General features: G+C 71.5%; 57 protein-coding genes (2 of these 57 cut by a window edge). 22 read left to right on the top strand and 35 right to left on the bottom strand.

Annotation, left to right across the window (positions count from 1 at the left end; genetic code table 11):
- From HJG45_RS24220 to hemW, 8 genes are all read right to left on the bottom strand, one after another.
- Positions 1-118, bottom strand: partial view of an ABC transporter ATP-binding protein gene (locus HJG45_RS24220; RefSeq protein ID WP_217363027.1) — the beginning only. 620 nt of this gene lie to the left of the window's left edge; 118 of the gene's 738 nt are visible here — the first part of the coding sequence; its start codon is at positions 116-118; its stop codon lies beyond the left edge, outside the window.
- Complete coding sequence (locus tag HJG45_RS24215; protein WP_171615929.1) at positions 105-827, bottom strand: ABC transporter ATP-binding protein; 723 nt, start codon at positions 825-827, stop codon at positions 105-107. Before HJG45_RS24215 ends, HJG45_RS24220 begins: the two co-directional genes overlap by 14 nt.
- Entirely contained in the window at positions 824-1,792 is a 969-nt protein-coding gene (locus tag HJG45_RS24210) for a branched-chain amino acid ABC transporter permease (RefSeq protein WP_171615927.1), read from the bottom strand. Before HJG45_RS24210 ends, HJG45_RS24215 begins: the two co-directional genes overlap by 4 nt.
- Positions 1,789-2,670: a branched-chain amino acid ABC transporter permease gene (locus tag HJG45_RS24205; RefSeq protein WP_171615925.1), complete on the bottom strand. Its 882-nt coding sequence runs from the start codon at positions 2,668-2,670 to the stop codon at positions 1,789-1,791. Before HJG45_RS24205 ends, HJG45_RS24210 begins: the two co-directional genes overlap by 4 nt.
- A 7-nt stretch (positions 2,671-2,677) precedes the next feature.
- Positions 2,678-3,955, bottom strand: a complete 1,278-nt coding sequence (locus HJG45_RS24200) for an amino acid ABC transporter substrate-binding protein (RefSeq protein WP_171615923.1) — start codon at positions 3,953-3,955, stop codon at positions 2,678-2,680.
- 125 nt (positions 3,956-4,080) lie between these two features.
- A complete protein-coding gene (locus tag HJG45_RS24195) occupies positions 4,081-4,995 on the bottom strand; it encodes a dioxygenase (RefSeq protein ID WP_171615921.1) in 915 nt (304 codons plus the stop codon).
- Between the two features lie 259 nt (positions 4,996-5,254).
- Positions 5,255-6,490 carry an FAD-dependent monooxygenase gene (locus tag HJG45_RS24190; RefSeq protein WP_171615920.1) on the bottom strand — a complete coding sequence of 412 codons (1,236 nt, stop codon included), beginning with the start codon at positions 6,488-6,490 and terminating at the stop codon, positions 5,255-5,257.
- A 217-nt stretch (positions 6,491-6,707) separates the two neighbouring features.
- Positions 6,708-7,886: a radical SAM family heme chaperone HemW gene (gene hemW, locus HJG45_RS24185; RefSeq protein ID WP_368040668.1), complete on the bottom strand. Its 1,179-nt coding sequence runs from the start codon at positions 7,884-7,886 to the stop codon at positions 6,708-6,710.
- A gap of 9 nt (positions 7,887-7,895) precedes the next feature.
- Between hemW and HJG45_RS24180 the strand changes: the two genes are divergently transcribed.
- The 4 genes from HJG45_RS24180 to panE all read left to right on the top strand — a co-directional run bounded on the left by HJG45_RS24180 (position 7,896) and on the right by panE (position 10,196).
- Positions 7,896-8,384, top strand: a complete 489-nt coding sequence (locus tag HJG45_RS24180; RefSeq protein ID WP_171615916.1) for a YbaK/EbsC family protein — start codon at positions 7,896-7,898, stop codon at positions 8,382-8,384.
- A 1-nt stretch (position 8,385) separates the two neighbouring features.
- Positions 8,386-8,790 carry an MAPEG family protein gene (locus HJG45_RS24175; protein WP_171615914.1) on the top strand — a complete coding sequence of 135 codons (405 nt, stop codon included), beginning with the start codon at positions 8,386-8,388 and terminating at the stop codon, positions 8,788-8,790.
- A 66-nt stretch (positions 8,791-8,856) separates the two neighbouring features.
- Positions 8,857-9,234: a rhodanese-like domain-containing protein gene (locus HJG45_RS24170; protein WP_171615912.1), complete on the top strand. Its 378-nt coding sequence runs from the start codon at positions 8,857-8,859 to the stop codon at positions 9,232-9,234.
- A gap of 23 nt (positions 9,235-9,257) precedes the next feature.
- Positions 9,258-10,196 (top strand): 2-dehydropantoate 2-reductase, encoded by a 939-nt coding sequence (gene panE, locus HJG45_RS24165; RefSeq protein ID WP_171615910.1) that lies wholly within the window; start codon positions 9,258-9,260, stop codon positions 10,194-10,196.
- A 72-nt stretch (positions 10,197-10,268) separates the two neighbouring features.
- Here panE and HJG45_RS24160 read toward each other — a convergent pair whose 3' ends face one another.
- Both HJG45_RS24160 and HJG45_RS24155 read right to left on the bottom strand, forming a co-directional pair.
- Positions 10,269-11,417 carry a hypothetical protein gene (locus HJG45_RS24160; protein WP_171615908.1) on the bottom strand — a complete coding sequence of 383 codons (1,149 nt, stop codon included), beginning with the start codon at positions 11,415-11,417 and terminating at the stop codon, positions 10,269-10,271.
- 211 nt (positions 11,418-11,628) lie between these two features.
- The gene (locus HJG45_RS24155; protein WP_171615906.1) at positions 11,629-12,585 is read right to left on the bottom strand and encodes a tripartite tricarboxylate transporter substrate binding protein; all 957 of its coding nucleotides are present in this window, start codon (positions 12,583-12,585) and stop codon (positions 11,629-11,631) included.
- A 152-nt stretch (positions 12,586-12,737) separates the two neighbouring features.
- On the opposite strand from HJG45_RS24155, the gene HJG45_RS24150 reads away from it, so the two are divergent.
- From HJG45_RS24150 to HJG45_RS24125, 6 genes are all read left to right on the top strand, one after another.
- Complete coding sequence (locus tag HJG45_RS24150; protein ID WP_254452747.1) at positions 12,738-13,487, top strand: helix-turn-helix domain-containing protein; 750 nt, start codon at positions 12,738-12,740, stop codon at positions 13,485-13,487.
- An 85-nt stretch (positions 13,488-13,572) separates the two neighbouring features.
- Positions 13,573-14,013, top strand: a complete 441-nt coding sequence (locus HJG45_RS24145; protein WP_171615904.1) for a DMT family transporter — start codon at positions 13,573-13,575, stop codon at positions 14,011-14,013.
- Positions 14,014-14,147: 134 nt separating this feature from the next.
- Entirely contained in the window at positions 14,148-15,149 is a 1,002-nt protein-coding gene (locus HJG45_RS24140; protein WP_171615902.1) for a tripartite tricarboxylate transporter substrate binding protein, read from the top strand.
- 74 nt (positions 15,150-15,223) lie between these two features.
- On the top strand, positions 15,224-17,005 hold the full coding sequence (locus tag HJG45_RS24135) for a chloride channel protein (protein WP_171615901.1): 1,782 nt from the start codon (positions 15,224-15,226) through the stop codon (positions 17,003-17,005).
- 368 nt (positions 17,006-17,373) lie between these two features.
- Positions 17,374-18,180: a CMP deaminase gene (locus HJG45_RS24130; protein ID WP_171615899.1), complete on the top strand. Its 807-nt coding sequence runs from the start codon at positions 17,374-17,376 to the stop codon at positions 18,178-18,180.
- Between the two features lie 462 nt (positions 18,181-18,642).
- On the top strand, positions 18,643-18,939 hold the full coding sequence (locus HJG45_RS24125) for a CsbD family protein (protein WP_171615897.1): 297 nt from the start codon (positions 18,643-18,645) through the stop codon (positions 18,937-18,939).
- A gap of 184 nt (positions 18,940-19,123) precedes the next feature.
- On the opposite strand, the gene HJG45_RS24120 is transcribed toward HJG45_RS24125, so the two are convergent.
- The 6 genes from HJG45_RS24120 to HJG45_RS24095 all read right to left on the bottom strand — a co-directional run bounded on the left by HJG45_RS24120 (position 19,124) and on the right by HJG45_RS24095 (position 27,368).
- On the bottom strand, positions 19,124-20,710 hold the full coding sequence (locus HJG45_RS24120; RefSeq protein ID WP_171615895.1) for an ABC transporter substrate-binding protein: 1,587 nt from the start codon (positions 20,708-20,710) through the stop codon (positions 19,124-19,126).
- Positions 20,711-20,808: 98 nt separating this feature from the next.
- Entirely contained in the window at positions 20,809-21,786 is a 978-nt protein-coding gene (gene argC, locus HJG45_RS24115) for an N-acetyl-gamma-glutamyl-phosphate reductase (RefSeq protein ID WP_171615893.1), read from the bottom strand.
- Positions 21,787-21,848: 62 nt separating this feature from the next.
- Positions 21,849-22,367, bottom strand: coding sequence for a GNAT family N-acetyltransferase (locus tag HJG45_RS24110; RefSeq protein WP_368040667.1), 519 nt, complete (start codon positions 22,365-22,367; stop codon positions 21,849-21,851).
- Between the two features lie 414 nt (positions 22,368-22,781).
- Positions 22,782-23,732, bottom strand: a complete 951-nt coding sequence (locus HJG45_RS24105) for a DmsC/YnfH family molybdoenzyme membrane anchor subunit (RefSeq protein WP_174890552.1) — start codon at positions 23,730-23,732, stop codon at positions 22,782-22,784.
- Between the two features lie 4 nt (positions 23,733-23,736).
- On the bottom strand, positions 23,737-24,471 hold the full coding sequence (locus HJG45_RS24100) for a 4Fe-4S dicluster domain-containing protein (RefSeq protein WP_171615891.1): 735 nt from the start codon (positions 24,469-24,471) through the stop codon (positions 23,737-23,739).
- Positions 24,468-27,368 (bottom strand): molybdopterin oxidoreductase family protein, encoded by a 2,901-nt coding sequence (locus tag HJG45_RS24095; RefSeq protein ID WP_171615889.1) that lies wholly within the window; start codon positions 27,366-27,368, stop codon positions 24,468-24,470. The genes HJG45_RS24100 and HJG45_RS24095 overlap by 4 nt, the downstream gene beginning before the upstream one ends.
- 106 nt (positions 27,369-27,474) lie before the next feature.
- On the opposite strand from HJG45_RS24095, the gene HJG45_RS24090 reads away from it, so the two are divergent.
- Positions 27,475-28,272 carry an HpcH/HpaI aldolase/citrate lyase family protein gene (locus HJG45_RS24090; protein WP_217363026.1) on the top strand — a complete coding sequence of 266 codons (798 nt, stop codon included), beginning with the start codon at positions 27,475-27,477 and terminating at the stop codon, positions 28,270-28,272.
- A gap of 316 nt (positions 28,273-28,588) precedes the next feature.
- Entirely contained in the window at positions 28,589-29,998 is a 1,410-nt protein-coding gene (locus tag HJG45_RS24085) for a hypothetical protein (protein WP_171615887.1), read from the top strand.
- Between the two features lie 90 nt (positions 29,999-30,088).
- On the opposite strand, the gene HJG45_RS24080 is transcribed toward HJG45_RS24085, so the two are convergent.
- The 8 genes from HJG45_RS24080 to HJG45_RS24045 form a co-directional block, all read right to left on the bottom strand.
- The gene (locus tag HJG45_RS24080; RefSeq protein ID WP_171615886.1) at positions 30,089-30,589 is read right to left on the bottom strand and encodes a glutathione S-transferase family protein; all 501 of its coding nucleotides are present in this window, start codon (positions 30,587-30,589) and stop codon (positions 30,089-30,091) included.
- Positions 30,590-30,619: 30 nt separating this feature from the next.
- Positions 30,620-31,027, bottom strand: a complete 408-nt coding sequence (gene vapC, locus HJG45_RS24075) for a tRNA(fMet)-specific endonuclease VapC (RefSeq protein WP_171615885.1) — start codon at positions 31,025-31,027, stop codon at positions 30,620-30,622.
- Positions 31,027-31,248, bottom strand: a complete 222-nt coding sequence (gene vapB, locus HJG45_RS24070) for a type II toxin-antitoxin system VapB family antitoxin (RefSeq protein ID WP_171615884.1) — start codon at positions 31,246-31,248, stop codon at positions 31,027-31,029. Before vapB ends, vapC begins: the two co-directional genes overlap by 1 nt.
- A gap of 59 nt (positions 31,249-31,307) precedes the next feature.
- Positions 31,308-32,120, bottom strand: a complete 813-nt coding sequence (locus tag HJG45_RS24065; protein ID WP_171615883.1) for a glucose 1-dehydrogenase — start codon at positions 32,118-32,120, stop codon at positions 31,308-31,310.
- 206 nt (positions 32,121-32,326) lie between these two features.
- The gene (locus HJG45_RS24060; protein WP_171615882.1) at positions 32,327-33,316 is read right to left on the bottom strand and encodes an SDR family oxidoreductase; all 990 of its coding nucleotides are present in this window, start codon (positions 33,314-33,316) and stop codon (positions 32,327-32,329) included.
- Between the two features lie 49 nt (positions 33,317-33,365).
- Positions 33,366-34,070: a DNA polymerase III subunit epsilon gene (gene dnaQ, locus HJG45_RS24055; RefSeq protein WP_171615881.1), complete on the bottom strand. Its 705-nt coding sequence runs from the start codon at positions 34,068-34,070 to the stop codon at positions 33,366-33,368.
- A 100-nt stretch (positions 34,071-34,170) separates the two neighbouring features.
- The gene (gene coaE, locus HJG45_RS24050) at positions 34,171-34,773 is read right to left on the bottom strand and encodes a dephospho-CoA kinase (protein ID WP_171615880.1); all 603 of its coding nucleotides are present in this window, start codon (positions 34,771-34,773) and stop codon (positions 34,171-34,173) included.
- Positions 34,770-35,621: a shikimate dehydrogenase gene (locus HJG45_RS24045; RefSeq protein WP_171615878.1), complete on the bottom strand. Its 852-nt coding sequence runs from the start codon at positions 35,619-35,621 to the stop codon at positions 34,770-34,772. Before HJG45_RS24045 ends, coaE begins: the two co-directional genes overlap by 4 nt.
- A gap of 295 nt (positions 35,622-35,916) precedes the next feature.
- On the opposite strand from HJG45_RS24045, the gene HJG45_RS24040 reads away from it, so the two are divergent.
- A complete protein-coding gene (locus HJG45_RS24040) occupies positions 35,917-36,558 on the top strand; it encodes a class I SAM-dependent methyltransferase (protein WP_171615876.1) in 642 nt (213 codons plus the stop codon).
- A gap of 7 nt (positions 36,559-36,565) precedes the next feature.
- On the opposite strand, the gene HJG45_RS24035 is transcribed toward HJG45_RS24040, so the two are convergent.
- The gene (locus tag HJG45_RS24035; protein ID WP_171615874.1) at positions 36,566-37,084 is read right to left on the bottom strand and encodes an RES domain-containing protein; all 519 of its coding nucleotides are present in this window, start codon (positions 37,082-37,084) and stop codon (positions 36,566-36,568) included.
- Positions 37,081-37,452, bottom strand: a complete 372-nt coding sequence (locus HJG45_RS24030) for an antitoxin Xre/MbcA/ParS toxin-binding domain-containing protein (RefSeq protein WP_171615872.1) — start codon at positions 37,450-37,452, stop codon at positions 37,081-37,083. The genes HJG45_RS24035 and HJG45_RS24030 overlap by 4 nt, the downstream gene beginning before the upstream one ends.
- A gap of 241 nt (positions 37,453-37,693) precedes the next feature.
- Between HJG45_RS24030 and HJG45_RS24025 the strand changes: the two genes are divergently transcribed.
- Positions 37,694-38,383 carry a hypothetical protein gene (locus tag HJG45_RS24025; RefSeq protein ID WP_171615870.1) on the top strand — a complete coding sequence of 230 codons (690 nt, stop codon included), beginning with the start codon at positions 37,694-37,696 and terminating at the stop codon, positions 38,381-38,383.
- Between the two features lie 105 nt (positions 38,384-38,488).
- On the top strand, positions 38,489-39,232 hold the full coding sequence (locus HJG45_RS24020) for a transposase (RefSeq protein WP_171615868.1): 744 nt from the start codon (positions 38,489-38,491) through the stop codon (positions 39,230-39,232).
- Between the two features lie 140 nt (positions 39,233-39,372).
- On the opposite strand, the gene HJG45_RS24015 is transcribed toward HJG45_RS24020, so the two are convergent.
- Entirely contained in the window at positions 39,373-40,620 is a 1,248-nt protein-coding gene (locus tag HJG45_RS24015) for an MFS transporter (RefSeq protein ID WP_171615866.1), read from the bottom strand.
- A 65-nt stretch (positions 40,621-40,685) separates the two neighbouring features.
- Between HJG45_RS24015 and HJG45_RS24010 the strand changes: the two genes are divergently transcribed.
- Positions 40,686-41,486: a helix-turn-helix domain-containing protein gene (locus HJG45_RS24010; RefSeq protein WP_171615864.1), complete on the top strand. Its 801-nt coding sequence runs from the start codon at positions 40,686-40,688 to the stop codon at positions 41,484-41,486.
- Positions 41,487-41,588: 102 nt separating this feature from the next.
- Positions 41,589-41,789 (top strand): hypothetical protein, encoded by a 201-nt coding sequence (locus tag HJG45_RS24005; RefSeq protein ID WP_111471964.1) that lies wholly within the window; start codon positions 41,589-41,591, stop codon positions 41,787-41,789.
- On the opposite strand, the gene HJG45_RS24000 is transcribed toward HJG45_RS24005, so the two are convergent.
- From HJG45_RS24000 to HJG45_RS23990, 3 genes are all read right to left on the bottom strand, one after another.
- Positions 41,783-43,009 carry an MFS transporter gene (locus HJG45_RS24000; RefSeq protein ID WP_171615862.1) on the bottom strand — a complete coding sequence of 409 codons (1,227 nt, stop codon included), beginning with the start codon at positions 43,007-43,009 and terminating at the stop codon, positions 41,783-41,785. The two genes, HJG45_RS24005 and HJG45_RS24000, sit on opposite strands and share 7 nt — an antisense overlap.
- A gap of 81 nt (positions 43,010-43,090) precedes the next feature.
- Positions 43,091-43,405: a PGPGW domain-containing protein gene (locus tag HJG45_RS23995; protein WP_217363025.1), complete on the bottom strand. Its 315-nt coding sequence runs from the start codon at positions 43,403-43,405 to the stop codon at positions 43,091-43,093.
- A 9-nt stretch (positions 43,406-43,414) separates the two neighbouring features.
- Positions 43,415-44,461, bottom strand: coding sequence for a DNA adenine methylase (locus HJG45_RS23990; protein ID WP_171615860.1), 1,047 nt, complete (start codon positions 44,459-44,461; stop codon positions 43,415-43,417).
- Positions 44,462-44,762: 301 nt separating this feature from the next.
- On the opposite strand from HJG45_RS23990, the gene HJG45_RS23985 reads away from it, so the two are divergent.
- Positions 44,763-45,017, top strand: a complete 255-nt coding sequence (locus HJG45_RS23985; RefSeq protein WP_254452746.1) for a DUF2798 domain-containing protein — start codon at positions 44,763-44,765, stop codon at positions 45,015-45,017.
- Positions 45,018-45,046: 29 nt separating this feature from the next.
- Here the strand turns inward: HJG45_RS23985 and lpdA are convergent, their stop codons facing one another.
- Together lpdA and HJG45_RS23975 are read right to left on the bottom strand one after the other, a co-directional pair.
- Positions 45,047-46,438, bottom strand: a complete 1,392-nt coding sequence (gene lpdA / locus HJG45_RS23980; protein WP_171615856.1) for a dihydrolipoyl dehydrogenase — start codon at positions 46,436-46,438, stop codon at positions 45,047-45,049.
- A 138-nt stretch (positions 46,439-46,576) separates the two neighbouring features.
- Positions 46,577-47,560 carry a catalase family peroxidase gene (locus HJG45_RS23975; RefSeq protein WP_171615854.1) on the bottom strand — a complete coding sequence of 328 codons (984 nt, stop codon included), beginning with the start codon at positions 47,558-47,560 and terminating at the stop codon, positions 46,577-46,579.
- 327 nt (positions 47,561-47,887) lie between these two features.
- Here HJG45_RS23975 and HJG45_RS23970 point away from each other — a divergent pair, with 327 nt between their 5' ends.
- From HJG45_RS23970 to HJG45_RS23960, 3 genes are all read left to right on the top strand, one after another.
- Entirely contained in the window at positions 47,888-48,874 is a 987-nt protein-coding gene (locus HJG45_RS23970; RefSeq protein ID WP_171615852.1) for a tripartite tricarboxylate transporter substrate binding protein, read from the top strand.
- Between the two features lie 34 nt (positions 48,875-48,908).
- Positions 48,909-49,877, top strand: a complete 969-nt coding sequence (locus HJG45_RS23965; RefSeq protein ID WP_171615850.1) for a tripartite tricarboxylate transporter substrate binding protein — start codon at positions 48,909-48,911, stop codon at positions 49,875-49,877.
- A 115-nt stretch (positions 49,878-49,992) separates the two neighbouring features.
- Positions 49,993-50,409, top strand: coding sequence for a cupin domain-containing protein (locus HJG45_RS23960; RefSeq protein ID WP_171615848.1), 417 nt, complete (start codon positions 49,993-49,995; stop codon positions 50,407-50,409).
- 14 nt (positions 50,410-50,423) lie between these two features.
- On the opposite strand, the gene HJG45_RS23955 is transcribed toward HJG45_RS23960, so the two are convergent.
- From HJG45_RS23955 to HJG45_RS23945, 3 genes are all read right to left on the bottom strand, one after another.
- The gene (locus tag HJG45_RS23955) at positions 50,424-51,527 is read right to left on the bottom strand and encodes an NAD(P)/FAD-dependent oxidoreductase (RefSeq protein ID WP_171615846.1); all 1,104 of its coding nucleotides are present in this window, start codon (positions 51,525-51,527) and stop codon (positions 50,424-50,426) included.
- A complete protein-coding gene (locus tag HJG45_RS23950; protein WP_171615844.1) occupies positions 51,524-52,210 on the bottom strand; it encodes a methyltransferase domain-containing protein in 687 nt (228 codons plus the stop codon). The genes HJG45_RS23955 and HJG45_RS23950 overlap by 4 nt, the downstream gene beginning before the upstream one ends.
- A 175-nt stretch (positions 52,211-52,385) precedes the next feature.
- Positions 52,386-53,444 (bottom strand): type III polyketide synthase, encoded by a 1,059-nt coding sequence (locus HJG45_RS23945; protein ID WP_368040666.1) that lies wholly within the window; start codon positions 53,442-53,444, stop codon positions 52,386-52,388.
- A 263-nt stretch (positions 53,445-53,707) separates the two neighbouring features.
- Between HJG45_RS23945 and HJG45_RS23940 the strand changes: the two genes are divergently transcribed.
- Positions 53,708-54,342, top strand: the beginning of a protein-coding gene (locus tag HJG45_RS23940) for an amylo-alpha-1,6-glucosidase (RefSeq protein WP_171615840.1). 1,594 nt of this gene lie beyond the right edge of the window; 635 of the gene's 2,229 nt are visible here — the first part of the coding sequence; it begins with the start codon at positions 53,708-53,710; the stop codon falls past the right edge of the window.

The raw sequence follows: 54,342 nt of genomic DNA, 5'->3' as shown, positions 1-54,342 counted from the left end.
TGCCGAGCAGCACCACCGTCTCCCCGGCCGGGACGGTGAGGGAGACATCCTCCAGCACCCGCACCGCGCCGTAGCCGGCCGAGACGCCGCGCAACTCGAGCGCACTACTGCCGGCCAAGATAGGCCTCCTCCACCTCCGGCAGGGCCAGCACCACGCGCGGCGCGCCCTCGGCGACCTTGCGGCCGGCGACGAAGACCATCAGCCGCTCGGAGAACTCGGTCACCGCCCGCATGATGTGCTCGATCATGATCACTGCCGTGCCGGCGGCGTTCAGCCGCCGCAGCAGCGCCAGGATCTGGTCCACCTCGGCATGCGAGAGCCCGGCCATCGCCTCGTCGGCGATCAGCAGCCGCGGCCGCGGCGCGATGGCGCGGGCGAGCTCCAGCCGCCGCTGCTCCACCTGGGTCAGCTCGCGCGGCAGCCGCGCCGCCTTGCCGGCGAGCTCCACCTCCTCCAGGCATTCCATGGCGCGCGACGTCGCCTCGGCCGGGCTGTCGCCGAAAAGCAGCGGCACGCGGACATTCTCCAGCACCGAGAGGCTGGCGAAGGGCTGCGGCAGCTGGAAGGTGCGGGCGAGGCCGAGCCGGGCGCGGCGATGCGGCTTGAGGCCGTCCAGCGCCTGGCCGGCCAGCACCACCCGCCCGTCATGCGCCGCGAAGTCGCCGCTGAGGCAGTTGACGAAGGTGCTCTTGCCGGAGCCGTTGGGGCCGATCAGCCCCAGCCGCTCCCCCGCCCGCAGCTCGAGATCGACATCCTGCAGCGCGACGAAGCCGCCGAAGCGCTTGCCGACCCCCTCGGCGCGGAGCAGCACCTCGCGCCCGCTCATCGCTTGCGGAACCAGCCGAGGATGCCGCGCGGCGCCAGCGCGACGAAGAGCACCAGCATCCAGCCGACGATCCAGAGGTTGAGCGCCGAGGAGATCGTCACCGTCGCCGCCTGCTGCAGGGTCGCCAGCAGCACCGCGCCGATCACCGGGCCGAGCCAGGTGCCGGCGCCGCCGATCAGCGGCATGGCGATGGTGTTCACCGCATAGGCGAGGTTGAAGGCGCCGTCGGGGTTCACGTAGCCGGCATAGAAGGGCAGGGGCGCGCCGGCCACGCCCATCAGCGCGCCGGAGAGGGTGGTGGCGATCAGCTTCAGGCGCAGCGTCGGCACGCCCACCGCCTCCGCCGCCCGCTCGTTGTCGCGGATCGCCTGCAAGCCGCGGCCGAGCCGCGACAGCTCCACCGTCCGCCCGATGCCGACGGCGATGACGGCGAGCGCCAGCATGACGGCGAAGATGTACTCGCCATAGCTGACGAAGCCCGGCATCGTCATCGGCCGGATCACATAGGCGCCGCGCGAGCCGCCGACATAGTCCCAGTTCACCACCAGCGTCTGCAGCACCACGGCGAGGCAGAGGGTGGCGATGGAGAAATAGACGCCGCGCAGCCGCAGGGTGAGATAGCCGGTGCCGAGGCCGAGCAGACCGGCGGTGACGGCGGCGCCGAGGATGCCGGGGATGACGCCGAGGCCGAGCGCCTCGTAGAGCACGACGGCGGTGTAGGTGCCGGTCGCCATGAAGCCGGCGGCGCCGAAATTCACATAGCCCGCATAGCCGCCGAGGATGTTCCAGGCCGCGGCCAGTACCACGTATTGCAAGACGAAATAGCCGGCATACCAGCCATATTCGTTGCCGATCAGCCGCAGCGCGACGAGCAGCGCCGCGGCCAGCAGCGCGGCGCCGAGCCAGTAGGAGAGGTGCCGCGGCCGGGCCGGGGCGGCCGGGGCAGGCAGGGCGGTCGCGCTCATGCCAGCCGGCCGAACAGGCCCTGCGGCCGGAAGGCGAGCACCAGCAGCAGCCAGCCGAAGGCGACGGCGGGCGACCAGGAGGGGCCGTAGAAGCTCGCCGTCACGTTCTCCACCACGCCGAAGAGGAAGGCGGCGAGGACGCAGCCGGGCAGGCTCGCCATGCCGCCCATGATGCAGATGGCGAAGACCCGGCCGATGAAGACCTGGTGCGAGGCCGGCTCGATCGGCTGCACCACCACCAGCGCGCCGCCGGCGATGGAGGCGAGGGCGATGGAGAGGCCGAAGGCGATGCGCTTGATCCGCACCGGATCCACCGCCATCAGCCGCAGTGCCTCCGGGTCCTGGGCGACGGCGGCGATGGCGAGGCCGGTGAAGCTGCGCCGCAGGAAGACCCAGAGCGCGGCGATGGCGGCGAGCGCCAGCAGCGCCGGCGCCAGCATGCGCAGCGGGACGTCCACCTCCCCCAGCCGCCAGGTGACGAAGGCGTAGTCGGGATCGAGGAAGCGCTGCTCCGGCCCGAGCAGCAGCACCAGCCCGACCTCGACGATGAACATCACGCCGAAGAAGAAGGCGAGGCCCTGCAACGCCTCGTCGCCGCGCCGCTCGAAGAAATGGTGGTAGGCGCGGTAGAGCAGGGTGCCGAGCAGGAAGAAGGCCGGCGCCTGCAGCACCGCGACCAGCAGCGGGTCGAGCCCGAGCGCGGTGCCGAGCAGCACCACCGACATGCCCGCCGCCACCATCAGCGCCGGATGCGCGATGTTGACGATGTCGAGCATGCCGAAGGAGATGGCGAGGCCGGAGGCGGCGGCGGCGTAGAGGCCGCCGAGCAGCAGCCCGCTGACCACGCCGTTCAGCAGCAGCGAGAGCGTCGGGTCCATGCCGGGCTCAGGCCGGGGCGCCGTAGGGCGATTTCAGCTCCCCGGATTTCAGGGCCGGCGGGTAGAGGATCACCTTGGCGCCCGGCTTCTTGTACTTCTCGAGGTCGCCATCGGCGATGTTCTGGAACTGCACGAAGAGGTTGCGCGGCTCCGCCCATTCGCCGAGCGCGCTGAAGCGGATCGGCCCGACGATGGTCTCGAAGCCGTTGGCGTGCATGTCCTTCGCCAGCGCCTCCTGGTCGATCTTCCCGATGCGGGCGAGGGACTGCGCGATCACCTGCATCTGCGCATAGGCATAGGGCTGCAGGTAGTTGCCCAGGACATCGGTCTGCTCGGCCGGGGCGCGGGCGCGGTACTTCTCCTGGAACTCGACCACGCCGGGGAATTGCATGGTGGGCTCGGGCGAATAGACGTCCCAGGTCACCAGGTTGTTCAGGATCGGGCCGAGCTGCGCCTGCACGGCGGCGATCTGCGGCCCGACCATGCCGCCGCCGAGCAGCGCCGCGCTCAGCTTCAGCTCGCTGACCGCGCGCAGGATGCCGTTGGAATCCGGCGGGTAGGAGGCGAAGAACACCACATCCGGCCGCTGCGCCTGGATGGCGCGGATGGTGGGCGTGAAGTCCACCGTGGTCGGCGGGTAGGAACGGTCGTAGACGATGCGCAGCCCGTATTCGCGCGCCATGCCCCGCACGCTCTCGGCGGCGCGCTGGGCGAAGTCGTTGTCGACCGCGAGGATGGAGAGGCTGCGCACCGGATGCGGCAGCATCTTCGTGCATTCCAGGAAGCCGCGGGCATAGTGGCCCTTGATGTCGTCGCCGGTGACGTTCATCGAGAAGTAGCGGTCGTATTTCAGCCGCTCGTTCACCCCGGCGCCGAACAGCGTCACGTAGCACATACCGCGCTGCATCACGACCGGCATGGAGGGCGCGATCATCGCCGTGGCATAGGGCGAGGTGACGAGATCGACCTTGTCCACATCGACGAGCTTCGTATAGAGCGCCGGGACATTCGCCGGGTTGGACTGGTCGTCATAGCTGACGAGCTGCACCGGCCGGCCGAGCAACCCGCCCCTGGCGTTCACGTCTTCCGCCCAGATGCGCTGCGCGAGCTGCGCCGAGCGGCCATTGGCGGCCAGCCCGCCCGAGAGCGACATCGAGCAGCCGATGCGGATCGGGTTGGCGCCCTGGCCGAGCGCCGGCCAAGGCGCGATGGCGGAACCGGCCGCCGTCGTCAGCGCCCCGGCGAGGGCCGTGCGCCCCAGGCCGCGGCGGGTCAACTCGCTCATCCGTCCTCTCCTCCCCCTGGCCGTCCGCCCCCTGTCGTGGCGGTTCGGCGCTGCTTCCCATCCATGTCCTCAGCCGCCGGGCGCGGGCCCCGGACCAGTCGGGGACCGGTCCGTTGGCATGCGTCCTACTCCGCCGCCGGCAGGATGCTCGACGGATCGGCGCCGACCCGGCCGGCGCGCTCGCCCTCGGCCAGGCGCGACAGGCGGAAATCGTAGCGCACCGCGGCGATGTCGGGCCGCGGCGCGCCGGGCAGGCCGCGCTCCGGCGTCACCACCAGCGAGCGGGAGACGCCGAAGACGGTGTCGCTGTCGATATTGGGGTCGTCGCCGAGATAGAGCGCGGTCACCAGCTCGCGGTAGCCCGGCGCCTGCACCAGGATGTGGATATGCGCCGGCCGCATGCCGTGCCGGTTCTGCTGCCGCACCATGCGCCCAACCGGCCCGTCCATCGGGATGGAATAACCGATCGGCTTCACCGTGCGCATGTCGAAGCGCCCCGCCGCATCGGTGCGGTAGCGGCCGCGCAGGTCCATCACCTCCGGGTCGTTAGCCTGCAGGTCGTAGAGGCCATGCGCGTCGGTCTGCCAGATGTCGATCTCGGCGCCGGCGACGGGCCGTCCCTCGGCATCGGTAACCTCGCCGAAGAGGATCAGCGGCTCGCCACTTGTCGCATGCACGGCGATGCTCTCGCCGGCGGCGAATTCCGGCGCCTTCTCGCGGAAGAAGGGGCCGAGCAGGCTGGTCTCGGTGCCCGCCGCCTCGCGCCCCTCGGCATCGTGCATCAGGTTGACGAGGCGGGAGAGGCCGAGCACGTCGGAGAGCAGGATGAACTCCTGCCGGTAGGGCGTGCAGGCCTGGCCAACGGCGGTGAGGAAGCCGATGCCGGCCAGCCATTCCTCCGGCTTCAGCTCCACCTCCCGCGCGAAGTCGTGCAGGTGGCGGATGGCGGCGGCCATGATCTCGCGCTGCCGGGGATCGGGCATGCGCGCGATCTGCGCCAGGGCCTCCTCGGTCACGCCCATGCGGTCGAGGTCGGGCATTCCGCTCACTCCCTGCCTGTGCCGGGGCTGCCCCCGGTGCCGCTTGGCGGCTTGCCGGCAACGATGCTGGGGCGGCGCGCGGCGGTCAATGCGCATCGGCGTGCCCGTCGCGAACTTATATCACCGGCCCCTCAATCGCCGGGCGGGCTGTTCCGCAACCCTTGACCACGCCGCGTCGCGCCGCGAGGCGCGCCAATGGGCGCGACCGGCGGCGCCCGTTCGGGCGCTCGGCATGGAGGGAGCAGTCATGCCGGCGGTATCAGCCCCCACCCGACCAGACGGCGGGATCGGCGACCGGCCGGCCGCTCAGCGCCAGCAGCCGCGTCAGGGTCAGGCCGAGCGAGGGGTCCGCCTCCGGCCGCGGCAGCCGCCGCTCGATGAAGGCGCCGAGATGCCGGCTGACCGCGACGGCGGCGCGCGAGGGCGGGATGCGGGCGGCGCCGTAGCGCCGCAGCGCGGCGGGGATGTCGGGCTCGGCCGCCAGCGCCTCGGCCAGCGCCCGCGCGTCCTCGGCCGCCTTCAGCACGCCGACGCCGACATGCGGCCGGGCGGTGAAGCCGGCATCGCCGAGCAGCGCGACGCGGCCGAAGCCGAGCGCCGGGCTTTCCAGGTCGACGATCGGCTGCACCAGGAATTGCCGGGCGCGCCGCGGCGCCTCGGCATAGGGGGCGGGCAGGCGGGCGGCGGCATCGGCCTGCAGCGCGGCGATGTGCTGCGGCCGGATCAGAGCCGGCGGGATGGCGAGGGGGTGCCGCCGCCCGGCGGCATCGGTCAGCAGGTCGTCCAGCGCCGCCCCGGCATCGACCGGGTAGTACCAGAGGAAATTGTAGCGCCGCTCGCCCGGCGCCACGCTGTCGCCGGCGCCCGGCACCGGATAGCCGATGAACTCGCCCTTGCCCGGGAAGCCGAAGGTGAACTGGGTGAAGATGCGGGCGAAGCCAGCGGAGAATTCCGCCTCCTCCACCAGTCCGCGCCAGCCGACATAGCCGGCATAGACCGGCTGCGCGGCGGGGGCGACGGCGGCGCGGACGGCGGAGCGCAGCCCGTCGGCGCCGACCAGCAGCTCGCCCGTCGCGCTGCTGCCATCGGCGAAATGCGCGGTGACGCCGGCCGCGTCCTGCGCCAGCCCGACCAGCTCCTGCCCGGCCTGGTAGCGCTCGGCGGGGAAGGCGGCGCGCAGCGGGGCGAAGATCCGCCCCCAGGCCGTGACGTATTGCGGATAGGCCTCGCGCGCCACCACCGCGCCGCTCGCATCCACGGCGCAGCGGCCGGGGACGTGGACGCCGGGCGGGTTCTCGTCCCGCACCCCGGCGAGGGCCATGATGGCCTGGGTCTCGGCATGATGCGCGATGCCGGTGCCGCGCGAGTCCAGCCCCTGCCTCGCCCGCTCATGCACCGTGACGTCCCAGCCGTGGCGCAGCAGCAGGTTGGCGGCGAAGAGGCCGCCGACCGAGCCGCCGATGACGATGGCGCGCCGGGTTGCTCCCGTCGCCATGGATGGTTCCTCCCGCGCCGTGGCGCCGGAGGGAAGCGCAGCAGGGATCGGCGGCAAGCGCAAGCGCCCTTCCCTGGCCTTTCCCCGGGCGCGCCCTCCCGAACAGGCGCCACCCGTTGCCCTGCCGCGGCTTGGCCGCGGCAGGCTGTGATGCGCCTGCGATCAGAAGCGAATCACGGGGCCCCCGCGACGGCGCGCAGCCATGTCGTGGGGAGATCTACCGCAGCAACACCGGCAGCATCGCATCCAGCCGCAGCCGCCCCTCCTCGGTCGCCACCAGCCGGCCGGTCCCGCTCCCTGGCTCGGTCCAGGCGAGGTAGCCCTCCTCCAGGCAGGCGGCGAGCATCGCCGGGTCCACCGCCTCGGCCAGCGTCCGCCCGCTGCGCGCCAGCAGCCGCGCCGGGTCGATGCCCTCGGCTAGGCGCAGCCCCATCAGCAGCGCCTCGCGCGCCCGCTCCTCGGGGTCCAGCGCCAGCTCCTCCGTCACCGCATGGCCCTCGCGCTCGACCCGCGCCAGCCATTCCTCCGGCGCCCGGTGGCGGCGGGCGGCGAGCAGGGCGCCGCCGAGGCCGAGCCGCTGATGCGCTCCCGGCCCGATGCCGAGATAGTCGCCATAGCGCCAGTAGACGAGGTTGTGCCGGCTCTCCGCCCCCGGCTTCGCGTAGTTGGAGACCTCGTAGGGCTGCAGGCCGAAGCCCGCCGCCTCCTCCGCCGTCGCGGCATAGAGCCGGGCGGCCTCTTCCTCCTCCGGCAGGCGGAAGGCGCCGCGGCCGTATTCGGTGGCGAAGCGCGTCCCCGGCTCGATGGTGAGCTGGTAGAGCGAGAGATGGTCGGCGGCCAGCGCCAGGGCGCGCCGCAGCTCGGCCCGCCAGGCGGCCTCGGCCTGGCCCGGCCTGGCATAGATCAGGTCGAAGGAGAGGCGGGGAAAGAGCGCCCGCGCCGCCTCCAGCGCCGCGATGGCCTGCGCCACGTCGTGCCGGCGGCCGAGGAAGCGCAGCGCCTCCGGCTCCAGCGACTGCACGCCGAGGGAGAGGCGGTTCACCCCGGCGGCGCGGAACGCGGCCAGCTTCGCCGCCTCGACGCTGGTCGGGTTGGCCTCCAGCGTGATCTCGACATCCTCCGGCGCCTCGAACAGCGCCCTGGCATCGGCGATCAGCGCGGCCACCGTCTCGGGCTCCATCAGGCTCGGCGTGCCGCCGCCGAAGAAGATCGAGGCCAGCGGCCGCCGGCCCGTCGCGCCATTGGCCCGGCCCGCCTCCCGCGCCAGCTCCCGCCGCAGCGCGTCGCGCCAGCGCGGCTGGTCGATGCGCTCCCGCACATGGCTGTTGAAGTCGCAATAGGGGCACTTGGCGGCGCAGAAGGGCCAGTGGATGTAGAGGGCGAGGGGTTCGGTCACGGAGGGGATATGGCGGCGGCGGGGTCCTCTGTCGAACGGGTGCGGGCGGCGCTGCTGGCGGCCGGCCATCCCGACACCATCATCGCCGTCCCGGAGAGCGCGCGCAGCGCCGCCGAGGCGGCCGCCGCGGTCGGCTGCGACATCGCGCAGATCGCCAAGTCGATCCTCTTCCGGGCCGGGGCGGGCATGGGCGAGCGGCCGGTGCTGGTGGTGGCGAGCGGCGCGCACCGGGTGGACATGGCGCGGGCCTCGGCGGCGCTCGGCCTGGCGCTGGAGCAGGCCGAGGGACGCTGGGTGCGCGAGGTCACCGGCTTCGCCATCGGCGGCGTCGCGCCGCTCGCCCACCGCATCCCGCCGCTGACGCTGCTGGACGAGGCGCTGTTCCGGCATGCGGAGGTCTGGGCCGCGGCCGGCTCGCCCCGGCATGTCTTCCGCACCACGCCGGAGGAACTGCGGCGCCTCTCGGGCGGGACGGTCGCGGCGGTGGCGGAGGGTTGAGATGCCGCTGCCCGCCACCTCGCTCTACGCCGCGCTGCTGGCCTGGCTGTTCCTGCTGCTCTCGCTCCGCGTCATCCGGCTGCGGCAGCGCCATGGCATCCTGCTCGGCACGTCGCACCGGCTGGTCGAGCGGGCGGTGCGGGCGCATGGCAATTGCGCGGAATACGGGCCGCTCGGGCTGCTGCTGCTCGGGCTGCTGGAGGGGATGGGCCTGCCGCCCTGGGGCGTGCACGCGCTCGGCACCGCGCTGCTCGCCGGCCGGGCGGTGCATGCCTTCGGCATCAGCCGCGAGCCGGAGGCGCTGCGCTGGCGGGTGGCGGGCATGGCGCTGACCTTCGCCCTGCTCGGCCTCGGCGGGGCGGCACTGCTCGGGCTGGTGCTGGCCGATGCGGCGGGGCGGCTGTAGCGGGAAGCGGTTTCGCCCCGCCGGGATCAGCCCTAGGCTCCCCGCACCACGCAGGAGGAGACGACCATGCCGACCACCGTGAAGCAGATGCTCGCCGAAGCCAATGCCGCCGTGCCGCGGATCAGCCCGGAGGAGGCCAAGGCGCTGCACGCGAAGGGCGAGGCGGTGTTCATCGACCTGCGCGAGCCGGCCGAGCTCGCCGCCTCCGGCACCGTCCCCGGTGCCCTGCCGATCCCGCGCGGGCTGCTGGAATTCCGCGCCGATCCCGAGAGCCCGGACCGCAATCCCGCCTTCGCCAAGCCGGTGGTGGTCACCTATTGCGCCTCGGGCGGCCGCGCCGCGCTGGCGGGCAAGGTGCTGCAGGAGCTCGGCTACGGCGATGTCCGCAACCTCGGCGGCTTCAAGGACTGGGTCGAGGCCGGCGGTCCGGTGCAGAAGGGCTGAGCCGGCGGGGAAGGAGAGGCGGCATGCGGATCCTCGTCATCGGCGCGGGCGCGCTCGGCGGCTATTTCGGCGGGCGGCTGCTGGAGGCGGGGCGCGACGTCACCTTCCTCGTCCGGCCGCGCCGCGCCGAGCAGCTCGCCCGCCACGGGTTGGTGCTCGACAGCCTGCACGGCAATGCCAGCCTGCGGCCGCGCACGGTGCAGGCGAGCGGGCTGGAAGGCCCCTACGACCTGGTGCTGCTGGCGGTGAAGGCGCCGGCGCTCGAGGCGGCGATGGCCGACATGGCGCCGGCGGTCGGCCCCGGCACCACCATCCTGCCGGTGCTGAACGGCATGCGGCATCTCGACCTGCTCGGCGCCCGCTTCGGCGCGGCGCGCGTGCTCGGTGGCGTCGCGCAGATCCCGGCGACGCTCGGGCCGGAGGGGCAGGTGATCCACCGCATGAGCCCCGACCACCAGCTCATCTTCGGCGAGGTCGCGGGCGGGCTCTCGGATCGGGTGCGGGCGATCGAGGCGGCCTTCGCGGGCGCCAATTTCCGCCCGCGGGCGAGCGAGGCGATCCTGCAGGAGATGTGGGAGAAATGGGCCGGTCTCGCCAGCCTGGCCGGCGCCACCTGCCTGATGCGCGGGACGGTCGGCGACATCCTGGCGGCGCCGGGGGGCGAGGCGTTCCTGCGTGGGATCTTCGCCGAGTGCAGCGCCGTCGCCGCCGCGGCGGGGCATGCGCTGCGCCCGCCGATGGTCGAGGCGGCGACCAGCTTCCTCGGCAAGCCCGGCTCGCTGCTCACCGCCTCGATGCTGCGCGATGTCGAGCGCGGCAGCCCGGCCGAGGGCGAGCATGTGCTCGGCGACATGATCGCCCGCGCCGGGCAGCTCGGCGTGCCGGTGCCGCTGCTGGCCCTTGCCCGGCTCCATCTCGGCACCTACGAGGCGCGGCGCCGGCGCGAGGCGGCGGCCGGCTGAGTGGCCCTGCCGCGGCTGCGCCGCGGCAGGCTGCGACGCGCCTTGGACGCAGGGCGCATCGCGGGGAACACCTCAGCGCGGGAGTTGCGAGACCAGGCGGAAGCGCTGCGCCCGCTTGCCGGTATCCACCTCGGTGGTGAAGACATTGCCGCGGCTGTCGACGGCCATGTTGTGCACCCAGTGGAAGTCGCCGGCATTGCGGCCGTTGCGCCCGAAGCGGCCGAGCGCCGCGCCGTCGCCGCGCGCCAGCAGGTGCACGACATTGTTCGAGCCGTCGGCGGCCAGCAGCACGGATTGCGCCGGGTCGGGCAGGAAGTCCATGTCCCAGACCGAGCCGCTGCCGAGCGTCGCCGGCGCCACCACGAACTCCCGCACGAAGCGGCCATCCTTCTGGAAGACCTGGATGCGGTCATTGGCGCGGTCGCAGACATAGAGCAGGCCGTCCTGCGCCAGCCGCACGCAATGCACCGGGTTGCGGAAGAAGCGCGCCGGGCTGCTCGCCGCCTCGCCCGGGCGATAGGGCGGCAGCGCCTCATCCGGTGGCGGCCGCTCGCCATAGGCGCCCCAGTGGCGCTTGTAGGCGCCGGTCTCGGCATCGAAGACGATGACGCGGCGATTGCCGTAGCCATCGGCGACATAGATCTCGTTGGTCGCGGGATCGACCTCGACATCCGCCGGCCGGCCGAGCCGCTCGGTGTCGTTGCTGCCGCCGGTCTCGCCCGTCTTGCCGATCTGCAGCAGGAAGCGGCCGTCGCGGGTGAATTTCAGCAGCACATGGTCGTTCGGCCCGTTGCCGGCGATCCAGACATTGTCCTTGTGGTCGACATGGATGCCGTGCTCGTTCTCCGGCCAGCTTGGATGGTGGCCCGGCCCGCCCCAGGCCTGCACGACATTGCCGTCCGGGTCGAACTCGATCACCGAGGGGGCGGGGACGCAGCATTCGCTGAGCGGCGGCTCCTGCGCCGCGCCGGCCTCGTCCTTCGTCATGGTGCGGGGGCGGTGGATCACCCAGACATGGTCGCGCGCATCGACGGCGACGCCGGCCGCCTGGCCGATGCCCCAGCGGTTCGGTAGCGGCTTCGGCCAGACGGGATCGACCTGGTAGACCGGCGCGGCGGGCGGCGTGCCGGTCGGCGCCTGCGCCGCGGCGGGCGGCGCCGCGAGCAGCAGCAGGCCGAGCAGCCATCCGGCGGCCGCCGGGCCGCGATACACATGGCGCATCGGCCTTTCCTCCCTGTTGGTGCCGCGAGCCTCGGCCGCACCGCCCAGCCCCGTCAAGCGCCGACGCCTCCCGGACCCCGACCGCGCGCGGCCATCCCGTCGCCTCCCGTTGCCCTGCCGCGGCTTCGCCGCGGCAGGCTGTGACGCCTCTCGGGCCCGAGGCGAATCACGGGACCCCCGCGAAGACGCGCAGCGACATCGTGGGGATTACCTATTGCGGCTCGATCCCCGCCTTGCGCGCCGCCTCGCCCCATTTGCGCATCTCCGCCTCGGTGAAGGCGCGGATCTCCTCCGGCGTCGAGGTCACCACCTCGGCGCCGAGCGTGCGGTGCTTCTCCACCACCTCGGGCCGCTTCAGCGCCGCGACGCAATCGGCGTTCAGCTTCGCCAGCACCGGCGCCGGCAGCCCGGCCGGGGCGATCACCATGCCCCAGGTCGAGGCCTCGAAGCCCCGCAGCGTCTCGCCCACCGTCGGCACCTCGGGAAGCTGCGGAGCCCGCTTCGCGCCGGTCGTCGCCAGCGCCTTGAAGGCGCCGGAGGTGATGTGCGGCAGCGCCGCGGGAACGGTGTCGAACATGATGTCGACGCGCCCGGCCATCAGGTCGGGATGCGCCTGGGTGCTGCCGCGATAGGGCACGTAGCTGAGCTCGGTGCCGGTCTGCTGGCCGAACAGCACCGGGGCGAGCCGCACCACCCCGCCGGTGCCGGCGAAGGTGACGCCGGGATTCTTCTTCGCATGGGCGATCAGCTCGGCGATGGTGTTCGGCGCGAAGCCCTTGCCGGCGCAGACGACCAGCGGCGTCGAGGTGGTCTGGGTGACGAAGCTGAAGTCGCGCAGCGTGTCGTAGGGCAGCTTGTAATAGGCGGCATTCACCGGATGCCCGACCGAGACGAGGCCGAGCGTGTGGCCGTCCGGCGCGCTGCGGGCGACGGCTTCCGTGCCGATCACGCCATCCGCGCCCGGCCGGTTCTCGACCGGCACCGGCTGGCCCCAGAGCGCGGCCAGCGGCTCGGCCATGATCCGCGCGGTGATGTCGGAGACGCCGCCCGGCGTATAGGGCACGACGATGCGCACCGGGCGGTTGGGGAAGCCTCCCCCCTGGGCCAGGGCGCGGCGGGCGAGCAGCAAGGCGGGCGCGGCAAGGGCCGCGCGGCGGGCGATGGGCATGGTCGTTCCTCCCGGAAGCTGGGCGTCTCGCGCCGATCCTGCCGCGCCCTGGCGCCGCAGGCCATGGCGCCCCCCTTGGCCGCCCCCCTTGGCCGTCCCCTGGCCGATGCCGGATGACGGCGGCGCCCGGGGGATGGCATGGTCCCGCCGCCATGACAGAGCTTGCCCCGCCGCCGATGACCGCCCTGGACGAGGCATCACCCGCCGCGGGGCAGTGGCGCTACTGGCGGCCGGCGGCGGCACTCGTCGAGCTCGGCACGCTGCAGGGGCGGGAGGTCGGGCTGCCGCCGCATTTCCACGCCGAGGACCAGCTCACCGTCGTGCTCGCCGGCCGGCGCCGCTTCGTCCTGGGCGGGCGGATGGTCGTCCTGGCCGCCGGCCAGGGCGCGCTCATCCCGGCGGGGGTGCCGCACCGCTCCCTCGCCGAGCCGGAGGGCGTCCTCTGCCTCAACGCCTATCTGCCGGCCGGCAGCGACGCCGCGGCCGCGCTGGACGGCTGCCTCGCGGCCGGCGGCTGGCCGCGGGGCGCGGTCCCGCCGTCGGCGGGCCTGGAGGCGGCGGCGTGCAGGCGCGCCGCTGCCGCGCCTCCCGGCGGTCCCGCCCCGCCGCCGGCCGGCCCCGTCCGTCGGGTCGCCGCGCAGGCGGGGATGAGCCGGGAGGGCTTCACGCGCCGCTTCGCGCGGCGGCACGGCATGCCGCCGCACGCCTTCTGGCTCATGCAACGCCTGAACCTGGCCCGGAGGCTGCTCCGCGCCGGGGAGGGCATCGCCGCGGCGGCGGCCGAGGCCGGCTTCGCCGACCAGAGCCATCTCGGGCGCTGCTTCCGCCGCGTCTTCGGCGTCACGCCCGGCCGCTACCGCGCCGGCGAGCCGCCGTCACAGCCGTTCCAGACCGGGTGGTGAGCCGGCGGCAGGATCCCGCCACGGCGCCGCGAGGCTGCGGCGCCCGGCACGGAGGCCATGGGATGATGCCAGGTGGGGACCCGTCGTGAACGCGCTTCTCTCCCTCGCCGTGATCGGCGCCGGCATGAGCGTCGCGTTCCAGCAGGTGCTGAACGCGAAGCTGCGCGGCGAGCTCGGCTCGCCCTGGTGGGCGGGCTTCGCCAGCTACGCCGTCGGCCTGCTCGCCATGCTCCTCGCCGTCCTGCTCAGCGGCGGGCCGCCGCTCTCGGCGGCGATGATCGGGCGCACCTCCTGGCTCTCCTGGGCCGGGGGGATCTTCGGCGCCCTCTTCATCGCCACGGCGATCCTGGCGGTGCCGCGCCTCGGCGCCGCGACCGTGCTGGCGCTGATCGTGGTCGGGCAGATGCTCGCCTCGCTCGCCTTCGACCATCTGGGCGCCTTCGGCCTGGCGCAGCACCCGGCGACGCCGCTGCGGCTGGCCGGGGCGCTCTGCCTCCTCCTCGGCGTCCTGCTGATCCGCGCCTGACCGCGGCGGCCCGGGCCGCCGTTTCGCAACTTATGCGGAACGGCCGCGCTTGCGACTGCCGGGGCTGTCCCCCGTCTGCTATCGGCGGCCGCCCATTGTCCGGGATCCGGCCGTCTTCCCGGGAGGTACCACGCATGTCCTTCACGTCCCGCCTCGCGCTGACGCGCCGCGCCGCCCTGGCCCTCGGCACCGCCGGGCTGGCTTCTCCCTTGGCCACCCCCGCCCTCGGCCAGGCGCCCTGGCCGAACCGGCCGATCACGCTGGTCGTCGGCTTCCCGCCCGGCGGGCAGACCGATTTCGCCGCGCGGGTGCTGCAGAACGGGCTGCAGCAGGCGCTCGGCCAGCCGGTGGTGATCGACAACCGCGGCGGCGCCGGCGGCAATCTCGGCACCGAGACGGTGCTGCGGGCGAAGCCGGACGGCTACACGCTGCTGGTCGGCAATGCCAACCCGCTGGTGATCAACCCGCACAGCATGCCGTCCATGAAGATCAACCCGATGGAGCTGGTGCCGATCGGCATGATGCTGCAGAGCGGGCTGATCTTCTGCCTGCATCCCTCGGTCCCGGCGACGACGGTGGCGGAGTTCGCCGCCTGGGCGAAGGGGAAGAAGGGCGATGTCGATTACGGCTCGGCCAGCTCGGGCAGCCTCTCGCATGTGGCGATGGAGCTGTTCAGGAGCCGCATCGGCGGGCCGGAAATGACGCATGTCCCCTATCGCGGCAGCGGCCCGGCCATGCAGGACTTCATCGCCGGCCGCTTCCAGATCATGTGCGACGCGGCCAGCGTGGTGGCGCCCTTCATCGAGGCGAAGCAGCTCAAGGCGCTGATGGTGACGACGCCGGAGCGGATCCCGGCCTTCAAGGACATCCCGACCGCGGCCGAGCAGGGGGTGGCGGATTTCGTGGTGCTCGCCTGGATCGGCCTCTTCGCGCCGAAGGGCACGCCGCCCGAGATCGTGCAGCGCGCCAATGCCGCGGTGAACCAGGCCTGCGCCGATGCCGCGATCCGGCAGAACATCGTCAGCCGCGGCGACGAGCCGGGCGGCGGCACGGCGGAGCAGCTCGGCGAGATCATGCGCCGCGACCATGCCCGCTGGGGCGAGGTGGTGCGGGCGAACAACATCCGCGCCGAATAGCGGGCACGGCGCGGCGGCGCGGCGCAGTCCCACTCGCCGCCGCGCCCCGCGCCTGCGAGAAGCGGCCATCGCCCATGCATGTCCTCGCCCGCCGCCATGTCCGCCTGCTGCGCCACCGGGCTCGCCGGGCGGTCCGGCTGCGCAGCCTCGTCCGCACCAGCGAGGTGGCGATCGTCCTCCTCGCCACCGTCACCGGCGCCCTGGTCGGGGTGCTGGCCTGGGCCATGGGGGCGATGGCGGGGGCGCTGCACCTGCTCCTCTTCGGCATCGCGCCGCAGATGCGGCTTTCCGCCACCGCCTTCATCCCCTCCTGGCGGCTGCTGCTGGTGCCGGCGCTGGGCGGCCTCGCCCTCTATGGCATGAACCGGCTGCTGCGGCGCTGGCGGCCGAAGTCGCCGGTCGACCCGATCGAGGCGAATGCGCTGCATGGCGGGCGGATGAGCCTCTCGGATGCCGCGGTGGTCGGGGCGCAGACCATCCTCTCGAACGGCGTCGGCGCCTCGGTGGGGCTGGAGGCGGGCTATGCCCAGGCCGGCGGCGGCCTCGCCTCGCGCCTCGGCCGGCTCGTCGCGCTGCGGCGCGGCGACCTGCGGGTGCTGGTCGGCGCCGGCACGGCGGGCGCCATCGGCGCCGCCTTCGACGCGCCGCTGACCGGCGCCTTCTATGCCTTCGAGCTGGTGATCGGCACCTACAGCATCGGCTCGCTCTTTCCCGTGGTCGCTTCGGCGGTGGCGGCGACGCTGGTGGCGCGGCTGCTGCAGGCCGGGACCTATGCGGTCGAATCCGTGGCCCCGACGGTGGTGGACACCGAGCTCTACCCGCTGGCCCTGCTGGTCGGCGCGCTCTCCGGCCTCGCCGCCATCGCGCTGATGCGCGGCGTGGCGCTGACCGAGCTGGCGCTGACGCGCGCCATCCCCTCGGCGGCGCTGCGGCTGATGCTGGGCGGGCTCTGCGTCGGCGGGCTGGCCATGGTCTCGACCGTCGCCCTCTCGGCCGGGCATGGCGCGCTGCACCTCGCCTTCATCACCGAGACGCCGGCGCGGCTGCTGCTGCTGCTGATCGTGGTGAAGTCGCTCGCCTCCATGGTCTCGGTGGCAAGCGGCTTCCGCGGCGGGCTGTTCTTCGCCTCGCTGCTGATCGGCGCGCTCGGCGGCAAGCTCTTCGCCGGCATCATGGCGCTGATCGCGCCGCCCGGGCCGGATGCGCTGGTGATGTCGCTGGTGGGGATGAGCGCCTTCGGGGCGGCGGTGATCGGCGCGCCGCTCGCCATGACCTTCCTCGCGCTCGAGACCACGGGCAGCCTCGCCGTCGCCGGGCTGGTGCTGGCGGCCGTCGCGGTGGCCGGGCTGATCGTGCGCCGGCTGTTCGGCTATTCCTTCGCCACCTGGCGCTTCCACCTACGCGGCGAGGCGATCCGCAGCGCGCATGACATCGGCTGGATCAACGACCTGACGGCGGGGCGGCTGATGCGGCGGGACCCGCGCACCGTGCCGGCGAGCATGGACCTCGCCGCCTTCCGCAAGGCGGTGCCGCTCGGCGCCGCGACGCAGGTGGTGCTGCTGGACGAGGGCGGGCGCTATGCCGGCATCGCCTCGGTCGCCGAGGCGCATGCGGCGCCGCCCGAGACCGGGACGGTCGGCGCGCTGGCGCGGCTGCGCGACCGGGTGCTGCTGCCGCGCACCAATGCCCGCGACGCCATGGCGATCTTCGAGGCGGCGGAGGCGGAGGCGCTGGCGGTGGTGGACGGGCCGGGGCGGCGGGTGCTCGGCCTGCTGACCGAGGCGCATCTGCTGCGCCGCTACGGCGAGGAGGTGGAGAAGCGCCGGCGGGAGGAGAGCGGGATCGCGCCGGGATGACGGTGCGGTTTAGATAGACAACCGGATGTCCGAGATGGGTGGAAAGCGGTCATAGCTCCCGCGAGCGGCGAGGCAGCATCCGCGCCTGATCCGTTTACCGTTTTCCATCTCAACCCGGCAGTTTCGGGAAAGCGTCGCCTGCTCCTGCTGCCCTTTCCCGCGTACACACGGCATTCCGTCCCCACGTTCCTTACGGGAATGGTGATCGAGCCCGCAGAGATGCGACGGCGAGCCAAGTGGACTGAAAACAACATGTTCGGGCGTGCTGCCGACCAACGTCGGCTTCGGCCGACGTTTCGGCCGTGAAGGTGCCATCATCCCGTTCCTTCACTATGCGGAACCGCGTTTAAAAGGCTGGGGGGCGTGAGTTGACCAAAAAATACTCGAACTCGGACCTGATGAAGTTCGCAGTCAAGGAGCAACTGAAGTGCACCGAATACCCCAAGGTGGGAGTCGTCGTCGCCAAGTACGGATTGATCCTGTCGACCGGCTTCCGCGGCGAGGTTGCCAAGAAACATGCCGAACGGGTGGCCCTCGAGAAGTTGGCGATGACCGATCGGATTGGGTCGACGGTCTTCACCACCCTGGAGCCGTGCGTTGCTCTTCAAGCAAACCAAGCGACTGAGTCATGCGCGGACCTGATTATCGCGTCCGGGGTTCGCGAGGTGTTCGTCGGTGTGCTTGATCCCAACGGCACCATCTATTCCCAAGGCTTCAGGAAACTCCTGGAGAACAACATCAGCGTTAAGTTCTTCAACAGGAAGCTGCGGGACGCTGTTGAGCAGGAGACCTTCGAGTACGGTGAGATCGAGAAGGTGATTGGACCCGGCAAGCGCCGCGTGCCCGTGGTCGGAAGCGGGATCGGTATCAAGGTTCAGTTCAGCGAAACCGATCAGCGGACGATCGACATTTCATGGCAGACCCTGCAGCCCGCTCACGGGTGCGTGGATCTCTCAAGCTCCAACGGGGCCGTCAGGATCGCGGCGGGTGCCAGCAGGTTCAGCGACATCACCGCCCCGACCGTCTTCAGATTCCCGAGCCATTTCGCCAGGATGAAGAAGGACATGATCGCGATCGTTCTGCCAGAGGGGTCCACGTTCTGTGTCCTAATCAAGCTGATCGACCTATTCGAGAACGACATCCTGCTTCAGTGGGAAGTCTGGAATGTGCAATAACGACATCCTGCTTCAGTGGGAAGTCTGGAATGTGCAATAAATGACTGCGATGATCGAAGCGGTGTGAATCCGGCCGGCTTAGCTCGGGCGACTTGGCTGCCTTTTCTCCTTTCGCCATCCTTTTCAGGAAAGTCAGGGCGCCGTTGTTAGGACGGCGAGAGTCGGCTTTGAGTCGGTGGAAGCCATCCCTGGATCATGGGGAAACAGGCTCCAGGGTCCACGATCCAGCGGCTCCGCGGGACGCATAGTCGCACCCCGACCCTCGATACGCCACAGCCTGCCGCGGCAGGGCAACGGGATGCGCCACACGAAAATGTCGGTCGCGATCCTGCAACCGGATCGGCCAGCGGCGGTTCTTCGGCGGCCACGGGGCGCCGGGCATCACTGGTGAGCCGCCGGGCTCTGGATGCCCTCGGCGCCATGCGGCGGAGGCCGACACGCCCCAGGAGACAGGAGACCGCTATGGACAAGAACGAGATCGAGGGCACGGCCCGCAACGTCGCCGGCAAGGCCCAGGAGGCCTATGGCAAGTTCACCGACGATGCCGAGCACGAGGCGAAGGGCGTCGCCCGCCAGGTGGCCGGCAAGGCGCAGGAGGCCTATGGCGATGCGCGCGACGTCGCCCGCGACGCGGCCCGCCAGGTCGGCCAGGTGGTGGAGAAGCAGCCGGTGCTCTCGCTGCTCGTCGCCGGCGCCGTCGGCTATGCGCTGGCGCTGCTGACCCTCGGCGCGGTGGATCGCGGCTCCCGCCGCTGGTAGGGCGGGAAGGGCCTCTCGCCGCGCGGCGGGAGGCCCGCTGCCGTCGCCTTCCCGAAGCGCCGTTTGACGCTTTCGCCGCCCGTTGTCCTGCCGCGGCTTTGCCGCGGCAGGCTGTGATGCATTCGGGCTCAGAAGCGAATCATGGGGCCCCCGCGGCGGCGCGCAGCGACGTCGTGGGGATCGATTATCGCGCCAACCGGAACTCCATCGCCCGGGTCAGCTCGGAGAGCGGTGCCTGATAGGCGATGCCCTTGCGCATGGCCCAGATATTCACCTGATGATGGATCGGGATCACGGCGACATCACGCACGTAGCCGATTCTTATGATCTCCCAATAGGCCTTCTCCCGCGCCGCGGTGTCCATGACGGTCAGCGCCCGGTCGATCATGCGGTCGAGCTCGGGATTGCTGTAATGCGAGGGACGCGGGCGGGTGCCGCGGCCGCGCGGCGGGTCGGGCGTCGCCAACATCAGCGAGAGATGCGTGTCCGGCTCGCCGGTCGAGGTGCTCCAGCCGGTCAGCGCGACGGAATGCTCGTCCCGCACCCCGCCGGCGGTGAAGAAGACGCTGGCCGGGCTGGTCTGCACCGCGGTCTTCACCCCGATCCGCGTCCACATCTGGGCGATCGCCTGGGCGATGGCGTCGTCGTTCACGTAGCGGTCGTTCGGGCCGTGCAGGGTGAGGGCGAAGCCCTCCGGATAGCCGGCCTCGGCGAGGAGCTTGCGCGCCCCCTCGGGGTCGTAGGCCGGGACGGGGATGGAGGGGTCGTAGCCCATCGCCCCCTGCGGCTGCGCCTGGCCCGTGGGCAGGGAGAAGCCCTCCATGATCTGCCGCCTGATGCCCTCGCGGTTGATCGCCATGGACAGGGCGCGGCGCACCCGCAGGTCGCGCAGCGGGTTGGTCGGCAGCCGGTTGCCCGCCTTGTCGGTGACATGCGGCGTCTGCTCGCGGCTGGCATCGACATAGAGGTAGATCAGCCTGAGGCCGGGGCGGGCGGTGACGGAGAGCCGCGCATCCTGCTCCAGCCGCGCCACGTCGCGCGTCGGCACGGCGTCGATCGCGTCCACATCGCCCGATTGCAGCGCCGCGACGCGGGCGCTGTCATTGGTGATCATGCGGTAGGTCACCCGCTCCCAGGCCTGTTGCGGCCCCCACCAGGCGGGGTTGCGGGCGAAGACGGCGCGGTCGCCGAGGGCGAAGGAGGCGAGCCTGTAGGGGCCGGTGCCGATCGCTGCCTTGCCGCTGTTGTAGTCGGCCGTGCTCATGCCCTCGCCCTGCTTCCGGCCGATGACCGAGAAGGACATCATCATCTGCGGGATCAGCGGCAGCGGCTCGGCGGTGTGCAGGCGGATGGTGTAGGGGTCGACCACCTCCAGCCGCTGCACCGGGCGGATGTACTGGCCGAGCGAGGTCGGGCTGTTCGGCACGTTCGGCGCCCGCCCGAAGGTGAAGACCACGTCCTCGGCGGTGAAGGGCGCGCCGTCATGGAAGGTGACGCCGCGGCGCAGCCGGAACTCCCAGGTCCGCTCGTCGAGGATGGCCCAGCCCTCGGCGAGGCCGGGCGAGGGGCGCTGGTCGGCATCCGGATGCACCAGCCGGTCGAAGACGTGCCAGGTCAGCGCGTGGTTCGGCGAGAGATCGAAGACATGCGGGTCCATCGAGGTGAAGGCCCCGCCCACCGCGATGGTGATGTCGGCCCCCTTCGCCGGCGGGGTGCCGCAGGGGGCTGCCATGGCCATGGCCGCGATGGCCCAGCGCGCGCCGCGTCGCATCCGCTCGTCTCCCCTGTGCCGTCCCCGGGCCGCAGCCTGGCGGACCGGGAAAGCGCGATGCAAGCTTCATGCTAGCGCTCGAACGCTGACGCGCGTCCTCACGGCCAGACCGGCATGCCCTCCAGCCCCGCGGTCTCGGGCAGGCCGCAGATCAGGTTCGCATTCTGCACCGCCTGGCCGGCCGCGCCCTTGCCGAGATTGTCGACCACGCCCATGGCGATCACCAGCTCGCGCGCCGGATCGGCGGCATAGCTGACGAAGGCGAGGTTCGAGCTGGTGGCCCATTTGGTCTGCGGCGGCCGGTCGGTCACGCGGAGGAAGGCCCGCCCGGCATAGAAGCGCCGGGCCGCCTCCAGGCACTGGTCCGTGGTGGCGCGACCGCGGCAGTAGATCGTGGCGAGCACGCCGCGGGTCATCGGCACCAGATGCGGCGTGAAGACCAGCCCGGCCGCGCTGCCGCCGCTCAGCCGCTCGATCGTCCGGGCCATCTCGGGCATGTGGACATGCCGGAGCAGGCCGTAGGGCACCAGAGTCTCGTTGCTCTCGGCATAGCCGAACCGGCTGTCGGCGCCGCCCCGGCCGGCGCCGGAGATGCCGGTCTTGGCGTCGATGACGATGTTGCCCGGCCCGACCAGCCCCTCGGCCAGCAGCGGCGCCAGCGCGGTCAGCGCCGCCGCGGGGAAGCAGCCGGGATTGGCGACGCGGCTCTGGCCCAGGATGCGCTCGGGCCAGATATCGGCCAGGCCATAGGCCCAGCCCTCGGCGTAGCGGTGGTCGCCGCCGATATCGACGATCTTCACCTCCCGCGGGACGCGCGCCAGCGCCGCGGCCGAGGCGCCGGTGGGCAGCGAGGCGAAGAGGAGGTCGAGCGGCGGCAGGGTTTCGGGGTTCCATGTCTCGATCACCAGCCCGGCCAGCCGGGCCGGCAGGCCGGGGAAGCGGTCCGCCAACCGGCTGCCGGCGCTGCTCTCGCCCGCGGCGTAGACCAGCTCGAAGGAGGGATGGCCGGCGACCAGGCGCAACGCCTCGCCGCCGCCGAAACCGCTGATGCCGACAATGCCGACGCGAATGCTCATGGGATGTCCCGATGCTGGGGTGAGTGGAGGATTCGGTGGAATCGCGCTGCCGGCGCGGCGGCTCAGGCCGCAGGCGGCCGGCTGGCGCCGTCCTTGGGCAGGGGCTTGCTCATATGGACGGCCATCCCGAACTGCGGATGCTCTTCCTCGCGGTCCACCCGGTAGCCGAGCCGGCCGTAGAGGCGCAGGTTCGCGGCAAAGCGACCGTGGGTGTACAGCCGCGCCTCGCCCAGGCCGCGCGACCGCGCGACCTCCTCGGCATGCGCCATCAGGGCGCGGCCATGGCCCTGGCCCTGGAAGGCGGGCGCGACGGCCAGGTTGACGATCAGCAGGTGGTCGGCCGCGGGCGCCATCTCGACCAGCGCGGCCAGGGTGCCGCCCAGTTCCAGCAGATCCACCAGATGGTCCCGGACGGCCGCGTCGTAATCCGCCGTCATCGGCCGTGGCTCGCGGCCGATCACCGGGACCCATTTGGCATAGGCCGCACGCGTCAATGCGCGGATGGCGGCGGCATCGGCGGGACCGGCGCGGCGAATCACGCCGCATGCGAGGCCGGGGCTCCTGGGGGCGTGGTCCTGCACGGCTGTTCTCCTGGCATGCGGGCAAAAGAAAACCCCCGGAGCCGAGGGCTGCGGGGGTTCGGGACGGCGGGCCGAGGCTGCTTCGGCGGGTGGGCCTATCGTGAGGCCATCACCACGCGGAAGGATGCTGATCGGCGCGCAGCCCAGGAAGCCGCCGCTTGGGTGCAGTGGCGTCGGCGTCGGTCACAAAGGGCCTGGATCCTGGGCATGTCCCGCAACACTGTCGCGCGCCCCATGCAACGTCAAGCGGCATGTCTGCCGCCCCTTCGGGCGTTTCCCCGAAAGGGCCGTCTTGCAGCGCCGATCGGAACCGTCGCTGCCCGTTGCCCTGCCGCGGCAGGCTGTGACGCAGCCTGGGCAGGCAGGGACTCACGGGGCCCCCACGAAGACGCGCAGCGGCTTCGTGGGGAATCCCTAGCCCCGGTAGTACAGCATCACCGTATGCGTCGCCTCGGCGAACATCAGCCAGCGCTCGATCAGCAGGCCGCCGAGGGCGAGCACGGCGCCGAGGCTCAGCGCCAGCGCGGCCGGCATGCCGCCGAGGAGGAGCGCCAGCAGCGCCAGCAGCACCGGCAGGGCGAAGCCCGCCCCCTGCGCGATGAGGCGGAGCTTCGCCGCGTGCTTGCGGGCGATGCGGAAGCCCATCTCGCGCAGCAGGTAGTTCTGCTCGGTATGCGGCGGCTCGAGCGGGCGGGTCTTGCCGATGAAGCCGAGCGTCGTCGCGCTCTCGATGGTGGCGATGGGCGGCGCCGTGTCGATCGCCTGCCAGTAGGCGCGCTTCAGCAGCAGCGCGCCGGCGCCGGTGAGGATGGCGAGCAGCGCCGGCACCGCGCCGCCGCCGGCGAAGGCGGCCAGCATCGCCAGCAGCACGGCGCCGCTGAAAGCCGAGAGCGCCAGGTAGCCGGGCACCACCAGCGGGTGGTGCCATTGGCGGATCGGCTTCAGCGAGGCGTAGATCATCGCCGTGCAATAGACGGTGGCGACGGCCCCGGCCGCGGCGAGCAGCCCGGCCGCGAGGGCGAGGGCCGGCGCATCGACCCAGAGGGCGAGGCCGAGCAGCAGGGCCGGGATGTAGGTGAGGATCGCCGCCACGCCCTCCCGCGACAGCCAGGAGGAGCGCCATTGCGAGACGGCGCGCCAGGCGCGCTGCGGGTTGCCGAGATGCAGCGTGGAGGAGAGCAGCCCGGCGGTGATCAGCAGCAGGGCGAGGGCCAGCGCGACGAGCCCCTGGCCGGGAACCAGGCCGAGCGGGCGCAGCAGGCCCAGCCAGAAGAGCAGCCCGTAGCCGGCGCCCGAGGCGGTGGTGAAGAAGACGATGGAGCCGGCCGGGTTCACGCCGCGGCCCTCCCGGCCGGTCGCGAGCAAGGCGTCATCGGCTGAGCACCCGGTCCATCCAGCGCAGCAGCGGGTTCTTGATCTCCGTCGGCGCCGCCTCCTCCGGCGTCGCCGCGAGGCTGCTGCGGTTGCGCGGCGGCAGGTAGCTGTTCACCGGCTGGTAGCCGAGCTCGGGCATCAGCGGCTGGCCGCCGCGCTCGCGCACCAGCTGGCCGACCGCGCTCTCCGGATCGCCGAGATCGCCGAAATGCCGCGCCTTGGTCGGGCAGGCCAGCACGCAGGCGGGCTGGCGCTGCGCCTCGGGGATGGTCTCGTTGTAGATGCGGTCGACGCAGAGGGTGCATTTCTTCATCACCCCCGCATCCTCGTCCATCTCCCGCGCCCCGTAGGGGCAGGCCCAGGCGCAGAGGCCGCAGCCGATGCAGGTGTCGTGGTCGACGAGGACGATGCCGTCCTCCGCCCGCTTGTAGCTCGCCCCGGTCGGGCAGACGGTGACGCAGGCGGCGTTCTCGCAATGCAGGCAGGAGCGGGGGAAATGCACCGTCCGCCCGGCGGCGCCCTCGCCGGCCTCGTAGCTGTGGACGCGGTTGAACCAGACGCCCTCGGCGCCTGCGGAATAGGGGCGCAGGTCCGGCAGCGGCGCGGAATGGCCGGAGGCGTTCCACTCCTTGCAGTTGGTGGCGCAGGCCTGGCAGCCGACGCAGGTGTCGAGGTCGATGACGAGGCCGAGCTTCTTCGCGCCCGGCACGGGCTGGGGCAGGCAGGTCATGCGCGGGGCTTCACCGAATAGCGCAGGATGTCGGGATTGGCCGGGGTGTGCGGCCTCTGGTGCGGCGCCGGGAAATGCGGCTCGGTCGGGCCCGCCTGCTCGGCGGCCTCGGCCTTCGTCACCCGCACCCGCAGGTCGTACCAGGCCGCCTGGCCGGTGACGGGGTCGGCATTGGCGGCGCGGAAGCCCTGCTGCGCCGGCAGCCATTCGCTGATGACGTGGTTGAGCAGGAAGCCGCGCAGCGCCTCCGGGCTGTCGGTGGAGAGGTCCCAGGCGCCGGGCCGCTTGCCGATGGCGTTCCAGGTCCAGACCGTGTCGGGGTTCACCCCCTCCATCACCGCGAGCTGGCATTTCAGCCGGCCGCTGCGGCTCTCCACCCAGACCCAGTCATCCTGGGCGAGGCCCATCGCCTCCGCCCGGCTGCGCGCCATGGTGAGCTTGTTGGCGCCGTGGATCTGCCGCAGCCAGGCATTCATCGAGCCCCAGGAATGGTACATCGCCATCGGCCGCTGGGTGACGGCGGAGAGCTCGAAGCGATCGAGATCGGCGCCCTGCTGCTCGAGCGGCGGGTACCAGATGGGCAGCGGGTCGCAATAGGTGCGCACCCGCTCGCGCAGCCGGTCAGGCGGCTGCCGCTCGCCATGGCCCTCGGCGGCGAGGCGGAATTTCTGCAAGGGCTCGGACCAGAGCTGCAGCACGATCTGCTCCGGCTTCGGGATGAAGCCCATCGCCCTGGCGCCGTCGAGATAGGCCTGGTTGGCGTGCTTGTACCATTCCTGCTCCGGCGGCAGGTGGTCGCGCCAGAAGCAGCCATTCTCGATGTAGCGCTGGAGCTGCTCCGGATTCGGCTCGCCGACGCCCTTCTTGCCGCCATCCGGCCCGCGGAAGCCGGCGAGCGGCCCGACACCCGGGCTGCGCTGGTGGTTCACGATGTAGTCCGGATAGTCCTTGAAGCGCGGCGAGCCGTCCTCCTTGACGAAGGCGGGCAGGCCGAGCCGGGCGCCGAGCTCGATCAGCACCTCCTGGAAGGGGCGCACGTTGCGGTCCGGCACGATCACCGGCTGGCGGATGGAATCGCCCGCGCCATGCGGGCTGCCGATCGGCCGGTCGAGCACCGAGATGCAGTCCCAGCGTTCCAGATAGGTGGTGTCGGGCAGGATCAGGTCGGCATAGGGCACGGTCTCGGAGAAATAGGCGTCCGAGTAGATGACATGCGGGATGACATACGCGCCGTCCTCCCGCGTCTCGGTCAGGATGCGGATCACCTCGCCCGGATTCATGGCGCTGTTCCAGGCCATGTTGGCCATGAACATGAACAGCGTGTCGATCGGATAGGGATCGCCCGCCCCGGCATTGCCGATGACGGTGTGCATCATCCCGTGCAGCGCCAGCGGCGCCTCCCAGGAGAAGGCCTTGTCGATGCGGATCGGGCTGCCGTCCTCCTCCACCAGCAGGTCGTCCGGCCCGTGCGGGAAGGAGAGCAGGTTGCCGACGAGCGGCGTGTTCGGCTTCGCCCCCTTGCCGGCCGGCGGCGGCCCGGGCGGGATCGGCCGCGGGAAGGGTGACTTGTAGCGCCAGGAGCCGGGGGTATCGACGGCGCCGAGCAGCATCTGCAGCAGGTGCAGCGCCCGGCAGGTGTGGAAGCCGTTGCTGTGCGCCGAGATGCCGCGCATGGCGTGGAAGGCGACCGGGCTGCCGGTGGTGGTCTCGTGCCGCCTGCCCCAGACATCGGTCCAGGGCTGGTCGAGCGTGATGGGGTGCTCGAAGGCCACCTCGGCGATCTCGGCGGCGATGCGGCGGATGCGCGCGGCCTCCAGCCCACAGCGTTCGGCCACCGCCTCCGGCGCGTATTGTGGATCGAGGTAGCGCTCGGCCAGCAGGTGGAAGACCGGCCGCGCGCGGCGCCCGTCCGGCAGGGTGTGGTCGCCAACCATCACCGCCGAGAGGTCGGCCGCCTTGGCCGGGATGGCGCCGCGCGCCCGATCCCAGGCCAGCGGCGTGCCCTCCTCGTCGCGGGCGAAGAGCCCGTCCTCCGGACCCCCTGGGTCCTGCACCACCAGCCAGGCGGCATTGGTGTAGCGGGCGAGGAAGTCGAGATCGACGCGGTCGGTGCGCAGCAGCTCATGCGCCAGCGCCAGCACGAACAGCCCGTCCGTGCCCGGGCGGATGCCGACCCATTCGTCGGCGATGGCCGAATAGCCGGTGCGCACCGGGTTGACCGAGACGAATTTCGCCCCGCGCGCCTTCACCCGCGACAGGCCGAGCTTGATCGGGTTGCTGTCATGGTCCTCGGCGACGCCGAACATCAGCACGTATTTCGCGCGGTCCCAGTCCGGCTCGCCGAACTCCCAGAAGCTGCCGCCGATGGAATAGAGGCCGCCGGCCGCCATGTTGACCGAGCAGAAGCCGCCATGCGCGGCGAAATTCGGCGTGCCGAATTGCGCCGCCCAGAAGCCGGTCAGGCTCTGGCTCTGGTCGCGGCCGGTGAAGAAGGCGAGGCGGCGCGGATCCGTCTCGCGGATCGGACGCAGCCAGCCCGTCGCGATCTCCATCGCCTCGGGCCAGGAGATTTCCCGGAACTCGCCCGAGCCGCGCTCGCCGACGCGCAGCAAGGGGCTGCTCAGCCGCGCCGGGGCGTATTGCGTCATGATCCCGGCGCTGCCCTTGCCGCAGATGACGCCGCGATTCACCGGATGGTCCGGATTGCCCTCGATGTAGCGGATCCGCCCGTCCTTCAGGTGGACGCGGATGCCGCAGCGGCAGGCGCACATGTAGCAGGTGGTGGTCTTGACCGTATCGCCGACGGGAACGGAGTAGTCGACGCGTGGATCGGACCGGGGATTGGGCTGTGGATCGGGCAATGGCTGGGCGCGCACAGGCGCCGGCGCTTCCGGCATCGGTTGGCGTATTCCCCGTGGACTTCCGCTTGCAGTTAGGCACGCTCGGGTGGTGCGGGCAAATCAGCGTCCGGCCCGGATTTTCACGATGAACGGGGAGGGGATGATGAAAAAATCACTGAAGCAGATGGTCCGATCCGGCGAGCTGGCGGCGGGCACCTTCCTGGTCGAATTCGTCACCCCCGGCATCGGTCATATCCTCGCCGGCGCGGGCTGCGACTTCGCCTTCCTCGACATGGAGCATAGCGGCTTCTCGGAGGAGACGGTGAAGGCCGGGCTGCGCTTCCTGGAAGCGGGCGGCATCCCGACCCTGGTGCGCATCCCCTCGCGCGAGGCGCATGACGTGGCGCGCATCGCCGATATCGGCGCCGAGGGGGTGATGCTGCCGCTGGTGGGCAGCCTGGAGGTGGCGCGGGCCGCCGTCGCGGCGCTGAAGTATCCGCCGCTCGGCCGGCGCGGCGTGGCGCTGCGCATCGCGCACGACAATTACCGCGCCGCGCCGCCGGCCGAGGCGCTGGCCACAGCGAACGAGCGCACGGTGCTGATCCTGATGATCGAGACGGCGGAGGGGGTGGAGCAGGCCGAGGCGATCGCGGCGCTGGAGGGGGTGGATGCGCTCTGGGTCGGGCATTTCGACCTCTCCGCCTCGCTCGGCATCCCGGGGGAGTTCGAGCATCCGAGGTTCCGGGAGGCGACCCAGAGGATCTGCGCCGCGGCGAAGAAGCACGGCAAGGGGCTGGGGCGGCTGGTGACGGGGGAGGCGGAGGCGCGGCAGGCGGTGGCGGATGGGTTCCGGCTGATCGCCTGGGGTGGGGATGCGTGGTTGTTGCAGGAGGCGGTGGCGGCGGGGGTGAGGGTGGTAAAGAACCTGCTGTGCCCGAGCGCATCCGATGGATGCCGATAGGCTGGCGGGCCCTTCTCGAGACCCGGTTGGGCACGTCTCTGGCGCCGCAGCCAGGCCGAGCGATCCAGCCTGTGGCGATCTATTCGGCCAACCGCCATCGACGTCAAGCGGACGGCTTGTGCGCATGATCGTTGTGCAATCGAACATGTCGGCTCTTGCGCTGAATGGCGGATTGTCTTGGGATTCGTAGAGCAGCCTGATGGCCGACCAAGCGCGAAAGCGGCGGGACGCGCCTTTGGGCAGTGGGCTTCCTCCAGACTTCCTTGCTGCGCCGAATTAGAAATAAAATACTGGGAAATTGCTCCGAGGAGATCCCATGCAACGGGTAGCCGCCTACATCTTGGAGCGTGTCGAGCATCTTCAGGATCCCGAAGCCAGGAAAGCTGAGGGTGACCGCATTCGCAGCGTGATAGAGGAATGGCTCAAGGGAAAAGGCGCGACATCGGTAGATGGGGCGGGCACTTACGTTGCAATTGATGGCAGCGATGCGAGATTTCGCGTCGAATCCGTCGTCGATGGCGAGCGCTCATGGAGAACGTTCGAACTCTCCGAAGTGACGACCGAAGGGCGCAAATTCGTTACGACATTCTCAGTCATCGTCGGAAGGACGAAAGTTTTCGTCTTTGCGACCTTGGAAGTCGGGACGGTGGCAACGCTGATCACGCGCATCGACGTTGATCCGAGATGTCCCAAGGTCGTCCGTGACCTCCTCGCGCAGCCGGGCCGCTGGAACCACGGGGCATCACGTCTCCAACCGCTATCGATGGTGGATGGCTTCGAGGCTGGCGAGGCTCTTGCGCAGGAGCTTCAGGACACGGATCGCGCCATCCCATTCGTCGTCGTGTCGCGGGTTCAAGGGCAAACAGCGCTGCCCAGCCTCGACAGGAAACTCGCGCGCGACCTCGCGGGCGTCGCCAACGTCTACAGCATTGATGAACCTGCTTCCTGGGCCCTCACCGACCTCTTGCGAAGGTCACTTTCCACCTATGGGGGAGGCATTCGGATATACTGGCCGCGTCTTTCCTTGAATGATAATCGGTTCCGGCATCAGCTTTGGACCGCAGCGAGATTGCAGGGCATCGAGGCCGACAGGCGCACGGCAGCCGAGCGGATACGGCGGCAGCTACGCACGATCATCTTCCAGGCATCGGCCGCGAGCGTGGTTCGTCCGAGCGAAATCGATGACATCCGGGGAGCATCCGCGCGGTCGGAGTACGCGGCGCTGCGGGCAAAGGCGGACGAGCTTGAAGATCTGAAGACGAAAGCAAGGTCCCTTGAAGAATTCCAAGAGATCGTAGCATTATACTCAGCTGACAATAAGAAGCTCAGAGGCGAATTGGCTTCGCGTGACGCGGACCTGGATGGGCTGCGTGAAGAGGTCCGACGGCTGGAATCCGACAAGCAGGCGCTGATCTTCAGACTCGGCCAAGCGAAAGCGCCGACGGATGACGTCATGGAGATCGAAGCCGACGCGCCGGAACTCGACGAAGCAGATCAACCGCCGATAGCCGGTGAGATGCGCTTTTATAAGAAGACTCACTCGAAGCCTGCCTATGATATTCTCATTCGCGTGGGCGATTGCGGCCACAATGCATGGCAGAACGCAGCAAAGGCCGACAAGGCCAAGAAGGGGCTGGCGCGGCTATTGGGTGGGCATCGAGAATGGAGGAACCTTCACCATTGTGCGTCATGTACAGGCGGCGGAGTGTGGCGAGTTCAGTGGTAGTCGAGTTTCCACTTGCGAAATGCACACATGGCCCGTTTCTCGGGGCAACTCTGCGCGCACGCTTTCTACAAAAGTAGCTATGAAAGCCGTCTACAGCGGATTGCGTTCGAGACTGAACGCTGCCCCGCTCTTGGCGCGGAACTTCCAGAAAAGTTGGCACAAATGGATATCGGCAATCGACATGCCTCCACCGACCGCCCAGGCACGGCCGTCCAGCCGCCGCTCGACGCGCCTGTAGACCGCACGGGCCACCTCGATCCCCTGCCGCCGCGCGGGGTGGACCGTCGCGGCGAGGAACGACATCCAGGCGACGACCTGCGCTTCCGCTTCGACATCCGCCTCCGGTAGAAGGCGCGCGGCTGGAAAGCGCTTCGCAAGGTAGAACAGGATGCCGGCGACCTCGGTCAGCGGGCGGCCCTCGACAAGCAAGGTCGGCACCTTGCCTTCGGGGTTGATCGCCAGATAGTCGGGGCTGCGATTCTCACGCCGCGCGAAGGACAGGGCGCGGATCTCGAACCGCGCATCCACTTCGCGCAGCGCGATATGCGGGGCCATCGAGCTTGATCCGGGGGCAAGATAGAGAGTCAGCATCAAGATGCTCCTCCGGTATCATGGGGTCCGTCAGCCCTCCCCCAGCCAATCCTCCGCCCGCAGCCCGTCCACCCGGCGGAACTCCCCGAGATTGCCGGTGATGACGACGAGGCCGCGGCTGCGGGCATGGCCGGCGATCAGCAGGTCATAGGGGCCGATGATCCGGCCCTGCCGCTCCAGCACGGCGGTGATCTCGCCGGCATGCGCCGCGGCCGCCTCGTCGAAGGGCAGGACGGCGAGGCGGGAGGCGAAGCCCTCCACCTCTCGCCGGTTCTCCGCGGGGCGGCCGGATTTGGCGGCGCCGTGCAATAGCTCCGTCAGCGTGATGGTGGAGATGCACAGCGTCTCCGCCTCGGCATTGAAGCGCGACCGCAGCCCGGGCGGCCGGTCGCGCAGCACGCGGATGCAGAGATTGGTGGCCAGCATGTGCCGGAGCATCAGAAGCGCTCGCGCACCTCGTGCGGCGGCTGCGCGCGCTCGGGCAGGTCGATGCCCGGCGCGTCGAAGAATTCATCCCAAAGCGCGTCGGCCGGCAGGATGAGACGCCCCCGGCCGTCACGGATCACCGCCACCTCCTGCACGCCGGGCGGGAAGGCGACGTCCTTCGGCAGCCGGACGGCCTGTGATCGGTTGTTCTGGAACAGCCGGGTCCGGGTCATGCTGGGAGCGTCCTGCATGGGATATACATATAGCATATCCCACGCGTTCCAACCACTCCCTACCGCGCCGCCAGATTCCCCAACCGCCCGGCCATCATCCCCGCATCGATCACCAGCTCCGACCCGGTGATGTACTGCGAGGCATCCGAGGCCAGGAACAGCACGCCATCGGCGATGTCCTGCGGCGTGCCGAGCTTGCCCGTCGGCACCCCCGCCGCCGCCACCGCCTGCGGGTCGATCGGCGCATTGGCCCGCGCATCCTGCGCGCCCACCGGCATCTTCTCCCAGATCTCGGTGGCGATGATGCCGGGATGGACGCTGTTGCAGCGGATGTTGTCGCGCGCCCCGGCGCATTCCAGCGCCACCGACTTGGCGAACAGCCGCACCGCCCCCTTGGTCGCCGAATAGCCCGCCAGCCCGGCCGAGCCGCGCAGCCCCGCGACCGAGGAGATCATGACGATCGACCCACCCTCGCCGGATTTCCGCATCAGCGGGATGCCGTATTTGGCCGTGAGGAACACGCCGTCCACGTTCACCGCCATCTGCTTGCGCCAGTCGGCCAGCGACATGCCGGTGACGGTGCTGATGATGGCGATGCCGGCATTGGCGACGAGGATGTCGAGCCGGCCGTAGCGCCGCTCCACCTCGCCGATGATCTCCGGCCAGCGCGTCTCCTCCGTCACGTCCTGGTGCAGGTAGAGCGCCTCGCCCCCCTTGCCGCGGATGCCGGCGGCCACCTCCTCGCCGCGGCGGTCGTCAAGATCGGTGAGGACCACCCGCGCCCCCTCCCGCCCGAGCGTCGTGGCGATGGCGGCGCCGATGCCCGCCGCCGCGCCGGTGACGAGTGCGACCTTGCCCTGGACCTGGCCCATGCGTTCCCTCCTGCGTCTTCTGCGCGGGAAGGCTAGCCCCGGCGCGCGCCGACGCAAACCGGCGGCGCGTCGGCGTCCTGGTCGCGACGCCCCGCGGACGCCGCTAGAGCAGATCCCGTTCGAGTGGACACACTCGAACGGGTTAAGATGCTCTGAAAACAACAGGATAGAGCATTTGCCGTGAACGCAGGTGAACGGAAAATGCTCTATCGCCGTCGCGGCGACGCCCGCAGCGCCCCGGCCAGCAGCTCCGCGCCGAGCAGCAGGCCGAGCCCGCCGAGCGCGATCCCGCCGAGGCTCGGCCCGCGCACATGCCAGACCGGCTTGCCGCTGCGCGTGCCGGTGCCGGTCGGCACCGGGCGGGCCACCGCGCCCTCGCTCTGCCCGTCCGGCCGGGCGCGGCGGAGCGCGCCGCGCATGGCCGCGCCGACGCCGCGCTCGGTCAGCCCCGGCGCGAGGCCGTAGGCGAGGCGCGCCGCGCTCGCCGGCAGGCCCACCGCCACCTCGGCCCGCGGGCGCCGCGCCAGCCCGACCACCACCTCCGCCACCGCCTCGGGGGTGAGGAAGGGGCCAGGCGGGTCGATCGCCCGGCCGGAGTAATTCGCCCCATGCGCCAGGCCGGGCGTGTCCACCAGCGCCGGGAAGACGCCGCAGACATGGATGTCCGGGAAGCGCGCCAGCTCCTGCCGCAGGCTCGCGCTGAAGCCGCGGATGCCGTACTTGCTCGCGGCATAGGTGGCGGCGAAGGGGGTGGGCGACCAGCCACCCATGGAGACCATGTTCACCAGCACGCCGCGGCGCTGGCGCAGGAAGTGGGGCAGCACGGCATAGGCGCCGTGCAGCACGCCGAACAGGTTGGTCTCGACCACCCGCTTCTGCAGCGCGAGCGGCGCCTCCCAATAGGGACCGATGACGCCGGTGCCGACATTGCTGAACCAGACATCGATGCGGCCATGCGCGGCGATGGCGGCCTCGGCCAGGGCCTGCACGGCGGCCGCATCGGTCACGTCGGTCGGCACCGCCAGCGCCGCGGCGCCGAGCTGGCGGCACTCCGCCGCCACCGCCTCCAGCGCCTCCGGCCGCCGGGCGGCGAGCACCAGCCGGGCACCGGCGCGGGCGAAGGCGAGCGCGCTGGCCTTGCCGATGCCGGAGGAGGCGCCGGCGATGACAACGACGGCGTCGGCGAGGCTGGGCATGGGGCTGCGTCCGCGAAAGGTTCAGCCCGCAACAAGGCGCGCCGCGGGGTCAGGTTCCGCCCTGATCCGCCTCGGCAAAGGGCGGCTGCAGCCAGAGCGGGTCCTTCACCTTCTTCAGGAAGGCGGCGTGCGCCGCGATCTCCTCCGCGCTCGGCCGGATCGGCCGCGGCGCCCGCTCCCGCGCCAGCCCGCCGAGCGAGACCGCCGGCGCCGCGATCTGCGCCGCCAGCGCGAAGCCGGGCTGCTTGCCGCCCATCAGCTCCAGATAGACCTGCGCCAGCAGCTTCACGTCGAGCAGCGCGTTGTGGCTGGTGCGCATGGAGTTGTCGACGCCGAGCCGCCGGCACAGCGCATCCAGGCTGTTCGGCAGGCCGGGGAAGCGCTTCTTGGCGACGGCCAGGCTGTCCACCATCCGCGCCCGGTCGAGCGCCGGATGGCCGGCGCGCCGCAGCTCGGCATCGAGGAAGCCGAAATCGAAGGGCGCGTTGTGCGCGATGATGGGCGCATCGCCGAGGAAGCCGAGGAACGCTTCCGCCACCTCGGCGAATTTCGGCTTTCCCGCCAGGTCGGCGGCGGTGAAGCCATGCACCCGCGTGCTCTCCTCCGGCACGTCGCGCTCGGGGTCGAGCAGCGTGTGGTAGTGCCGGCCGGTCGGCACCAGGTTGACGATCTCGATCGCCGCGATCTCGATCACCCGGTCGCCCGTCGCCGGGTCGAGGCCGGTGGTCTCGGTATCGAGCACGAGCTGCCTCATGGTGAGCATCCCTCGAAAAGCCCGTCTTCGGCGCGACCCGCGCCGCCCATCCGGGCGCTCGGCCCCGCGGGCCGTGGGCCAGGCTTCCGTGCGGCCTGCCTCATGCGCCGCGGATCTCCCGGACGAGCCGGCGGATCGCCCGCTGCGCCGCATGGCGTGACAGGCCGGTATGGACGAGATGATCGGCCCGGCGCCGCTTCTCCCGGTCCGGCACCTGCCGCCCCAGGATGTAGCGCAGCCGCTCCTCCGTCATGCCGGGCCGGCGCAGCACCCGGTAACGCTGCACCGCGGCCGGCGCGGTGACGACGACGACGCGGTCGCACCGCCCCTGCCCACCCGTCTCGAACAGCAGCGGGATGTCGAGCACCACCAGCCGCTCGCCGCGCCGCCGCGCCGCGGCGAGGAAGCGCCGCTCGGCATCGCGCACCAGCGGATGCACGATCCGCTCCAGCCGCCGCAGCGCCTCCGGATGGCCGAGCACGGCGCGGCGCAGCGCCTCCCGGTCCACCCGCCGGCCGCCCGGCCCCTCCGTCACCGTGCCGGGAAAGGCGGCGGCGATGGGCGCGACGGCCCGGCCGCCCGGCCCCTGCAGCGCATGCACCGCCGCATCCGCATCGAAGACCGGCACATGCAGCCGGCGAAAGCTGGCGGCGGCGGTGGACTTGCCCATGCCGATGCCGCCGGTGAGGCCGATCAGCTTCATCCCTGCGACTGGCGGAGCGGGATATCGCCGCCCACCACGTCCCGCAGCTCGTCATCCACCGCCGGCGTCACCCCGAACCAGGCCGCGAAGCCCGGCCGCGCCTGATGCAGCAGCATCCCGAGCCCCTCCACCACGGCGAGGCCCCGCGCCCGCGCCGCGGCCAGCAACGCCGTCTCCCGCGGCACGTAGACGATATCGGCCACCACCGCCCGCGCCGGCAGCGGCGCCAGGTCGATCGCCGGTCCCGGCTGCCCCGGCATGCCGAGCGAGGTGGTGTTCACCAGCATCGCCGCCCCCTCGAGCGGCGGCCGGTCGGCGACCGCGACCGGCCCGCCCAGCGCCCGCGCCAGCGCCTCCGCCCGCGCCGGGGTGCGGTTGACCAGCGTGACGCGCGGGCAGCCGGCATCCAGCAGCGCCGCCGCCACCGCCCGCGCCGAGCCGCCGGCGCCGAGGATCACCACCGGCCCCGCCGCCGCCCGCCAGCCCGGCGCCGCCTCGGCGCAATTCGCCAGGAAGCCCCAGCCATCGGTGTTCGAGCCCTCGATCATGCCGTCGCGGAAGACCAGCGTGTTCACCGCCCCCGCCCGGTGCGCCGTGGCATCCACCCGGTCGCAGACCGCGAAGGCGGCTTCCTTGTGCGGGATGGTGACGTTGGCGCCGCGGAAGCCGAGATCGGCCAGCGCCCGGACCGAGTCGGCGAAGCGCTCCGGCCGCACCGGCAGGGGCAGATAGGCGCCGTCGATCCCGTGCCGGCGCAGCCAGAGCCCGTGCAGCCGCGGCGAGCGGGAATGGTCGACGGGCCAGCCGAGGATGCCGGCGGTGCGGGCATGGCCCGAGAGAAGGTGCATGGGCGTTTACAAACCGTGGCGGCGCGATGCGGTCAATGGGGAGGAGCGGGGCGCCGCCCCGCACCCCGCGAAGGGGGCGGAGCCCCCTATCGGTGATCCCCACGACACCGCTGCGCGGCGTCGCGGGGGCCCCGGTTCATCGCCATGGGACACAGAGCCGTCACAGCCCGCCGAGGCCAAGCCTCGGCCGGGCACCGGGCAGGGGCAGGGTGCGGCAGCCGGGCCCGGAGCCGCGCTGCCGGGCAATGCCGGTCATTGTCGGGAAGGGAGCGGGGGGTAGGGGAGGGGCATGTCCGTGTCAGACGCCACCCTCGCCGCGGCCCGCGATGTCGGGCGGGACTGGATCGAGGCCGCCTACTACGCCGAGGCCGAAGCCGCCGCCGAGGCGCAGTGGCAGGGCATCATCCTGCCCTTCCTGCGGATCGAGGCGACGGGGATCGACCTCGCCGCCACCATGGACCTCGCCGCCGGCCACGGCCGCCACGCGGCGCGGTTGCTGCCGCTGGCCGGCCATCTCCACATCGTCGATCTCCACGCGGGCAACCTGGATGCCTGCCGCCGCCGCTTCGGCAGCGACCCGCGCATCGCCTACAGCCCGACCGATGGCTGCACCCTGCCGGTGCCGGACGCCTCGCTCAGCTTCCTCTTCTGCTTCGACGCCATGGTGCATTTCGACAGCGACGTGGTGCGCGCCTATCTGCGCGAGACAAGCCGGGCGCTGCGCCCCGGCGGCCACGCCTTCCTGCACCATTCCAACGAGCACCGCTTCCCGACGCGCGACTTCCGGCAACACCCGCACTGGCGGAACTTCCTCAGCCTCGGCCTGATGGCGCATTACGCGGCGAAGGAGGGGCTGGCGGTGGTGCGGCAGCAGGCGCTGGACTGGAACCACGATGGGAGTGACATCGACGGGCTGACGTTGTTGCGGCGGGGGTAAGGCCCGCCTACCGCCAGGAGCCGTCATCGCGCGGCAGGCGGGCATGGTCGTCGATCACCTCGACCCGGTGCGGCGCCGACCGACCCCAGCGCCAGAAGACGCAATTGGCGTCCATCGGCCCGGCGCCGCGGGCGAAGCTCGGCACAATGATCGCGGCGATGCCCGCCGCCTGCAGCCGCGCCGCCACCGCCCAGCTCGGCACCGGCAGGCCGCGATCCGCCAGGTCCTCCCAGGCGCAGGCGAGGTCGGCCGGCGCGATGCCCTGCCCGGCCAGCACCGCCGCCTCCCGCAGGTCCAGCACATCGGCGCAATCCACCCGATAGGCGCAAAGCGTCATCGGCTGGGCCTTGTAGGCGAAGCCCTGCTGCGCCTCGAGCCAGGCGGTCTCCAGCCGGAGGGAGGTGTAGAGGGCGGGCTGGCCGATGCGGTTGAAGCGGCCGCCATGCAGCGCCGCGCCTTCGCCGGACTCCGGCGACCAGGCCCAGCGGGGATGATGCGCGCGGAAGACGGTGGCCCGCAGCCTCACCCATACCCGCCGGCGGCGATGCGGCTGACATGGCGCTTCACCGCCTCCGCCCGGCCCTGCTTCACCAGATCCTCCGCCGTCAGGTCGCCGAAGGAGGGGAGGGGGGCGGAGCGGTACCAGGCGAAGGCCGCTTCGTCGCTGCCGGCCCAGGGGCGGATGCGGTTCAGGATCTCGATCGCATCGCGCAGCCGCGCCTGGGTCTTCGGCGCCTGCAGGCGGCTCTGCTTGGTGACGGCATCCTTGGAGAGGCCGAGCGCGGCGGCGAGCTGCAGGCGGGTGACGCGCAGCCGGCCGGAGAGCCGGTCCGGCTGGACGGTGCCATCGGGCTCGAAGACCTCGGAGAGGAGGTCCAGGGCGGCGCTGGCCATGGGGTGGGTGCCTCCTGGGATGCCTGAGTTTAGGGGTAAAATAGGAGGCGGCAGGGTGGGGGGCAAGGGGTGTGGTAAGTGGGGTTACGCGGCCACAAAGGCCGAGCTAGAATATTTCAATGCAAATCAGGCACTATTTGTAGAATTTTTCTGTGGAATAATTTCAGAAACATAAGGATACTATTTTCTCTCACAGCAAAAAACTTATTTTTCGCTTATAACAACGGAAATGATGTTATCGATGGAATCCTCTCTTGATCCATTCGGAACACCTAAAAACGCTACTGATTTAGCCAAAGCGCATCTTGAGGAGCTATCAAAAACGCTATCCGTTCCAATTCCATTGCTTATTACTTTGACAGGGCTCCTCATAGGAAATTCTAAAAGCATACAAATATTTGGAGGAAACTTTCCAAGAACATCAGCAATAATGATATCCACGTTTTTTGTTTTCGTAATGGCGTCACATTGCTGTAGATTGCTAACATCTTTGGCAACCATTACTAGAATTCATCAAAATTCAGAGATGAGGTCACTGTTTCGATTTCATCCGGGAATATTTAATCCGTTTATAATGGCTTGGCCAAAGCCACAGAGTTTACCAGCTAAAATTCTAGTCCTGTCGACTATGTGGTTCTCATTAGTTACAGGAAGGACGAGCGCATTTTTTACGCTGTCTTTTCCAATGGGGTTTTTTTCTATTATTTTTGCTGTTACAAAATTTTCTTCAAGCAGTGTCTCTGGATTTTTGCTGGCTGGGTTTTGGAGCCTTTTTTATCCAATGATGCTCACTCAAATACTGAGATGGGTGCGTGTCATAGATTGTCAAATTCACCAAGATGATATTCCTCTCGAGCGCTGGCAGGCAGCCATAGGGATTGGGCTTGGTATTTCCTGCGGAATTTTCATGGGAATCTCAATTCAAGGATGAATATGGGCACTTGCTAACGCCACGGGATATGGGGATTACCACGCATGGTCTTGAATTTTTTCCTATAATCCGTTACGATCCCGCCTGCTCCTCGGGATCGCCGCCATGCCCCGCTCCGCTTCCCGCTCCCGCCGCCACCCAGCCCCCACCCCCCTCCTGCCGCCCGACTTCCTCCTCCGCCACGACCTCGTCCGCCGCCTCTATCTCGACCCGCTCACCTGCCACACCGCCCCGCACGGCTGGGCCCCGCTCACCGATGCCGAGTGGGAGGCCCTCGTCCCGCACCTCGCCGCCACCGGCTGCGGTCTGCACGCCCCCGGCGCCCCCGGCCGGTCGCTGCCCGATCCCCGCGCCAGGCTCGACGCCATCTTCCGCGCCGTCATGCTGAAGCGCCCCAACACCGAGGGCGGCGGCCGCGCGCCCTGGCGCCTGCTGCCGCCCGAGTTCGGCAAGGCGCCGACCATCGCCCGCTGCTACCGCCGCTGGACCCGCGCCGGCCTCTGGACCCGGCTGCTGAACGCCTTGGCCAAGGCCAGGCCCGGCAGCCCGCTCGCCCGCCTCGACTACCGGCTCTGCTGCGCCTTCCGCCGCGGCGTGCGGATCATGGGCCTCGCCGCCATCGTCCTCGCCCGGCGCCTGCGCCTGCACAGCGCCCTGCCGGCCCCCTCGCAATACCTGCCCGATCCGGATTTGTCCGAAAGCTACAGCGAGGTGTTCCTTCGCATCGCTAACTTGGCGAAGGCCAACCCCGGCTGGTGGCCGCCCAGGCCCTGGCGAAGGCTGCTCGCCGACATGCACCGCGCCATCGGCGGCCGAACGCGCATCCCCGGCGCCTGGGAACCGGCCTAGGGGCCCCCGCCATGCGCCCCATCCCCGCCCTGTCGCCTCCCGTTGCCCTGCCGAGGCTTTGCCTCGGCAGGCTGTGCGAGGCCCTGATCGGAGGGGACTCCGGGGGCCCCCGCGAAGGCGCGAAGCGACTTCGTGGGGATCTACTCCGCCGCCACCGCCACCGGCGCCCGCTCGGGCTGCGCCGCCGCGGCCCAGAGCTCGGGCCGCAGCTCCTCCGGCCGGTTGGGGAAGAACAGCGCGCAGACGAAGGTCACCGCGCCGACGCCGGCCAGCACCAGCATCGGCGCCGTCAGCCCGCCCGTCGCCTCGTGCAGCAGGCCGACCAGCGGCGAGGCGAGGGCCGCGCCCAGGAAGCCCACGGTGAAGCGGATGGAATAGAGCTTGGTCCGCAGCGCCGGCGCCACGTAGCGCGCCGTCATCGTCTCGTTCACCGTCACCTGGCCGAAGACCGAGGCGGCGATCAGCGCCGAGAGCGGCAGCACCACCCAGCCCTGCGCGAAGGCCAGCAGCGCCAGGCAGGGCACCAGCAGCGTCGCCAGCGGCATGAACACCCATTTCAGGGTGCGCCGGTCGATCATGTGGCCGACGGTGTACTGCGTCAGCCCGCCGCAGAGCGTCGCCGCGAAGGCCAGCAGCCCGACCACCGGCAGCAGGTCCGGGGAGCCGGCCAGCCGCTCCTCCATCAGCTTCGGCAGCAGCAGGGTGAAGGCGTTGAAGACGAGGCCGGAGACGGCGGCGATGGTCAGCAGCACGATGACGGCGCGCCGCACGACGGCCGGCGGGATCACCGGGAAGGGCTTCTGCTGGCCCGCCGCCTTGGCCGTGTCGAAGGCCGGCTCGCGCAGATAGAACAGGCCGAGCACGACCGAGATCACGCCCGGCAGCAGGAAGGCGACGTGCCAGCCGAGCCGCGCCGCGACGAGGGCCGTCACCACCGGCGCCAGCGCCACGCCGAGATTGCCGAAGACGCCGTTGATGCCGACCGCGCGGCCGACCCGCTGCCCCGCCGCCTCGACCAGCATCGCCGTGCCGATCGGGTGGTAGATCGCCGAGAAGGCGCCCATCACGGCGAGCGCCAGACCGAGCAGGAGCGGGGAGGGGGCGAGGCCGGCCAGGATCATCGCGCCGCCGGTGCCGAGGAAGAAGCCGGCCATCATCGCCTTGCGCCCGAAGCGCTCGGCCAGCCAGCCCATCGGCAGGGAGCCGAGGCCGTAGAGCACGAACATCCCGGTCCCGAGGGCGAGGATCGGCCCGTATTCCTGCCCGAAGGCGACCGGCGACTGCTGCACGATGCCGAGCACCGCCGTCGCCAGGATCAGCAACCCGTAATGGGTCAGCGTATGGGCGGCGTTGATGAAGATGATCTGCCGCCGCGCGGGGTCGGGCATGGGGGCGCTTCCTTGCTGCGTTGCCGGCATCCTAGACTGGCCGGCAAACGAGATCCGGCCAAGCCATGTCGCCATCCGGCCAATTCCCGCCCGCGCCGACCCGCCGCCTGCCGCAGGATGTGGTGGACCGGCCGCTGGTCGGCTTCACCCGCGACTATCCGGAGGGCGAGGCGGTGCCGCGGCACCGGCACGAGCGGGTGCAGCTCCTCTACGCCACGCGCGGCATCATGCGCATCACCACCGATGCCGCGAGCTTCGTGGTGCCGCCGGGCCGGGCGCTCTGGCTGCCGGCCGGGGTCGCGCATCTCACCGAGACGCAGGGGCGTCTCGCCATGCGGGCGCTGTTCCTGCGCGCCGATGCGGCCCGGGCGGGGCCGGCGGCGGTGACGGTGATGGCGGTCTCGCCCCTGCTGCGCGAGCTCGTCCTCGCCGCCTGCGCCGAACCGCTGGAATGGGACGAGGCCGGGCGCGGCCGGCACCTTACGGCGCTGATCCTGGATGAGATCGCCCGCGCCCCGGCCTTGCCGCTCGGCGTGCCGGCGGTGCGCGATGCGCGGCTGCGGCGGCTGGCCGAGGCGCTGCGGGCGGACCCGGCGCGGGACGCCGATCTCGAGAGCTGGGCGGTGGAGTGCGGCGCCAGCCCGCGCACCCTGACGCGGCTCTTTCGGCGGGAGACGGGAATGAGCTTCGGCCGCTGGCGGCAGCTGCTGCGGCTGTCGGAGGCGGCGGCGCTGCTGGCCCAGGGGGTGCCGCCGGCGCGGGCCGCGGCGGCGGTGGGCTATGCCAGCGCCTCGGCCTTTGGCGCGGCGTTTCGAGCCGCTTTCGGCACGACACCAGGCTCAGGTCAATACACGGATGCGCGGTGAAGAGGGGGCTTGCATCACATCGGTGTGCAGTATACGATATATGTCGTCATATTACGAAAAAGGCCGGCAAACCCCCCATGCCGGCTGGGAGGAACGAGGGTCATGCGGCAAGCGGCTCTGCAGCACGTGGTCTTGGCTCTGGTCGTTTTCGCAACCTTCGCCTGGATGGACCTCGTCTCCGCCGAGATGCTGCGGCGCGCCGTGATGTATACGCTGGTCTGGTTCGGCGCCTCGACCCTGCTCGTCGCCAGCGCCGGCGCCTGGATCGCCCTGGCCCGCACCCGCGACCACCGCGATCACTGAGCCGGCGGCGCCTGCCGCAGCGGCAGCAGGCAGCCGAGCGCCAGCAGCGCCACCAGCCCGGTGAGGCCGAGCACCGTGGCCGCCGGCAGCTGCGCCACCAGCGGCGCGGTCAGCATCGGCACCGCCGCCTGGGCCAGCAGCACCGGCAGGGCCAGCCGGCCCATCAGCACCGGATAGCCGCGCGGCCCGAACAACGCGAGCGGCAGGGCGCCGCGGCTGATGGTGACGATGCCGTTGCTCGCCCCGTAGAGCAGCACGAAGGGCACCGCCATCGCCGGCCCGCCGAGGATCAGCAGCAGCGCCCCGGCCGGCAGCAGCAGCCCGGCCAGCCGCGCCGCGGTCAGCGGATGCGCGCCGCGCCCGAGGGTGAACTCCAGCAGCCGGCCCCCGACCTGCGAGGGCCCCATCAGCGACCCGGCCGCCACCGCCGCCGCGGCGGTGAGGCCGAGCCCACCGAGCAGCGTGATCAGGTGCACGGACATGGTCGCGCTGATCACCGCCCGCAGCGTGAAGAAGACGGCCAGCAGCAGCAGGCTGCGCCGCACCCAGGCGGCGGGCAGCGGCGGGTCGGCCGCCTCGGCCGCCGGCGCCGCATCCTGGGTCCTGGCCTGGGCCGTGCCGCGCGGCAGCAGCAGGTAGAGCGGCAGCACGAGGAGCAGCAGCAGCGCCGCATAGGCGAGGCAGGTGCCGCGCCAGCCGAGCAGCGGCAGCAGCGCGGCGCTCATCGGCCAGCCGAGGCTGCTGGCGAAGCCGCCGAGCAGGGTAACGAGGGTGATCGGCCGCCGCGCCGCCCGGCCGTAGAGCGCGCCGAGCGTGGCGAAGGCCGCCTCGTAGAGCCCGGTCGCCATGCCGAGGCCGAGCAGCAGCCAGCCGAGCATCCAGCCCCAGAGGCCCGGCAGCAGGCCGAGCAGCGCCAGCCCGCCGGCGAGCAGCAGCGTCGAGAGGGCGAGCACCGGCCGGCCGCCACGCCGCTCGATCTCCCGCCCGACCCGCGGCGCCGCCAGGCCGGCGATCAGCAGCGCGGCGGAGAAGGCGCCGTAGACGGCAGCGGAGCTGGCCCCGAGATCGGCGACGACGACCGGCGCCACCATCGCCGGCAGGTAATAGGTCACGGCCCAGACCAGGGTCTGCGCCAGGCCGAGGATCAGGGCGGTCCGGCGGGCGCCCGGCGGCGCTGGCGCCGTGCGCGGGCGGGGCGATGGCTCATGGCGGCGCGACATGGCCGCACTCTCGCGCCTCTGTCCCTGCTGCCAAGCGGATGGCCCGCCGGGTCGTCCGCGACCGGCCTGCATCCGCCGCGGTCAGGGCAGCAGCCGGCGCAGCCTTTCGCCCTGCCGGCGCGACCAGCCGACCAGCCGCGCCTCCATCGCCTCGACGCCCTCGATCTGCCGCGGGAAGCGCATGCGGAGCCGCGTCATGCCCGCCCGCGCCCAGTCATACTGGTCGCGCAGGATGAACAGGCCGAGCGCCAGGAAGAGGAAGCCCTGCAGCACCGGCAGCACCATGCCGAGCAGGCCGAGGCCGAGCATCCCGAACCCGGCCAGCTTGCGCGGCAGCGAGGGGCTGCCCCGCGGCGGCCCAGCCTCCACCGGCAGCCGCTTGCCATCACCGTTCATGCGCCGCGCTCAGGCAGCGCGCGGCGCCGGCAGGGAAAGGCGGCGCTCGGTGGCGAGGAACAGGTATTCGACATTGGTGAGGCGGCCGGTCTGCCCGACCTTCTCGCCCTTAGGGTTGTGGATGCCGATCTTGGCGCCGACATAGCGTCCATAGGGAATCTCGATCACCTGCACATGGCCGCGGGCGGCCAGCATGGCCTCGAGCTCCGCCCGGGCAAGATAGCCCTCGTCGTTGAAGGAGACGATGACCGCAGGGCAGCGCAGCGCCGCCACGGTCCGCGTCAGCGCCGGCCCGATGCGGCGGCGGCTGTTGAAATCCGACAGGCGGGTGCGGCAATCCATGCGCTTCTGCGCCACGCCATAGACCTCCGGCTGGTCCCAGCGGACCAGCGTCTCCCAGACATGGTAGTTCCGCAGGTAGGAATGCTGGTTGTAGGGCGGGTCGAGATAGGCGAGGTCGCATTCGACCGCGGCGGCGGCGATCTCGGCCTCGTCGCAAAGGGCGCGGCAGGCGCCGGCCGTGGGGCGCGGCAGCAGCGCCGGCAGGCGGAGCTGCAGCGGCTGCAAGGCCCGCTTCGCCCATTGCTTCATGTAGGCCATCTGCAGCCCGGCCGTGGAATCCACCCGGTCCGCGGCCTCGAGCAGCGCGGTGAGCAGGATGGCCTCCAGCTCCGGCTCGGCGCCGAGCCCGGCGATCGCCTCGCGGATCGCCTCGACCTTCGCGCCATTCTCCGGATGCAGGTAGCGGGCGGCGCGGCAATAGGTCTCGGTGAACCAGCCCGGGCGCGGCGGCAGGCGCTGCAGGTCGGCGAGGATGCGCCCCGCCGTCGCCGCCCAGCGCTCGGCATCGGCCTGCACGTAGCAGGTGGCCAGGCGATGCGCGAAGGCGTTGTGGTCGTTCGACACCACGCGATAGCCGGCGCGCTTCAGCGCATGCCCGACCCGGGCGGTGCCCGAGAAGAGGTCGAGCAGCGTCGCGCCGGCCGGGGCGGCGGCACCGATCGCGGCCAGGATGTGGCTGAGCAGCGCCCGCTTGGAGCCGATATATTTGATCATGGTCGGGCGCCAGATTACCGCGACTTGAGTTCGAAGGTGAACCCAATCCGTGCCAGGGGCTTGATCGCAGGGCGAATTCACGCGGCCGTGGCCGGCCCGGCGGGGGGCCGTGAGGGTACTGCTTGGCAGCGGGCGGGACGGAGGGTAGAAGCGGGGGCCCGGTTGTCGCCCGGCCGTAAGCGTCTCACGTCAGGCAACGCATCCACCAAGGCCCGTCGCATGGCGGGGATGGATGCTGGTCGATTGCCTTCACCGTGCCGCACCGCCGTCCGGGCCAGATCTGCGAGACAGGTTGATGTCCTTGTCCCTTCCCCGTCCGAGGAAGCTGCCGCCGCGCTATGGCGCGGTGGTGCTGCCCTTCTTCCTCTCGCTCATGATGACCTTCATCATCTCGGGCATCTCGACCCTGCGCGCGCTCGGCCCGGGCCAGGAATTCCTGCGCGCCTGGCCCGCCGCCTGGGCGATGTCCTGGGCCATCGGCTTCCCGACGCTGCTCGTCGTGCTGCCCGCGGTGCGGCGGCTGGCGGCGCTGGTGGTGGCGCCGCCACCGGGCTGAGCGGCGGCGCGCCGCAATCGGGGCCGCGATCAGATATGGATGGCGCGGCCCTCGACGGCGAGCGCCGCCTCCTTCACCGCCTCGTTCAGGGTCGGATGCGCGTGGCAGGTGCGCGCCACATCCTCCGAGGAGGCGCCGAACTCGATGGCGAGCGAGATCTCGGCGATCAGCGTGCCGACATCCGGGCCGATCATATGCGCGCCGAGCACGCGGTCGGTCTTGGCATCGGCGAGGATCTTCACGAAGCCATCGACATCGCCGATGGCGCGGGCGCGGCCATTGGCGGAGAAGGGGAATTTGCCGGCCTTGTAGGCGATGCCGGCCTGCTTCAGCTCCTCCTCCGTGGCGCCGACCGCGGCGACCTCGGGCCAGGTATAGACCACGCCCGGGATGGCGGCGTAGTTCACATGCCCCGCCTGGCCGGCGAGGATCTCGGCCACCGCGACGCCTTCGTCCTCCGCCTTGTGGGCGAGCATCGGGCCGGCGATGACGTCGCCGATGGCGTAGATGCCCGGGATGTTGGTGGCGAAATGCGCGTCCGTCTTCACCCGGCCGCGCTCATCCAGCGCGACGCCCGCCTCGGCCAGGCCGAGCCCCTCGGTATAGGGGCGGCGGCCGATGGCGAGCAGCACCACATCGGCCTTGATCTCCTCGGCCGCGCCGCCGGCGGCGGGCTCGACGCTGAGGGTCACGCCATCCTTGCCCTTGGTCGCGCCGGTGACCTTCGACTTCAGGCGGAATTTGATGCCCTGCTTGCCGAGGATGCGCTCGAGCTGCTTGGCGATCTCGCCATCCATGCCGGGGACGAGGCGGTCGAGGAATTCGATCACCGTCACCTCGGCGCCAAGGCGGCGCCAGACGCTGCCGAGCTCGAGCCCGATGACGCCGCCGCCGATGACGACGAGATGCTTCGGCACCTCCGGCAGCTCAAGCGCGCCGGTCGAGGTGACGATGCGCTGCTCATCCACCTCGACGCCGCGCAGCGGCGCGCTGTCGCTGCCCGTGGCGATGACGATGTTCTTCGCCTCGTAGGTCTCGCCGGCCACCTCGATCTTGCCGGGGGCGATGATCCGTGCCGCGCCCTTCAGCCAGGTGACCTTGTTCTTGCGGAAGAGGAATTCGACGCCCTTGACGTTGGCGGAGACCACCTCGCCCTTGCGCGCCTGCATGCGGGCGAGGTCAAGCTTCACGCCCTCGACCATGATGCCGTGCGCCGCGAAGCCATGCGCCGTCTCCTCGAAATTCTCCGAGGATTGCAGCAGCGCCTTGGACGGGATGCAGCCGACATTGAGGCAGGTGCCGCCGAGCGTCGCCCGCTTCTCGACGCAGGCGACCTTCATGCCGAGCTGCGCGGCCCGGATGGCGCAGACATAGCCGCCGGGACCGGCGCCGATGATGATCAGGTCGAAGCTCTCGGGCATGGGGCGATCGGAATCCTTGCGGCCTTGGAATGGGACGGAATGCGCGCGGAAAGTGGCCCCATCGGCGCACCGGCGCAAGGCCGGCGGCCGGATGGGCGAGGGCCGGCGACGGCGCGCGGCGACGGCGTGGGGAAGGCGCTATTGCTGCCGCGCCGGGAAGGCGATGGCGTAGACATCGGACCGGACCTTGAGGAAGGGGTCGTCCGAGAGGTCGAGCCCCGGCAGCACCCGGTTCGGCAGGAAGCCGATCTTGCGCTCGGCGAGCGGCCCGTCCGGCACCGCCTGGGTGACGCTGACCATGCCGAGCTCCACCAGCGGCCGGTCCACCGGCCAGGGCTCGGACGGGTCGGCGGTCTGGTCGCCGGCGGCGGCGAGCTGGGCGACCAGCCGGTAGCGCACCGGGCCCATGGCGACGCGGGTGCCCAGCTCGTCGAACAGCACGTCGCGCGGCAGGCCGGCGACGCTGTCCGGCGCCCGGTAGGCGGTGCCGGCCTCCGGCACCAGGCGGAAGCGAACGAAGTGGCTCTCGCCCGCCGCATTGGTCAGGCGGTAGGCGTGCAGGGCGTAGAATTGCTCGGTGGCGAAGCTCTGCGGCATGGGCTTGGCCATGGTGACGAAACGGCGCGCCTCCTCATGCTCGGCGAGGAAGCGGGCGATCGGCGTCGGCTGCGGCATGTCGGGCTTCGTCGCCTGCGCCGCCTGCATCAGGCCGAGGAAATCCTCCGGCCGGCGCGTCACGAAGACCGGGACGTTGATCATCATCAGGTCGGTCGCCGTGCCGTCGGGCAGGGTGAAGGTGAAGGAGAGGCCGCGCACCGCCGAGGAGGCGGCGTTGTCCGCCACCTCGGGCATGCCGCCGGCATCCGAATAGCGCAGCAGCAGGCTGGAGGGCGTCGATTGCAGGTGCGGCGCCTTGCTGAGCTTCGCCGCCTCGGCGGAGGGGGTGAAGCTGCCTTCGTAGAGCGCGCCCTTGGCGTGGTTCACCCGGTAGCCCGGATAGATGCGGCCATTGCCCTTGACCATGGTGTCGTAGAGCGCCTGCGGCAGGGGCTCGGTCGCGGGTTGGGCGAGAGCGGGGCCGGTGAGCAGGGCGGCGAGCAGCAGGGAGCCGGTCAGGCGCATCGGGTGCGGTCTCCTTGGTGGGTTTGGGGAGGGGCGGCAGGGAGCGGGCGGCAGGCGGCGGGCACGGGCCGGCATCGGCGGCCGCGCCCCTGGGCGCCGCGGGATGCCCGGACCCTGCCAATTCGCCGCCGGCCTCGCCGCGGCGACCCTAGAGCAGATCGTCATCCGGCGGGAACGCCCAAGGCGCCGATCCGACGCCGATGCAAGCAACCGGCAATCTCGCGCCCGAATCCGGCCTCCCCGGCGCGGCGGGATGCCGCTGCCGCTCGACCTTTTCCTCCCCGCGCGGGACCGGCAGAGTGTCGGCAACCAAGATGGAGGAACGCCATGCCGCTCGCCGGAGTCCCGCCCCGCCGCCGCCAGCTCCTCGCCGGGATGCTGGCCGCCGCTCCGCTCGCCGCGCCCGCCCTCGCCCAGGGACGTTTCCCGGACAGGCCGATCCGCCTGATCGTCCCCTGGCCGCCCGGCGGCTCGGCCGATGCGCAGCTCCGCTCGCTGGCCGAGCTGGCTTCGAAGACGCTCGGCCAGCCGGTGCTGGTGGAGAACCGGCCCGGCGCCTCCGGCACGCTCGGCGCGCAATTCCTCGCCACCCAGGCACGGCCCGACGGCTACGCCCTGTCGCAGATGCATATGTCGGTCGTGCGGCGGCCCTATATCGTGCGGACGCCGCCCTGGGACCCGGTGGGCGACTTCACCCATGTCATCGGCCTCTGCGGCTGGATGTTCGGCATCGTGGTCAAGGCCGACGGCCCGATCCGTACCTGGCAGGACTACCTCGCCTATGCCCGCGCCAATCCCGGGCGGCTGACCTACGCCACCTCCGGCATCGCCACCACCAACCACCTGGCGATGGAAGAGATCTCGGCGCGGGAGAAGATCGAGCTGGTGCATGTGCCCTACCGCGCCTCCAACGAGGCGGCGGTGGCCGTGGCGGCGGGGGAGGTGATGAGCGTCGCCGACAGCTCCGCCTGGACGCCGCTGGTCGAGGGCGGGCAGCTCCGCCTGCTCTGCGTCTGGACCGCCGAGCGCTCGCCCCGCTTCCCGGAGGCGCCGACGCTGAAGGAGCTCGGCTACGACATGGTGATCACCTCGCCCTACGGCATCTCCGGCCCGAAGGGGATGGACCCCGGCGTGGTGCAGCTGCTGCACGATGCCTTCAAGGCGGCGCTGATGGACCCCGCCAATGCGGCGGTGCGCACGCAATTCGACATGCCGCTCGAATACTACTCGAACAAGGACTATCGCGGCTTCATCGCCCGGCGCGCGGAATACGAGCAGGCGATGGCAAAGAAGCTCAACCTCCGCATCGATTGAGCGCGCCGCGGACCATCCGGGAGACAGCACGCCCATGCCAGCCATCGCCCGTCGCGCGGCCCTGCTCGGCCTCGGCGCCGGCCTCGCCGCGCCCGCCCTCGGCCAGGGCCGCTACCCCAACCGCTCGATCCGCTTCCTCATCCCCTGGCCGCCCGGCGGCGCGCTGGATGCGCTGCACCGGCAGATGTTCGAGATCGTGCAGAAGGATCTCGGCCAGTCGGTGGTGATCGAGAACCGGCCCGGCGCCCGCGGCACCCAGGCGGCGCTGTTCCTGGTCAACCAGGCGCAGCCGGATGGCTACACCCTGGCGCACCACCACCTCTCGATCCTGCGCCACCCCTTCCTGACGAAGCAGAAGACCTGGGACCCGATCGCCGACTTCACCTACGTCATGCAGGTGAGCGGCTTCCTCTTCGGTACGGTGGTGCGTAGCGACAGCCCCCATCGCAGCTTCGCGGATCTGATCGCCGCGGCGCGGAAGCGGCCCGGCGAGCTCACCTTCTCGACCAGCGGCATCGCCACCACCAACCACATCGCCATGGAGGAGATCTGCGGCCGCGAGGGCGTGCAGATGACGCATGTGCCCTTCCGCGGCGCGCAGGAGGGGGTGACGGCGCTGCTCGGCCGGCAGATCGACGTGGTGGCCGACAGCGCCGCCTGGCGGCCGAATGTCGAGGCGGGGGAGTTCCGCCTGCTCTCGGTCTGGACGCGGGAGCGGCTGGCCGCCTTCCCCGAGGCGCCGACGCTGCACGACCTCGGCTACGGCATGACCGTCACCTCGCCCTATGGCATCGCCGGACCGAAGGGGCTGGACCCGGCGATCGTCGACGTGCTGCACCGCGCCTTCCGCAAGGCGCTGGAGGACGAGGCGAGCCAGGCGATCATCCGCCGCTGGGACATGCCGCAGGAATATCTCGGCCCGGCGGACTACCTGGCCTTCGCCAAGGCGCGGGTGGAGTACGAGAAGCAGATGGTGGCGCGGCTCGGCCTGACCATCGATTGAGCCTTTCCCGCGGCACCGTCGCCCGCCGCGTCACGCCGGGCGGCGGCGCCTCGTCATGCTTTCGGCGGCGGCAATGTCCCGGCGCCCGGCCATGCCGAACTCCTGGAGATCCGAGATGCCGAGAGCCCTGCTGCTCGCCGCCGCGCTGCTCCTCGCCCCGATCGTCGCGCGCGCCGAGGCGCCCGGCCCTGGCCAGTCCCGGGTGACGGTCCTCTTCGACCAGGTCCTGCCGACCGTGCCCGGCAAGAGCCTGAAGGGCGTGCTGGTCGAATACGGGCCGGGCGCGGCGACGCCGGCGCATCGACACGCCGCCTCCGCCTTCATCACCGCGACGGTGCTCGACGGCGCCATCCGCAGCGCGGTGAACCAGGCGCCGGCGCGGGTCTACCGCAAGGGCGAGAGCTTCACCGAGGCGCCCGGCGACCACCACGTCGTCAGCGCCAATGCCAGCGACAGCGCGCCGGCGACGCTGCTCGCCGTCTTCGTGGTGGATACGGGCGAGACGGCGCTGACCACCCTCGATCCGGGCTGAGGGGTACGGCAGGCTCAGCCGCCCTCCGCCCCCAGCCGCGTCCGCCAGGCGACCAGCCGCGCCGCCGGGGCCAGCCGCGCCGCGGCGACCGCGGCGCCGGGCGCCTGCCGCAGGGCCCAGGCGCCAAGCCCCGCCCAGCGCATCGGTCCCGCGACCCGCGCCCGCCAGCGGGCCTGGAACGCCACCGCCGGCACGCCGGCCAGGATCGCCGCCGCCGCCGCCAGCCCGGAATGCAGGGCGAGGGCGATGCCCTCCCCGGCAAGGCTCGGGATCACCGCTGCCTGGTCGCCGACGCGGTACAGGCCCGCCGGCCCCGTCGCCGCCTGGCGGAAGCCGTAAGGAATGCCGGCGATGGCGAGCGGCCGGTCCCAGGCCGGCCGCGCCCCCGCCAGCAGCCGCGCGCCGAGCGCCGAGCCGGCCGCGACCCGGGCCAGGAAAGCCGCGGGATCGCGCGCCCAGCCCATGGTCCCGCCCAAGGTGCTCCCCGGCAGCGCGGCGCAGAGATTGGCGCCGCCGCCTGGCAGCGGCTGCAGCCCGGCATAGCCGCCGGCGAGGGGCAGCAGCGTCACCGCCTCTCCCGCCGCGCCGCCCTCCAGATGCAGCTTGAGGCCGAGCGCCCCCCGCCTCGCCCCCTCCCGCGGATGGCCGCGCAGCGCGTGCTTGCCGCTGGCCAGCACGACCTGCCGCGCCGCGATGGCGCCGCCCGGCGTCTGCAGCCGCCAACCCGCTCCCTCGGGCCATGCCCCCTGCACCGCGAGGCCCGGCCGCAGCGCGACGCCCGCCGCCGCCGCGGCGTCCCGCAGCGCGCCGTCCAGCACCTGCCGCGGCAGGGCCCAGGCGGAGAAGGGCAGGGCGAAGCCGGCCTCCCGCATGCCCCAGCCGATCCGGGCTCGGCGCAGCGGCACCGCGCCGAGCCTGGCCGGATCGAGCCCGAGTCCGGCCAGGGCGATGACCGCGGCGGGGCCGAGGAACTCGCCGCAGACGCTCTCCCGCGGCGTCGGCTGGCGATCGAGCAGCAGCACGCGGCAGCCGCCGCGAGCCAGCCCGATCGCCGCCGCGCAGCCGGCCGGCCCGGCGCCGATCACCGCCACCTCCGCCTCTTCGGAGGGCCGCGTCATCCGCGGCGGCGCCCGACGGACCAGCGGAAGGGGAAGGCCCAGGCGATCTCCGCCTCTACCCCGGCCGCGGCGAGCAGCGCGTCCCAATCGGCGCGGGTGAAGGCCCGGGCGATGGAGACCGGGCCGTCATGCACCACCATCGGGTCGAGCCGCAGCAGCCGGAAGGCGCCCCAGACGAAGCCCCAGGGCAGCCAGTGCCGGTGCAGGTCGGAGATCAGCCAGCCGCGCCCGGCGCGCGCCTCCAGCCAGCGCAGGAAGCGCACCAGTTCCGGATCCGGCAGGTGATGGGCGAAGAGGCTGCACAGCACCACGTCGAAGCGCCGGGACGGGTCGAGGGCGAAGAGGTCGCAGGTGATCCATTCCGCCGGCACTCCGGCGGCGGCGGCATGGCGGGCGGCCCAGGGACTGCGGTCGAGCCCGGTGAGCGTCACCGTCACCCCCCGGCGCTCGGCCCAGGCGGCGATCCGCAGCAGCGTGTCGCCGCCGCCGGCCCCGACATCGAGCACCGAGAGGCGGCGCGCCCCGGTCTCGGCCACCAGCCGGTCCAGCCAGCGCAGCACCGGGCGGTAGGCGAGGCTGAGGCGGTTGACGCGGGCGAGGTCGCGCAGCGCCCCGGCGAAGGCGGCCTCGGTCGCCGCCGCGTCGTCCATCCACTCGGCCGCCGCGCTGCGCCGATCGAACACGGCTAGAGCATCTCCACTTCATTTCGGTTCACGGCAGATGCTCCGGCGTGTTGTTTTCAGAGCAGATTCACGCCTTCGGGCGATGCCGCCCTCCGGCGATCTGCTCTGGGCCACGATCCGCTCACACAGGGTCGCATCATGGTCCAGGCCGTTGCTTGATCGCGTGAGTCACGCTTTAAGCGACCCGAAAACGCATGGTCTCGGCCGAGAGGCCGGGGCCGAAGGCGAGGGCGCAGCCGCGCTGCCCCCGCCGCGCCCCGGCCAGCATGCGGGCAAGGACGAACATCACCGTCGCCGAGGACATGTTGCCATGCTCGCGCAGCACGGCGCGGCTGACATCGAGCGCCGCCTCGCCGAGGCCGAGGCCGCGCGCCACGGCATCGAGCACGCTGCGGCCCCCGGGATGCACGGCCCAGAGATCGATCGCCTCGACCGGCAGGCCGGCGAGGATGGCCTCCGCCTGGTCGGGCAGGGCGCGGGCCAGGGTCAGCGGGACGAAGCCGGACAGGGTCATGTCGAAGCCGCCGTCACCGATGCGCCAGGTGATCTGGTCGGCGGTCTGCGGCACCAGCGCGGCGTGGAAGCCCTCGATCGCCAGCCCAGTCGGCTCGGCCGAGACCAGCGCCGCCGAGCAGCCATCGGCGAAGAGCAGGAAGCAGAGCAGCTGGTCGAGGCTGCTCGCCGGTTGCAGGTGCAGGCTGCAGAGCTCGAGGTTGAGCACCAGTACCCGCGCGCGGTGGTCGCTGCGGACGATGTGATGCGCCAGCTTGAGCGCGTTGACCGCCGCCTGGCAGCCCATGAAGCCGATGATGCTGCGCTCCACCGAGCCGGGCAGGCCGAAGCGCCGGATGATCCAGTGGTCGAGGCCGGGCGCGGCGAAGCCGGTGCAGGTGGCGAGCAGGAGATGCGTCAGCCCCGGCCCCTCGCGCTCCAGGCCGAGCGCCAGCCCCGCCGCCTCGGCCAGCGCCGGCGCCTCCGCCTCGTAGCGGGCCATGCGGGCGGCCGTGCCGGGAAAGCGGTCGGTGCGGTAGAAGCCGTCCGTGGTGCCGCTGGCATCCGGCTCCGGCTCCAGCACCGACCACCGGCGCTCGATCTGCGCCCGCTCGGCCAGGCGGCCGAAGGCGCTGCGGAGCTGCGGCTCGGCGATCTGTCGCCCGGCGAAGCGATGGAAAGCGGCATGCACCTCGTGCCGCGGCAGGGCGGTGGCGATGCGGTTGATATGGGGTTGGGTCACCCAGGCTAGAGCACCGACCCTTCGCTTCGGTTCACGGCAGATGCTGCGGCGTTTCGTTTTTGAGGCGTATTCACCCGAGTGCGAATTGCCTGGTCTGGACGCCAGCGACGAGCGCATCACCCTTGGATCCTGCCGCCGGATCGGAGGGCGGAGAGAAACCGGTCACGCATGCGTGTTTCGTAAGGGGCGCGGGTTGCGGCCAAGTCGCCGCGCCTTTCCTACCCTGTCTCCGGTACCCCTGCCTTCGGCCCGAGGAAATCGCCATGTCCGCACCCCAGGCCACCGCCCTGCCGGCCAATGACGGCGCGGATGCGCATTCCATCACCGCCAGCGTCTCGCTGCAGGAGATGCGGCCGCGCGTGCTGAAGGGCGACGACACCTTCGCCGTGCTGAACCGCGACGGCGACGCGCTGCCGATGCCGGGCGGGCCGGAGGGGCTCTATCACCGCGACACCCGGCACCTGTCGCGGCTCGAGCTCACCCTCGCCGGCAAGCCGCCGCTGCTGCTGAGCTCGGCCGTCTCGGATGACGGCGCCATGCTTACCTGCGACCTGACCAATCCGGACCTGCCGGGCCTGCCCGGGCAGCCGAGCATCGAGAAGGACCTGCTGCACCTCCGGCGTTCGATCTTCCTGCGCAATGGCTACTGCTACGAGCGCATCACGCTGCGCAACCACGCGGCGCAGCCGCTGCGGCTCGAGCTGGCGATCCGTGTGGCCTCCGACTTCGCCGACCTGTTCGAGGTGCGCGGCGAGCGGCGGGCGCGGCGCGGCGCGCTGCACCCGCCCGCGGCGACGCCGGCCGGCATCACCCTCGCTTATACCGGGCTGGACGAGAAGCGGCGCGAGACGCGGCTGCGCTTCGAGCCGCGGCCGGGCCGCGTCGATGCCGAGACGGC

Origin of the sequence: Roseicella sp. DB1501 (assembly GCF_013112485.1) — a bacterium.
In the GTDB taxonomy this organism is placed as follows: Bacteria; Pseudomonadota; Alphaproteobacteria; order Acetobacterales; family Acetobacteraceae; genus Paracraurococcus.
This window is presented reverse-complemented; position numbering and strand designations above follow the sequence as displayed.

Coding starts and splice junctions, on each gene's coding strand:
- HJG45_RS24215 (WP_171615929.1), bottom strand. CDS start 827: ATGAGCGGGCGCGAGGTGCTGCTCCGCGCCGAGGGGGTCGGCAAGCGC.
- HJG45_RS24210 (WP_171615927.1), bottom strand. CDS start 1,792: ATGAGCGCGACCGCCCTGCCTGCCCCGGCCGCCCCGGCCCGGCCGCGG.
- HJG45_RS24205 (WP_171615925.1), bottom strand. CDS start 2,670: ATGGACCCGACGCTCTCGCTGCTGCTGAACGGCGTGGTCAGCGGGCTG.
- HJG45_RS24200 (WP_171615923.1), bottom strand. CDS start 3,955: ATGAGCGAGTTGACCCGCCGCGGCCTGGGGCGCACGGCCCTCGCCGGG.
- HJG45_RS24195 (WP_171615921.1), bottom strand. CDS start 4,995: ATGCCCGACCTCGACCGCATGGGCGTGACCGAGGAGGCCCTGGCGCAG.
- HJG45_RS24190 (WP_171615920.1), bottom strand. CDS start 6,490: ATGGCGACGGGAGCAACCCGGCGCGCCATCGTCATCGGCGGCTCGGTC.
- HJG45_RS24180 (WP_171615916.1), top strand. CDS start 7,896: ATGGCGGCGGCGGGGTCCTCTGTCGAACGGGTGCGGGCGGCGCTGCTG.
- HJG45_RS24175 (WP_171615914.1), top strand. CDS start 8,386: ATGCCGCTGCCCGCCACCTCGCTCTACGCCGCGCTGCTGGCCTGGCTG.
- HJG45_RS24170 (WP_171615912.1), top strand. CDS start 8,857: ATGCCGACCACCGTGAAGCAGATGCTCGCCGAAGCCAATGCCGCCGTG.
- panE (WP_171615910.1), top strand. CDS start 9,258: ATGCGGATCCTCGTCATCGGCGCGGGCGCGCTCGGCGGCTATTTCGGC.
- HJG45_RS24160 (WP_171615908.1), bottom strand. CDS start 11,417: ATGCGCCATGTGTATCGCGGCCCGGCGGCCGCCGGATGGCTGCTCGGC.
- HJG45_RS24155 (WP_171615906.1), bottom strand. CDS start 12,585: ATGCCCATCGCCCGCCGCGCGGCCCTTGCCGCGCCCGCCTTGCTGCTC.
- HJG45_RS24150 (WP_254452747.1), top strand. CDS start 12,738: ATGACAGAGCTTGCCCCGCCGCCGATGACCGCCCTGGACGAGGCATCA.
- HJG45_RS24140 (WP_171615902.1), top strand. CDS start 14,148: ATGTCCTTCACGTCCCGCCTCGCGCTGACGCGCCGCGCCGCCCTGGCC.
- HJG45_RS24135 (WP_171615901.1), top strand. CDS start 15,224: ATGCATGTCCTCGCCCGCCGCCATGTCCGCCTGCTGCGCCACCGGGCT.
- HJG45_RS24125 (WP_171615897.1), top strand. CDS start 18,643: ATGGACAAGAACGAGATCGAGGGCACGGCCCGCAACGTCGCCGGCAAG.
- HJG45_RS24120 (WP_171615895.1), bottom strand. CDS start 20,710: ATGCGACGCGGCGCGCGCTGGGCCATCGCGGCCATGGCCATGGCAGCC.
- argC (WP_171615893.1), bottom strand. CDS start 21,786: ATGAGCATTCGCGTCGGCATTGTCGGCATCAGCGGTTTCGGCGGCGGC.
- HJG45_RS24100 (WP_171615891.1), bottom strand. CDS start 24,471: ATGACCTGCCTGCCCCAGCCCGTGCCGGGCGCGAAGAAGCTCGGCCTC.
- HJG45_RS24095 (WP_171615889.1), bottom strand. CDS start 27,368: ATGCCGGAAGCGCCGGCGCCTGTGCGCGCCCAGCCATTGCCCGATCCA.
- HJG45_RS24090 (WP_217363026.1), top strand. CDS start 27,475: ATGAAAAAATCACTGAAGCAGATGGTCCGATCCGGCGAGCTGGCGGCG.
- HJG45_RS24085 (WP_171615887.1), top strand. CDS start 28,589: ATGCAACGGGTAGCCGCCTACATCTTGGAGCGTGTCGAGCATCTTCAG.
- HJG45_RS24080 (WP_171615886.1), bottom strand. CDS start 30,589: ATGCTGACTCTCTATCTTGCCCCCGGATCAAGCTCGATGGCCCCGCAT.
- vapC (WP_171615885.1), bottom strand. CDS start 31,027: ATGCTCCGGCACATGCTGGCCACCAATCTCTGCATCCGCGTGCTGCGC.
- vapB (WP_171615884.1), bottom strand. CDS start 31,248: ATGACCCGGACCCGGCTGTTCCAGAACAACCGATCACAGGCCGTCCGG.
- HJG45_RS24065 (WP_171615883.1), bottom strand. CDS start 32,120: ATGGGCCAGGTCCAGGGCAAGGTCGCACTCGTCACCGGCGCGGCGGCG.
- HJG45_RS24060 (WP_171615882.1), bottom strand. CDS start 33,316: ATGCCCAGCCTCGCCGACGCCGTCGTTGTCATCGCCGGCGCCTCCTCC.
- dnaQ (WP_171615881.1), bottom strand. CDS start 34,070: ATGAGGCAGCTCGTGCTCGATACCGAGACCACCGGCCTCGACCCGGCG.
- coaE (WP_171615880.1), bottom strand. CDS start 34,773: ATGAAGCTGATCGGCCTCACCGGCGGCATCGGCATGGGCAAGTCCACC.
- HJG45_RS24045 (WP_171615878.1), bottom strand. CDS start 35,621: ATGCACCTTCTCTCGGGCCATGCCCGCACCGCCGGCATCCTCGGCTGG.
- HJG45_RS24030 (WP_171615872.1), bottom strand. CDS start 37,452: ATGGCCAGCGCCGCCCTGGACCTCCTCTCCGAGGTCTTCGAGCCCGAT.
- HJG45_RS24025 (WP_171615870.1), top strand. CDS start 37,694: ATGGAATCCTCTCTTGATCCATTCGGAACACCTAAAAACGCTACTGAT.
- HJG45_RS24020 (WP_171615868.1), top strand. CDS start 38,489: ATGCCCCGCTCCGCTTCCCGCTCCCGCCGCCACCCAGCCCCCACCCCC.
- HJG45_RS24015 (WP_171615866.1), bottom strand. CDS start 40,620: ATGCCCGACCCCGCGCGGCGGCAGATCATCTTCATCAACGCCGCCCAT.
- HJG45_RS24010 (WP_171615864.1), top strand. CDS start 40,686: ATGTCGCCATCCGGCCAATTCCCGCCCGCGCCGACCCGCCGCCTGCCG.
- HJG45_RS24005 (WP_111471964.1), top strand. CDS start 41,589: ATGCGGCAAGCGGCTCTGCAGCACGTGGTCTTGGCTCTGGTCGTTTTC.
- HJG45_RS24000 (WP_171615862.1), bottom strand. CDS start 43,009: ATGTCGCGCCGCCATGAGCCATCGCCCCGCCCGCGCACGGCGCCAGCG.
- HJG45_RS23995 (WP_217363025.1), bottom strand. CDS start 43,405: ATGAACGGTGATGGCAAGCGGCTGCCGGTGGAGGCTGGGCCGCCGCGG.
- HJG45_RS23990 (WP_171615860.1), bottom strand. CDS start 44,461: ATGATCAAATATATCGGCTCCAAGCGGGCGCTGCTCAGCCACATCCTG.
- lpdA (WP_171615856.1), bottom strand. CDS start 46,438: ATGCCCGAGAGCTTCGACCTGATCATCATCGGCGCCGGTCCCGGCGGC.
- HJG45_RS23975 (WP_171615854.1), bottom strand. CDS start 47,560: ATGCGCCTGACCGGCTCCCTGCTGCTCGCCGCCCTGCTCACCGGCCCC.
- HJG45_RS23970 (WP_171615852.1), top strand. CDS start 47,888: ATGCCGCTCGCCGGAGTCCCGCCCCGCCGCCGCCAGCTCCTCGCCGGG.
- HJG45_RS23965 (WP_171615850.1), top strand. CDS start 48,909: ATGCCAGCCATCGCCCGTCGCGCGGCCCTGCTCGGCCTCGGCGCCGGC.
- HJG45_RS23960 (WP_171615848.1), top strand. CDS start 49,993: ATGCCGAGAGCCCTGCTGCTCGCCGCCGCGCTGCTCCTCGCCCCGATC.
- HJG45_RS23955 (WP_171615846.1), bottom strand. CDS start 51,527: ATGACGCGGCCCTCCGAAGAGGCGGAGGTGGCGGTGATCGGCGCCGGG.